Annotated in this window: 47 protein-coding genes and 4 tRNA genes; 16 read left to right on the top strand and 35 right to left on the bottom strand. The window is 71.4% G+C overall.

Annotated elements, in window-relative coordinates; translation table 11 throughout:
• A partial coding sequence (locus tag BIV03_RS18525) for an ABC transporter ATP-binding protein (RefSeq protein ID WP_254790981.1) occupies nt 1-1,565 on the bottom strand: 1,565 nt, incomplete at its 3' end.
• Nucleotides 1,566-1,702: 137 nt separating this feature from the next.
• Between BIV03_RS18525 and BIV03_RS18520 the strand changes: the two genes are divergently transcribed.
• Nucleotides 1,703-3,127: an amino acid permease gene (locus BIV03_RS18520; protein WP_070418390.1), complete on the top strand. Its 1,425-nt coding sequence runs from the start codon at nt 1,703-1,705 to the stop codon at nt 3,125-3,127.
• A 599-nt stretch (nt 3,128-3,726) separates the two neighbouring features.
• Nucleotides 3,727-4,251, top strand: coding sequence for a hypothetical protein (locus BIV03_RS18515; RefSeq protein ID WP_175475997.1), 525 nt, complete (start codon nt 3,727-3,729; stop codon nt 4,249-4,251).
• A gap of 151 nt (nt 4,252-4,402) precedes the next feature.
• Here the strand turns inward: BIV03_RS18515 and rplL are convergent, their stop codons facing one another.
• The 4 genes from rplL to BIV03_RS18495 form a co-directional block, all read right to left on the bottom strand.
• The gene (gene rplL / locus BIV03_RS18510) at nt 4,403-4,786 is read right to left on the bottom strand and encodes a 50S ribosomal protein L7/L12 (RefSeq protein WP_022907351.1); all 384 of its coding nucleotides are present in this window, start codon (nt 4,784-4,786) and stop codon (nt 4,403-4,405) included.
• A 51-nt stretch (nt 4,787-4,837) separates the two neighbouring features.
• Complete coding sequence (gene rplJ / locus BIV03_RS18505; protein WP_070418388.1) at nt 4,838-5,353, bottom strand: 50S ribosomal protein L10; 516 nt, start codon at nt 5,351-5,353, stop codon at nt 4,838-4,840.
• A 269-nt stretch (nt 5,354-5,622) separates the two neighbouring features.
• The gene (locus BIV03_RS18500; RefSeq protein ID WP_071296723.1) at nt 5,623-7,173 is read right to left on the bottom strand and encodes a cell wall metabolism sensor histidine kinase WalK; all 1,551 of its coding nucleotides are present in this window, start codon (nt 7,171-7,173) and stop codon (nt 5,623-5,625) included.
• A 10-nt stretch (nt 7,174-7,183) separates the two neighbouring features.
• Nucleotides 7,184-7,918, bottom strand: coding sequence for a response regulator transcription factor (locus BIV03_RS18495; protein WP_368073349.1), 735 nt, complete (start codon nt 7,916-7,918; stop codon nt 7,184-7,186).
• Nucleotides 7,919-8,029: 111 nt separating this feature from the next.
• Between BIV03_RS18495 and BIV03_RS18490 the strand changes: the two genes are divergently transcribed.
• The 5 genes from BIV03_RS18490 (at nt 8,030) to BIV03_RS18470 (ending at nt 13,627) form a co-directional block, all read left to right on the top strand.
• Nucleotides 8,030-9,106 (top strand): hypothetical protein, encoded by a 1,077-nt coding sequence (locus BIV03_RS18490; RefSeq protein ID WP_071296722.1) that lies wholly within the window; start codon nt 8,030-8,032, stop codon nt 9,104-9,106.
• Nucleotides 9,103-10,461 (top strand): PIG-L family deacetylase, encoded by a 1,359-nt coding sequence (locus tag BIV03_RS18485; RefSeq protein WP_254790979.1) that lies wholly within the window; start codon nt 9,103-9,105, stop codon nt 10,459-10,461. The genes BIV03_RS18490 and BIV03_RS18485 overlap by 4 nt, the downstream gene beginning before the upstream one ends.
• Nucleotides 10,458-11,186: a glycosyltransferase family 2 protein gene (locus BIV03_RS18480; RefSeq protein ID WP_070418384.1), complete on the top strand. Its 729-nt coding sequence runs from the start codon at nt 10,458-10,460 to the stop codon at nt 11,184-11,186. The genes BIV03_RS18485 and BIV03_RS18480 overlap by 4 nt, the downstream gene beginning before the upstream one ends.
• 87 nt (nt 11,187-11,273) lie before the next feature.
• The gene (locus BIV03_RS18475) at nt 11,274-12,812 is read left to right on the top strand and encodes an ABC transporter permease (RefSeq protein ID WP_071296720.1); all 1,539 of its coding nucleotides are present in this window, start codon (nt 11,274-11,276) and stop codon (nt 12,810-12,812) included.
• A gap of 83 nt (nt 12,813-12,895) precedes the next feature.
• The gene (locus tag BIV03_RS18470) at nt 12,896-13,627 is read left to right on the top strand and encodes an ABC transporter ATP-binding protein (protein WP_254790977.1); all 732 of its coding nucleotides are present in this window, start codon (nt 12,896-12,898) and stop codon (nt 13,625-13,627) included.
• 122 nt (nt 13,628-13,749) lie between these two features.
• Here the strand turns inward: BIV03_RS18470 and BIV03_RS18465 are convergent, their stop codons facing one another.
• From BIV03_RS18465 to BIV03_RS18440, 6 genes are all read right to left on the bottom strand, one after another.
• Nucleotides 13,750-14,682: a hypothetical protein gene (locus tag BIV03_RS18465; RefSeq protein WP_071296719.1), complete on the bottom strand. Its 933-nt coding sequence runs from the start codon at nt 14,680-14,682 to the stop codon at nt 13,750-13,752.
• A 190-nt stretch (nt 14,683-14,872) separates the two neighbouring features.
• Nucleotides 14,873-15,712 carry a carbohydrate ABC transporter permease gene (locus BIV03_RS18460; RefSeq protein ID WP_070418381.1) on the bottom strand — a complete coding sequence of 280 codons (840 nt, stop codon included), beginning with the start codon at nt 15,710-15,712 and terminating at the stop codon, nt 14,873-14,875.
• Entirely contained in the window at nt 15,705-16,700 is a 996-nt protein-coding gene (locus BIV03_RS18455; RefSeq protein WP_092386365.1) for a carbohydrate ABC transporter permease, read from the bottom strand. Before BIV03_RS18455 ends, BIV03_RS18460 begins: the two co-directional genes overlap by 8 nt.
• A 215-nt stretch (nt 16,701-16,915) precedes the next feature.
• Nucleotides 16,916-18,217, bottom strand: a complete 1,302-nt coding sequence (locus BIV03_RS18450; RefSeq protein WP_070418380.1) for an ABC transporter substrate-binding protein — start codon at nt 18,215-18,217, stop codon at nt 16,916-16,918.
• A gap of 92 nt (nt 18,218-18,309) precedes the next feature.
• Nucleotides 18,310-19,467, bottom strand: coding sequence for a Gfo/Idh/MocA family protein (locus tag BIV03_RS18445; RefSeq protein ID WP_070418379.1), 1,158 nt, complete (start codon nt 19,465-19,467; stop codon nt 18,310-18,312).
• Nucleotides 19,464-20,210 (bottom strand): sugar phosphate isomerase/epimerase, encoded by a 747-nt coding sequence (locus tag BIV03_RS18440; protein WP_071296718.1) that lies wholly within the window; start codon nt 20,208-20,210, stop codon nt 19,464-19,466. The genes BIV03_RS18445 and BIV03_RS18440 overlap by 4 nt, the downstream gene beginning before the upstream one ends.
• A 145-nt stretch (nt 20,211-20,355) precedes the next feature.
• Here BIV03_RS18440 and BIV03_RS18435 point away from each other — a divergent pair, with 145 nt between their 5' ends.
• Entirely contained in the window at nt 20,356-21,567 is a 1,212-nt protein-coding gene (locus BIV03_RS18435) for an ROK family transcriptional regulator (protein ID WP_071296717.1), read from the top strand.
• A gap of 135 nt (nt 21,568-21,702) precedes the next feature.
• Nucleotides 21,703-22,422 carry a YqaJ viral recombinase family protein gene (locus BIV03_RS18430; RefSeq protein WP_071296716.1) on the top strand — a complete coding sequence of 240 codons (720 nt, stop codon included), beginning with the start codon at nt 21,703-21,705 and terminating at the stop codon, nt 22,420-22,422.
• Here BIV03_RS18430 and BIV03_RS19345 read toward each other — a convergent pair.
• The 6 genes from BIV03_RS19345 to BIV03_RS18400 form a co-directional block, all read right to left on the bottom strand.
• Nucleotides 22,419-23,027 (bottom strand): Pr6Pr family membrane protein, encoded by a 609-nt coding sequence (locus tag BIV03_RS19345; protein ID WP_139199277.1) that lies wholly within the window; start codon nt 23,025-23,027, stop codon nt 22,419-22,421. The two genes, BIV03_RS18430 and BIV03_RS19345, sit on opposite strands and share 4 nt — an antisense overlap.
• 85 nt (nt 23,028-23,112) lie before the next feature.
• On the bottom strand, nt 23,113-23,802 hold the full coding sequence (gene rplA / locus BIV03_RS18420; protein ID WP_070418374.1) for a 50S ribosomal protein L1: 690 nt from the start codon (nt 23,800-23,802) through the stop codon (nt 23,113-23,115).
• Between the two features lie 88 nt (nt 23,803-23,890).
• The gene (gene rplK / locus BIV03_RS18415; protein WP_022906459.1) at nt 23,891-24,322 is read right to left on the bottom strand and encodes a 50S ribosomal protein L11; all 432 of its coding nucleotides are present in this window, start codon (nt 24,320-24,322) and stop codon (nt 23,891-23,893) included.
• Between the two features lie 142 nt (nt 24,323-24,464).
• Nucleotides 24,465-25,514, bottom strand: a complete 1,050-nt coding sequence (nusG, locus tag BIV03_RS18410) for a transcription termination/antitermination protein NusG (protein WP_071296714.1) — start codon at nt 25,512-25,514, stop codon at nt 24,465-24,467.
• 119 nt (nt 25,515-25,633) lie between these two features.
• Nucleotides 25,634-25,912, bottom strand: a complete 279-nt coding sequence (gene secE / locus BIV03_RS18405; protein WP_022906457.1) for a preprotein translocase subunit SecE — start codon at nt 25,910-25,912, stop codon at nt 25,634-25,636.
• Between the two features lie 20 nt (nt 25,913-25,932).
• A tRNA-Trp gene (locus tag BIV03_RS18400) sits at nt 25,933-26,005 on the bottom strand.
• Nucleotides 26,006-26,186: 181 nt separating this feature from the next.
• Between BIV03_RS18400 and BIV03_RS18395 the strand changes: the two genes are divergently transcribed.
• Nucleotides 26,187-27,368, top strand: a complete 1,182-nt coding sequence (locus tag BIV03_RS18395) for a pyridoxal phosphate-dependent aminotransferase (protein ID WP_071296736.1) — start codon at nt 26,187-26,189, stop codon at nt 27,366-27,368.
• Nucleotides 27,369-27,444: 76 nt separating this feature from the next.
• Here the strand turns inward: BIV03_RS18395 and BIV03_RS18390 are convergent, their stop codons facing one another.
• The 3 genes from BIV03_RS18390 to BIV03_RS18380 are packed head-to-tail and all read right to left on the bottom strand — an operon-like array spanning nt 27,445 to nt 29,347.
• Nucleotides 27,445-28,473 (bottom strand): UDP-N-acetylmuramate dehydrogenase, encoded by a 1,029-nt coding sequence (locus tag BIV03_RS18390; protein WP_083403534.1) that lies wholly within the window; start codon nt 28,471-28,473, stop codon nt 27,445-27,447.
• A gap of 2 nt (nt 28,474-28,475) precedes the next feature.
• Nucleotides 28,476-28,901, bottom strand: coding sequence for a MaoC/PaaZ C-terminal domain-containing protein (locus BIV03_RS18385; RefSeq protein ID WP_071296734.1), 426 nt, complete (start codon nt 28,899-28,901; stop codon nt 28,476-28,478).
• Nucleotides 28,898-29,347, bottom strand: coding sequence for a MaoC family dehydratase N-terminal domain-containing protein (locus tag BIV03_RS18380; protein ID WP_083295268.1), 450 nt, complete (start codon nt 29,345-29,347; stop codon nt 28,898-28,900). Before BIV03_RS18380 ends, BIV03_RS18385 begins: the two co-directional genes overlap by 4 nt.
• 117 nt (nt 29,348-29,464) lie before the next feature.
• On the opposite strand from BIV03_RS18380, the gene BIV03_RS18375 reads away from it, so the two are divergent.
• Nucleotides 29,465-29,836, top strand: coding sequence for a hypothetical protein (locus BIV03_RS18375; RefSeq protein WP_071296713.1), 372 nt, complete (start codon nt 29,465-29,467; stop codon nt 29,834-29,836).
• Between the two features lie 640 nt (nt 29,837-30,476).
• Here BIV03_RS18375 and BIV03_RS18370 read toward each other — a convergent pair.
• From BIV03_RS18370 to BIV03_RS18350, 5 genes are all read right to left on the bottom strand, one after another.
• Nucleotides 30,477-30,550 (bottom strand) — tRNA-Met (locus BIV03_RS18370).
• A 32-nt stretch (nt 30,551-30,582) separates the two neighbouring features.
• Nucleotides 30,583-30,654, bottom strand: a tRNA-Thr gene (locus BIV03_RS18365).
• A 91-nt stretch (nt 30,655-30,745) separates the two neighbouring features.
• Nucleotides 30,746-31,999, bottom strand: a complete 1,254-nt coding sequence (locus BIV03_RS18360; protein WP_071296712.1) for a M23 family metallopeptidase — start codon at nt 31,997-31,999, stop codon at nt 30,746-30,748.
• A gap of 113 nt (nt 32,000-32,112) precedes the next feature.
• Nucleotides 32,113-32,934 (bottom strand): inositol monophosphatase family protein, encoded by an 822-nt coding sequence (locus BIV03_RS18355; RefSeq protein ID WP_071296711.1) that lies wholly within the window; start codon nt 32,932-32,934, stop codon nt 32,113-32,115.
• 57 nt (nt 32,935-32,991) lie between these two features.
• A tRNA-Tyr gene (locus BIV03_RS18350) sits at nt 32,992-33,076 on the bottom strand.
• 139 nt (nt 33,077-33,215) lie between these two features.
• Between BIV03_RS18350 and BIV03_RS18345 the strand changes: the two genes are divergently transcribed.
• Together BIV03_RS18345 and cls are read left to right on the top strand one after the other, a co-directional pair.
• On the top strand, nt 33,216-33,704 hold the full coding sequence (locus BIV03_RS18345) for a YajQ family cyclic di-GMP-binding protein (protein WP_069712130.1): 489 nt from the start codon (nt 33,216-33,218) through the stop codon (nt 33,702-33,704).
• Nucleotides 33,705-33,720: 16 nt separating this feature from the next.
• On the top strand, nt 33,721-35,181 hold the full coding sequence (cls, locus tag BIV03_RS18340; protein ID WP_070418368.1) for a cardiolipin synthase: 1,461 nt from the start codon (nt 33,721-33,723) through the stop codon (nt 35,179-35,181).
• Between the two features lie 136 nt (nt 35,182-35,317).
• Here the strand turns inward: cls and BIV03_RS18335 are convergent, their stop codons facing one another.
• The 4 genes from BIV03_RS18335 to BIV03_RS18320 all read right to left on the bottom strand — a co-directional run bounded on the left by BIV03_RS18335 (nt 35,318) and on the right by BIV03_RS18320 (nt 39,825).
• Nucleotides 35,318-36,436, bottom strand: coding sequence for a heparan-alpha-glucosaminide N-acetyltransferase domain-containing protein (locus tag BIV03_RS18335; protein WP_071296710.1), 1,119 nt, complete (start codon nt 36,434-36,436; stop codon nt 35,318-35,320).
• A gap of 19 nt (nt 36,437-36,455) precedes the next feature.
• Complete coding sequence (locus BIV03_RS18330; protein ID WP_071296709.1) at nt 36,456-37,838, bottom strand: FAD-dependent oxidoreductase; 1,383 nt, start codon at nt 37,836-37,838, stop codon at nt 36,456-36,458.
• A gap of 82 nt (nt 37,839-37,920) precedes the next feature.
• Nucleotides 37,921-39,000, bottom strand: a complete 1,080-nt coding sequence (locus BIV03_RS18325) for a polyprenyl synthetase family protein (protein WP_070418365.1) — start codon at nt 38,998-39,000, stop codon at nt 37,921-37,923.
• 33 nt (nt 39,001-39,033) lie between these two features.
• Nucleotides 39,034-39,825: a demethylmenaquinone methyltransferase gene (locus tag BIV03_RS18320; RefSeq protein ID WP_070419487.1), complete on the bottom strand. Its 792-nt coding sequence runs from the start codon at nt 39,823-39,825 to the stop codon at nt 39,034-39,036.
• Between the two features lie 59 nt (nt 39,826-39,884).
• Here BIV03_RS18320 and BIV03_RS18315 point away from each other — a divergent pair, with 59 nt between their 5' ends.
• Nucleotides 39,885-41,144, top strand: a complete 1,260-nt coding sequence (locus BIV03_RS18315; RefSeq protein ID WP_071296708.1) for an isochorismate synthase MenF — start codon at nt 39,885-39,887, stop codon at nt 41,142-41,144.
• Between the two features lie 56 nt (nt 41,145-41,200).
• Here BIV03_RS18315 and menD read toward each other — a convergent pair whose 3' ends face one another.
• Nucleotides 41,201-42,949, bottom strand: a complete 1,749-nt coding sequence (menD, locus tag BIV03_RS18310) for a 2-succinyl-5-enolpyruvyl-6-hydroxy-3-cyclohexene-1-carboxylic-acid synthase (protein ID WP_071296733.1) — start codon at nt 42,947-42,949, stop codon at nt 41,201-41,203.
• On the bottom strand, nt 42,942-43,340 hold the full coding sequence (locus BIV03_RS18305) for a PLDc N-terminal domain-containing protein (protein WP_071296707.1): 399 nt from the start codon (nt 43,338-43,340) through the stop codon (nt 42,942-42,944). The genes menD and BIV03_RS18305 overlap by 8 nt, the downstream gene beginning before the upstream one ends.
• Nucleotides 43,341-43,405: 65 nt before the next feature.
• On the opposite strand from BIV03_RS18305, the gene BIV03_RS18300 reads away from it, so the two are divergent.
• Nucleotides 43,406-43,732 carry a DUF4229 domain-containing protein gene (locus tag BIV03_RS18300; protein ID WP_071296706.1) on the top strand — a complete coding sequence of 109 codons (327 nt, stop codon included), beginning with the start codon at nt 43,406-43,408 and terminating at the stop codon, nt 43,730-43,732.
• A 9-nt stretch (nt 43,733-43,741) separates the two neighbouring features.
• Here BIV03_RS18300 and BIV03_RS18295 read toward each other — a convergent pair whose 3' ends face one another.
• From BIV03_RS18295 to BIV03_RS18280, 4 genes are all read right to left on the bottom strand, one after another.
• The gene (locus BIV03_RS18295; protein ID WP_254790973.1) at nt 43,742-44,737 is read right to left on the bottom strand and encodes a 1,4-dihydroxy-2-naphthoate polyprenyltransferase; all 996 of its coding nucleotides are present in this window, start codon (nt 44,735-44,737) and stop codon (nt 43,742-43,744) included.
• Between the two features lie 86 nt (nt 44,738-44,823).
• Complete coding sequence (locus tag BIV03_RS18290; protein WP_071296705.1) at nt 44,824-45,960, bottom strand: AMP-binding protein; 1,137 nt, start codon at nt 45,958-45,960, stop codon at nt 44,824-44,826.
• Nucleotides 45,960-46,889, bottom strand: coding sequence for a 1,4-dihydroxy-2-naphthoyl-CoA synthase (locus BIV03_RS18285; RefSeq protein ID WP_071296704.1), 930 nt, complete (start codon nt 46,887-46,889; stop codon nt 45,960-45,962). Before BIV03_RS18285 ends, BIV03_RS18290 begins: the two co-directional genes overlap by 1 nt.
• Nucleotides 46,890-46,911: 22 nt before the next feature.
• Nucleotides 46,912-47,412, bottom strand: coding sequence for a hypothetical protein (locus BIV03_RS18280; protein WP_071296703.1), 501 nt, complete (start codon nt 47,410-47,412; stop codon nt 46,912-46,914).
• Between the two features lie 132 nt (nt 47,413-47,544).
• On the opposite strand from BIV03_RS18280, the gene BIV03_RS18275 reads away from it, so the two are divergent.
• On the top strand, nt 47,545-48,522 hold the full coding sequence (locus BIV03_RS18275) for an o-succinylbenzoate synthase (protein ID WP_083403533.1): 978 nt from the start codon (nt 47,545-47,547) through the stop codon (nt 48,520-48,522).
• Nucleotides 48,523-48,710 lie beyond the last annotated feature (188 nt).

The following is a 48,710-nucleotide window of genomic DNA, read 5'->3' as shown; positions in this document are numbered from 1 at the left end:
CCGCCGGACAGCCGGTAGCCGCGCTCCCCGACGACCGTCTCGTAGCCGTCCGGGAACGAGGCGATCGTCTCGTGGATGTTCGCCGCGCGCGCGGCCTGCTCGATCTCGTCGTCGGTCGCGTCCGGCTTGGCGTAGCGCAGGTTGTCGCCGATGGTGGCGTGGAAGAGGTAGGTCTCCTGGCTGACGATGCCGACGTGGCGCATGAGGTCCTCGTGCGCCAGCTCGCGGACGTCCTGTCCGGCGAACCGGACCGAGCCCGCGGTCGCCTCGTACAGCCGGGGCACGAGGTACGACACGGTCGTCTTCCCCGCACCCGACGGCCCCACGAACGCGGCGAACTGACCGGGCTGGAGCTCGAAGGACACCCCGCGGAGGGTCGGCTTGTCCGCCTCGCCGTCCGGGTAGGTGAACGTCACGTCGTCGAAGGCGACGTGCCCCACCCGGGACTCGTCGACGGGCTTCGCCGTGGGCGGGTCCGTGATGGCGGGCTTGAGGTCGAGGTACTCGAAGATGCGGGCGAACAGCGCGCCGGAGGTCTGCAGGTCGAGGACGACCCGGAGCAGACCGACGGTCGGGAACAGCAGCCGGGACTGCACGGTGGTGAAGGCCACGATCGTGCCGGCCGTGATCGGGACGTCGCCGATGATGAGGTACGCGGCGACGACGTAGATGATCGCCGGGATGATGGACAGGAAGATCGACACGATCGCGAAGAACCACTGACCGGACATCTGCTGACGGACCTGCAGGCGGATCTGGTTGCGGTTCTCGTTGCCGTACCGCTGCGTCTCCGCGCGCTGCTGGTTGAAGCTCTTCGCGAGCAGGATGCCGGAGACGCTCAGGGCCTCCTGCGTGATCGCGGTCATGTCCGACAGCGACTCCTGCGTCTGCGCGGCGATCTTGGCCCGGACCTGGCCGACCCGTCGCTGCGCGATCACCAGGAGGGGCAGCAGGACGACGGCGACGAGGGTCATCTGCCAGCTGAGGAGCAGCATCGCGACGACGGCGGCGATCACCGTCACCGTGTTGCCGAGGATCGACGAGATCGTGTTGTTGAGCACGCTCGCCACGCCACCGACGTCGTTCTGCAGGCGGGACTGGATGACACCGGTCTTGGTGCGGGTGAAGAACGCGAGCTCCATGCGCTGGAGGTGTCCGAACAGCCGCATGCGCATCGCGCCCATGACCTTGTTGCCGACCGTCGCGGTGAGGTAGGTCTGCCAGACGCCGATCCCCGCGCTCGCGATCCAGAGCACCACCATGGCACCGACGAGCACGTACAGCACGGGCAGGTCCGGCCCGCCGCCGCCCTTCGGGAAGAGCCCCTCGTCGAACGCCCGCTGGGTGAGGAGCGGTGGGACGACGGAGATCGCGGCGCCGATCAGCACCAGCACGACGGTCAGGATGATCGCGTTCCGGTGCGGCACGAACAGCCCGGCGATGCGCTTGAGGAGGTTCGGGATCTTGGGCGCCTCGGCGTTGGCGGCCTTCTGCGCCTCGAAGTCGCCGCTGGAGATCCGGCCGCCACCGCGACCACCGCCGCCGCCGCGCATCCCGCCGTGCATGCTCACGACGCGTCACCCCGATCCATGCTGCAAACCTAGCCCCGGGGTGGGACATCGGGCCGCCGTGGCTCATTTGACCCCGTTCAGGGGGCATGCGACCATTTCCCGTCCCCTTCCCCGCACCACTCGAGGTCCCATTGACGTCCGCGCCCACCCGCCCCACGTCCCTCCGCGCACAGCTCGCCCGACGGAAGCCGATCGAGCAGCTGCAGGCCGAGGCCTCGGCGGGGGTGGACGGCGAGCCGCTCCGGCGGTCGCTCGGGGTCTGGCACCTCACGATGATCAGTGTCGGCGCCACGCTCGGCACCGGCATCCTCGTCGTCCTCGGGACCGCCGTGCCGCTCGCCGGTCCCGCGGTCTGGATCTCCTTCGTCGTCGCCGGTGTCGCCGCCCTCCTCTCGGCGCTGTCGTACGCCGAGATGGCGGGTGCCGTGCCGACGTCCGGGTCGAGCTACTCGTACACCTACGCCACCATGGGCGAGGGCATCGCCTGGGTGTGCGGCTGGTGCCTCGTGCTCGAGTACGCCGTCTCCGTGGCCGCCGTCGCGGTCGGCGCGAGCGAGTACGTCGACGAGACCCTGCGGGTGTTCGGGCTGCACCTGCCGACCGCACTGTCGGCGCCTCCGGGCGAGGGCGGCATGGTCAACCTGCCGGCCGCCGTCCTGGTGCTGCTCGCCACGGCGGTCCTGCTCCCGGGTGCGCGCGAGAGCGCCTGGGTGAACACGGTCATGGTCATCGTGAAGATCGCCCTGCTCGTGTTCTTCGTCATCGTGGCCTTCTCGGCGTTCCAGGCGCAGAACTTCGAGCCGCTCGCACCGATGGGTGCCGCCGGGGTCACCGCGGCCGCGTCCCGGCTGTTCTTCTCGTACATCGGGTTCGACGCCGCGTCGACCGCCGGAGAAGAGGCGAAGAACCCGCGCCGAGACCTCCCCCGCGCGATCATCGGGTCGATCGCGCTCATCACGGCGCTGTACATCCTCGTCGCGATCGCGGCCATCGGCGCCCGCTCGTGGACGTCGTTCTCGTCGACCGAGGCCTCGCTCGTGCGCATCGTCGTCGACGTCACCGGACAGCCGTGGGTCGCCCTGGTGTTCTCGATCGGCGCCGTCATCGCGATCGCGAGCGTCGTGCTCACCGTGCTCTACGGGCAGACCCGCATCCTGCTCACGATGGCCCGCGACGGACTCGTGCCGAAGGTGTTCGGCCGGGTCTCGCACCGCACCGGCACCCCCGTCTGGAACACCCTCATCATCGGGGTCGTCGTGACGATCGTCGCCGCACTGGTACCGCTCGGGGAGCTCGCGGACGCGACGAGCATCGGCACGCTCGTGGCGTTCGCCCTCGTGAACGTGTCGGTCATCGTGCTCCGTCGGACCCAGCCGTCGCTCGAGCGGTCGTACCGCGTGCCGCTGTTCCCCGTCGTGCCGATCATCGGCGCGCTCTGCTGCGTGCTGCTCGCGGTGTTCCTCGGCATCGGCACCTGGATCGCCTTCGGCATCTGGATGGTCGCCGGCGCCGCGCTCTACCTGGCCTACGGCCGCCGCCACAGCACGCTGCGCTGACGCGCCCGCCGCCCGCCCGCCCGCCCGGCTCTTCCGCCGGACTTCACGCGCTCACCGACACTTCACGCGCGCCGCAGCCCGTGAGGTGTCGCTCAGCGCGTGAACTCCTCCGTCCACAGGCGTCGCGGCAGTGGCCGCTCATCCACAGATTGCGGCCGGTCGAGTCCGGGCCGCCGGCGAACGGCCAGCCTGAGCGCATGAACTCGCCAGCACAGCGCCCCCTCCTGCTCCGAGCGACCGCGGCGGACCCGTCGCACGCCCGGCTGCTCCAGCGGCGACATGCGGCCGGGTCACTGGTGCGACTCCTCGCGGGTGTGTACATCTGCACTGCCGACTGGGATCGACTAGACCCGGTCGGCCGCCACCTCGCCAGAGCTCGGGCGGTGGCACCGCGACTGCGTCCGGGATCGGTCTTCTCCCACCTCAGCGCAGCCCTCATCCACGGCTGGCCGCTGATCGGCGATGCACCGGACCGTGTCCACGTCACCGATCGGGCGGCCCCGGTCATCCAGCACCGTGCCGGGCTCATCCGTCACCCGAGCAGCCGAACCCCCTGCACCCGAGCGCGCCCGTTCGACGGCGTCCCGGTCACGTGCACCTTGGACACCGCGTGCGCCGTCATCGCGACGGAGCCGGCGCACGTCGCCGCGGTCGCCGTCGACGCAGCCATCCGAGGCGGCACCCTGGCCTTCGCGGACCTCCGGCAGGCGGTGCCGGTGCGCCCGGCCCGGGGTTCAGTGCGCGCCGAGACGGTGCTCGCAGCGCTCCACGTGGGCCACGAGTCGGTCGGCGAGTCCTTCACCGCAATCCGCTTCGTCCAGCTCGGACTCCCACCCTGCGAACCACAGGTGGAGTTCCGCCACGCGGACGGCTCAGTGGATCGAGTCGACTTCTGGTTCCCGTCGCTCGGTGTGGTCGTCGAGTTCGACGGTCGGCAGAAGTACGTGGACCCGAGCATGCTCGACGGGCGCGACCCCGCCGACGTGCTCTGGGCGGAGAAGCGGCGGGAGGACCGGCTCCGATCGCTCCCGGCTGTCCGCTCGGTCATCCGCGTCACGTGGTGGCACCTCGTCGAACTCGATCGCCTCCGAGCGCTGTTCCGCGCACACGGCGTCTGGGTGTGACGGAGACGATCTCACGCGCTCAGCGACACCTCACGGGCGTCGGGCGGCATGAAGTGTCGCTCAGCGCGAAAAGTCCCGGCCGCAAGCCCCCCGCACGCGACGAAGGCCGCCGCCCCGAGGGGCAGCGGCCTTCGTGACCGAACGGTCGAGACTACGCGAGCTCGATCGTGGCGCCGGCGGCCTCGAGGGCCTCCTTCGCCTTGTCGGCCGTCTCCTTGTTGACACCCTCGAGGATCTTGGCGTCGGCGGTCTCGACGAGCGCCTTGGCCTCACCGAGGCCGAGCGACGTCAGGCCACGGACCTCCTTGATGACCTGGATCTTCTTGTCACCAGCGGACTTGAGGACGACGTCGAACTCCGACTTCTCCTCAGCGGCCTCGGCCGGGGCGCCGGCGGCGGCCGGAGCGGCAGCGGCGACCGGGGCGGCCGCGGTGACCTCGAAGACCTCTTCGAACTTCTTCACGAAGTCCGAGAGCTCGATGAGCGTGAGCTCCTTGAAGGCCTCGATGAGCTCGTCCTGCGAAAGCTTCGCCATGATTTTCTCCTACTACTAGCTAGATCGTGTGGTTGTGGAACGCGAGCCTGATCAGGCCGCGGACTCCTGCTTCTCGCGAAGGGCGTCCACGGTGCGGACGGCCTGCGAGAGGGGGGCCTGGAACAGGTACGCAGCACCGAACAGCGAGGCCTTGAAGGCGCCGGCGAGCTTGCCGAGCAGGACTTCACGGGACTCGAGGTCGGCGAGCTTGTCCACCTCGGTCGCGGAGAGCGGGTTACCGTCGAAGTAACCACCCTTCACCACGAGCTCGGGGTTCGCCTTGGCGAATGCACGCAGCGACTTCGCGACGGCGACGGTGTCACCGTGGACGAAGGCGAGAGCGGACGGACCGGCGAGCTCGTCGTCGAACGACGAGATGCCGGCGTTGTTCGCCGCGATCTTGGTCAGCGTGTTCTTCACCACGGCGTACGTGGCGTGCTCACGGATCGAGTTGCGGAGCTCCTTGAGCTGCGCGACCGTGAGACCGCGGTACTCGGTGAGCAGAACGGCGTTCGAGCTACGGAAGGACTCCGTGAGCTCGGCGACCGCAGCTTCCTTGTTCGCCATGGTTCTCCTTGGGGTTCTTGCCGGCAGCCCCAGGACTCCACCACATGAAAAAAGCTCCGGCGCAGAGGCTCGGAGCTGCTCCCCCGCGAACGGAAGGAGAGGTTCGGAACACCTGCGCGGGCTGCCTCATGAGTGAGGACCTTCGTTCGCGCTGCGAGCAGCACGACAACCGGCGGTCTTTGGCTTCGAGAACTGTAGCACGGCACGACGGTCGCGACCAACCGTCGGACGGGAGGCGCGGTGCCGGCCCGCACCGCGCCTCCCGTCCGTCAGTCGGTGGCGGACGGGACCGGGGTCGCCGACCAGTCGTCGGTCGCGTCCCCGGACACGGGAACGGAAGCAGAAGCAGACGCGGCCGACGCCGCGCCGGCCACCGGCCGCTCCGACGGCAGGTGCACCGTGAACACGGTGTCCCCCGGCTCGCTCGTCACGTCCACGGACCCGCCGTGCGCCTGCACGACCGCGTCCACGATGGCGAGCCCGAGCCCCGTCGACCCCGCGGTGCGCGAGCGGGAGCTGTCGGCGCGGGCGAACCGCTCGAACAGCTTCGGCAGGAACTCCGGGTCGATGCCCTGCCCGGTGTCCCGCACGGTCAGGTCCACGCCGGTCCCCGAGGCCGACGGCGCGAGCCCCACGGTGATGCGGGTGCCGTCCGGGGTGTGGGTCCGGGCGTTGGTGACGAGGTTGACGATCACCTGGTGCAGGCGCGCGGCGTCGCCCACCACCGTCACGGGGGTCGACGGGACGTCCACCTCGATCGGGTGGTCCGGCGATGCCGCGTGCGCGTCGTTCACCGCGTCGAGCACGAGGCCGGTGAGGTCCACGTCGTCGAACTGGATCTCGCGGCCCTCGTCGAGTCGGGCGAGCAGCAGCAGGTCCTCGACCATGCTCGTCATGCGCTTCGACTCGGACTCGATCCGGCTCATCGCGTACACGACGTCCTTCGGCAGGTCCGCACCCATCCGACGGGTGAGCTCGGCGTACCCGCGCACCGATGCCAGGGGCGTCCGGAGTTCGTGCGACGCGTCGGCGACGAACTGGCGGACCTTCTGCTCCGAGCGTTCGCGGGCCTGCATGGCGCCGGCGATGTGGCCGAGCATCCGGTTGAAGGCGCTGCCGACGCGGCCGACCTCGGTGCGGGGGTCGGTGTCGGGCACCCGGACGTCCTGCAGGGCGTCGCTGCGCTCGAGTGGCATGCGGGCGACGGTCGAGGCGGTCTCGGCGACCCGTTCGAGCGGCCGCAGGGACCGGCGGACGACGACCGCGGCGACGACGGACGCGGCGACGAGCGCTGCCGCGACGACGATGATCACGACGAGCAGCAGCGACCGGACGCTCTCGTACACGGGCGACATCGGGAGTCCGACCACGAGGACGGCGTTGCCGAGCACCGGGTTGTCGACCTGCACGGCGGCCACGCGGTAGCGGCCGAGCGATCCGCCGAGGTCCATCGTGGCCGGGTCGACGCCGACCTTGACGTTGCCCAGGCGGTCGAGCTGCGTCGTCGTGAGCTGCAGCCGCGAGCTGTTGTCGGTCAGGACGATTCCGCCCGCGCCGCCACCGGAGAAGTAGTACGCGGTGAGGGTGCCGGCCGCCTGGCCGAGGGGTTGCAGGGCGTCGTCGTTCGGGCGCTGCCCATTCGGGTTCTGCTGTCCCTCGCCGAACTTCGTGCTCGCACGGTCGGTCGCCTTCGAGAGCTGGCTGTCGATCGTGCCCGTCTGGATGGACGCGAGCGCGATGATGCTCCCGGCACCGATGACCGCGCTGACGGCGACGACGAGCGCGACGATGCTCAGGACGAGCCGACGACGGAGGGTCACTGCACCGACCTCAGGACGTGGGCTTGATGACGTACCCGACGCCGCGCACGGTGTGGATCATCGGGGTCTCGCCCGCGTCGATCTTCTTGCGCAGGTAGGAGATGTAGATCTCGACGACGGAGGACTTGCCCCCGAAGTCGTAGGACCACACGCGGTCGAGGATCTGCGCCTTCGACAGCACGCGGCGCGGGTTGCGCATCAGGAAGCGGAGGAGCTCGAACTCGGTCGCGGTCAGCTCGATCGGCCGACCGGCGCGGGACACCTCGTACGACTCCTCGTCGAGCACCAGGTCACCCACGACGATGCGCGAGTCGCCGGCCTCGGAGATCGAGATCTGCGAGCGACGGATGAGCCCGCGGAGCCTCGCCACGACCTCTTCGAGGGAGAAGGGCTTCGTGACGTAGTCGTCGCCGCCCGCGGTGAGACCGGTGACGCGGTCCTCCACGGAGTCCTTGGCGGTGAGGAACAGCACGGGGGTGTCGTCGTTGTTCTGCCGCAGCCGGCTGAGCACCTGCAGACCGTCGAGGTCCGGCATCATCACGTCGAGCACCATCGCGTCCGGCTTCCACTCGCGCGCCGTGCTCAGTGCGTCCTGGCCGCCGTTCGCGCTCTTGACGTCCCAGCCCTCGTAGCGGAGCGCCATGGACAGGAGGTCGGTGAGGCTGGCCTCGTCGTCGACGACGAGGATGCGCAACGGGGTTCCGTCGGCACGCGTGAGGCGCGGGGCTGCTGCAGGCTGGGAGATGGTCACGTCTTCGAGTATCGAGAGTTTCCTATGAGCGGTCTGTGGAGCGCCCCTCGGCGCTCTGTGGATTCCCGAGCAGGCACTCGGCGTCCGCTCCGTACCGTGAGCGCCATGCTCCGATCCTCGGCCTGGCCGGCCTCTGCCCGATCCGTCGACACCGCGCGCATCGAGGAGTCCGCCCGGATCGCAGGCGGTCCCGGGAGGCGCGGCGCGACCCCGGCGGACCGGCTCGCGTTCGCGCGGTCGGTCGCCTCCACGGCCCCGCTGCTGTCCGCGGGGACGGCCGGCGGGTCCTTCGCCGCGCTCGCTGCCGTGGCGGCCGCGGACGTCGCGCTCGCACGCACGGTCGAGCCGCACCTCGACGCACTCGGCATCCTCGCGCAGGCCGGGGTGGACGCCCCGGAGGGGTCGACGTGGGGCGTGTTCGCCGCCGAGGGCCCGGGGCTGCGGCTCACGGCGACGTCGGGCGGCTCGGGCGGCTCGTTCGCGCTCGACGGCACGAAGCCGTGGTGCTCCCTCGCGTCGAGCCTCTCGAACGCGCTCGTCACCGCGCACGTCGGGGACGACCGGCAGCTGTTCGCTGTGGACCTCCGGCAGGACGGTGTGACGGTGCACGACGAGGCCTGGGTCGCCCGTGGCATGCCGGACGTGCCGAGCGGCCCGGTCGACTTCGCCGGGGTGCACGCGACGCCCGTCGGCGCTCCCGGCTGGTACCTCACGCGTCCGGGGTTCGCCTGGGGCGGGATCGGTGTCGCGGCGTGCTGGTGGGGTGGCGCGGTCGGACTCGCCCGGGTCCTCCGCTCCCTGGTGGTGTCCCGGCCCGGGTCCGAGCTGCTGCAGGCCGCCCTCGGCGCGACGGTCGCCGACCTCGCCGACGCCGAGGACGCCCTCGCCGACGCCGCGGCCCGGATCGACGGCCCGGGCACCGACTCCGGCGACGCGGCCGCCCCGATCTCCGACGACGACTGGTCGCTGCTCGCGCAGGTCGTGCGCTCCCGGGTCCGCCGGGCCGTCGACGCCGTCCGGGAGCGGGTCGTGCGGACGATCGGCCCCGCTCCCCTGACCTCGGACCCGGCGGTCGCCGCGCGCGTCGCCGACCTCGAGCTCTACGTGCTGCAGGACCACGGCGAGCGGGACCTCGCCCGCACCGGCCGCATCGTCGTCGAGCGCGGCGGTGTCGCGTGGTGAGCTTCGACCACCGCGAGCCGGGCACCGACCCCGCCGACTGGACGTCCTTCCTGCGGTCGGTGCCCTCGCTGCCGGTGCGGCTCGACGGGGTCGCCGCGGTCGTGGTCGTCGCGCCGCACCCCGACGACGAGACCCTCGGCGCCGGCGGGCTGATCGCGTCCGCCGCGGACGCCGGTGTCCCCGTGCACGTGCTGCTCGTGACCCGCGGCGAGGGCTCGCACCCGGACTCGCCGAGCACTTCCCCCGAGCGGCTCCGGGTGATCCGGGACGCCGAGTTCCGGGCGGCGCTGGCGGCACTCGCCCCCGCGGCGAGCGCGACGGTCCTGGACGTCCCGGACGGCGGGCTCCGTGAGCACCCGGACGTGCTCCGGGCGGCGCTCACCGAGCGGGTCGGGCCGGTCGACGGTCCCGTGCTCGTCGTCGCGCCGTGGCGTGGGGACGGGCACCGGGACCACCGCATCGCGGGCGAGGTCGCCGCGGACGTCGTCGCGGGCACTCCGGGAGCGGAGCTGCTCGAGTACCCGATCTGGGCGTGGCACTGGGACGACCCGTCCGACCCCGCGGCGCCCTGGGACCGGGCCCGGTCGCTGGCGCTGTCGTCGGCGGTCCTGGACCGGAAGCGCGCCGCACTCGACGCCTACACCTCGCAGACCCGGCCGCTCTCGCCGGCCCCGGGCGACGAGGCGATCGTCGACGCCCGGCACGCCGCGCACCACCTGCGGCCGACCGAGTGGTTCTTCGCCGTGTCCGCGGTGCAGTCCTCCCGCTCCCGGGAGTCCTTCGACGCCCACTACGAGCGGAAGCCGGAGGGCTGGGACTTCGAGGGCTCCTGGTACGAACGGCGGAAGCGTGCCGTGACCCTGGCGGCGCTCCCCCGCGAGCGGTACCGGTCCGCGCTCGAGCTCGGCTGCGCGACGGGGGTGCTGACGGCCGCGTTGACCGAGCGCGCCGACGCCGTGCTCGGGACCGACATCGCCGCGGCACCACTGGAACGTGCCCGGCTGCGTGCGCCGGCCGCCCGGTTCGTCCAGGCCGAGCTGCCGTCGGAGTGGCCGGACGGTCGATGGGACCTCGTCTTGTTTTCCGAGGTCGGGTACTACCTGTCGCCGGCGGACCTCGACGCCACGATCGACCGGGCGCTCGGTTCCCTCGACGACGACGGTGTCCTCGTCGCCTGTCACTGGCGGCACCCCGACGACGACGCCGTGACCTCGGGTGACGTCGTGGACGCCCGCATCGCCGAGCGGTGGCCGCGGCCCGCGCTCGTCCGGCACGTCGAGGAGGACTTCGTCCTGAGCGTCTTCCCCGGTCCGTCGGTGGTCTCCGTCGCGACGACGGAAGGGCTGACCCCGTGACGCTCCCCGCACGCGTCGACGTCGTCGTGCCGGCGCACGACGAGGAGGACGGCATCGGCGGCTGCGTCGAGGCCCTCGCCGACGCGGTCCGGGTCCTGCGGCGAGCGCACCCCACCGTCGAGGTGTCGGTCGTGGTCGTCCTGGACGGGTGCACGGACCGGACGGCGTTCGTCCTCCGGTCGGCGGCGGCCGCGGACCCGCTCTGGACCGAGGTCCCCCTCGAGGTCGTCGAGACCGCGCACCTCGGCGTCGGACGAGCACGGGCCGTCGGGACCACCCGTGCCCTCGCGACGGGACCGGAGCCGTCCGAGCGGTGGACGGCCCACACGGACGCCGACTCCCGCGTCGACCCGGGCTGGCTCGTGCAGCAGGTCGAGGCCCACGCCGACGGCGCGCACGTCCTGGTGGGGGCCGTGGTCCCGGACCCGGACGACCTCGACCCCGTGGTCCTCGCCCGGTGGACGCACGCGCACCCGCCGGGGTCGACGCTCGGCCACGTGCACGGGGCGAACCTCGGGCTGCGGGGGGACGTGTGCCTGGCGATCGGCGGCTTCGACCCGGTGCCCGAGCACGAGGACGTCCGGCTCGTCGAGCGTGCACGAGCCCTCGGGTTCGACGTGCGCGCGACGACGGACCTCCCCGTGGTGACGAGCGGCCGGTTCGACGGTCGGACGCCGGGCGGCTACGCCGAGCACCTCCGCCGGACGTACGGCGACGCCAGCTGAGGCTTCATCGGAAGTTCTTGGGATCCCGCAGCGCCGCTCATCGACTGCCTCCCTACGGTCTCCTCGACCCCAACACCGAGGAGAACCATGTTCCTGACCTACCTCAGGCGCGAACTCACGAACCGCAAGAAGCAGACCGTCATCATCGCGATCGGCATGGCGCTCGCCATCGCCCTCGTGGTCATCGTGTCCTCGATCGCGGGCGGCGTGAAGGCCGCGCAGGCGAGCGTGCTGCAGTCCGTCTACGGCGTCGGTACCGACATCACCGTGACGAAGACCGAGACCCCGACCGGCTCCGCCACCGGGCGTCCGAGCTTCGACTTCGGCAGCCAGGGCAGCTCCGGCAGCGGCAGTGGTTCGACCGACCTCTCGCAGTCCCGGCTCGCTGTCTCCCGCGGGTCCAGCACGCTCAGCGCGTCGGACGTGCAGACCGTCACGAGCACGAGCGGGGTGAAGGCCGCGACCGGTGTCCTGACCCTCGAGAACAGCACGTTCTCGGGCCAGGTGCAGCAGCAGTCGGACAGCAGCAGCAGCTCGAGCGACAGCAGCGGCACCGGGACCCAGCAGGGTCCGCCGAGCGGCGGCGAGGGCGGCGGCGGCTTCGGCGGCGGGTCGTTCAGCGTCGACTCGTTCACCGTCACGGGCATCCCGGTGTCCGGTGACACCGTCGGGCCGCTGACGAGCACCGAGCTCACGAAGGGTCGCGCGTTCACGTCGGCGGACGCGGGCAAGGACGTCGTCGTGCTCGACGCCGCCTACGCGAAGAGCGAGTCGAAGGCCGTCGGCGACACCGTCTCCATCGGCGGGAAGGACTTCTCGGTCATCGGCATCGTGTCGTCCACCGGTTCGTCGTCGACCACCGGTTCGAACACGTACATCCCGCTGGACACCGCGCAGGCACTGGCGGACCTGGACGGCAAGGTCACCTCGATCTACGTCTCGGCGTCGTCCTCGTCGGACGTCGGCACGATCAAGTCCGCGCTGCAGAAGCAGCTCACCAGCGCCACCGTCTCGACCGAGGCCGACCTCGCGTCGAGCGTCTCCGGCTCGCTGAGCACCGCCTCGAGTCTCGTCTCGAACCTCGGCACCTGGCTGTCGATCGTCGTCCTCGCGGCGGCGTTCCTCATCGCCATCCTCTTCACGATCTCCGGCGTCACCCGGCGCACGCGGGAGTTCGGCACCCTCAAGGCGATCGGCTGGTCGAACGGCCGCATCACGCGCCAGGTCGCCGGCGAGTCCCTCGTGCAGGGCATCATCGGCGGCGTGATCGGTGCGGCCGCTGGACTCATCGGCATCCTCGTCGTGAACGTCATCTCCCCGACGATCTCGGCGAGCGCCTCGTCCACGACGAACCGCGGCGGCATGGCCGGCGGCGGGATGCCCGGCGGCGCGGCGACGGCGGCGGCCGGCAGCGGCACGACCGGTGGCGCCCCCGCCGGTGGGTTCGGCGGCGGCGGTGCGAGCACGGCCTCGACGACCGACGTCGTCCTGCACGCCCCCGTCACCGTCGAGGTGATCCTGCTCGCGATCGGCCTCGCCGTGCTCGGCGGCCTCATCGCCGGCGCACTCGGCGGCTGGCGAGCGAGCCGGCTCCGTCCGGCCGAGGCACTGCGGAGCGTGGCCTGATGCCCGGGCCGACCACCGGCACGACCCCCGTCGTCGCCGGCCCCGACAGCACCGCATCGACACCGGAACCGACAGGAGCCCCCGTGACCAGCATCGACACCGCGCCCTCCGCTGCGGAGGCGAGCCGCGCCTCCAGGCCGATCTACGCCCTGAAGAACGTGAGCAAGACGTACAAGCAGAAGAACCGGACCGTCACCGCGCTGACGAACGTCGACCTGACCATCCCGCAGGGACAGCTCGTCGCGATCCAGGGGCCGACCGGCGGCGGCAAGTCGACCCTGCTGCAGATGCTCGGTGCGCTCGACCGTCCGAGTGCCGGCAGCGTGCTCCTCGGTGACCAGGACGTGGCGAAGCTCGGGGACGGGGCGCTGACGAACCTGCGGGCGACCGAGATCGGGTTCGTCTTCCAGAGCTTCAACCTCATCCCGACGTTGACGGCGCTGGAGAACGTCGAGACCGCGTTCGCCGGATCCCTCGCGAACCGGTCGCGGTCGGAGATCCGCGGCCGTGCGACCGCGGCGCTCCGGGAGGTCGGCCTCGGCGAACGGCTCGACCACCTGCCCGCGGAGCTGTCCGGCGGGCAGCAGCAGCGCGTGGCCATCGCGCGGGCGCTGGTCAAGAACCCGAGCGTGCTGCTGGCGGACGAGCCGACCGGTGCGCTCGACGAGGCGACCCGTGACGAGATCATGGGGCTCATCGAGAAGCAGTGGAAGGAGCGCGGGCTCACCGTGGTCATCGTCACGCACGACTCGTGGGTGGCGAAGCGGGCCGAGCGCCGCCTGCACATCAAGCAGGGCCAGGTGCGCGAGGTGTAGGCGGGGCCGTCGGCCGCCCGTGCCGAGGGGGCCGCTGGCTCCGCCGGTGTTTCGCGCTGAGCGACAGTTCACGGGCAACCGAGCGCGTGAACTGTCGCTCAGCGCGTGAACTCGCGGCGCCCCTACGCCGCCGGGTAGTCGCAGTACGCGAACCAGCGCGAGTCCGGCGACCACGGCGGCACGTTCACGGTCCCCTGCCCGCCCTCGAGCGTGACGAGGGTCTCCGGCTGGACGGCGATCCGGGCACCGCGCACGAGCGAGCCGGGCAGGAGCCGGAGCTCCACGCGGTGGTCAGCGGGGTGGCCCTGCACGCCGGGCTCGTACGACAGGTAGAGCAGGTGGGCGCCGTCCGGCGAGACGTGCGGGAACCAGTTCACCCGGTCGTCGTTCGTGATCCGGACCGGGTCGGTCGCCCCGGGCCAGAGGGCGACGAGCTGCGCGGTGCCCGGCGTGAACCGCTCCGAGTTCCACACGAGCATGTCGCCCGCGAACGCGACGCCGTCGTCGGGGTGCTCGTCGCGGGTCAGGAACGTCGGGTCCCCGGTGGCCGGGTCGACGAGGGCGACGTCGGTGGTCCAGACGCCCTCCTCGGTGCGCTCCCCGACGATCGCCGCGAGGGTCTCGCCGTCGGGCGCGATGCCGTGCAGGTAGAACTTCCGGACGACCGGCAGCGCGGTGGTGACGTCGGTGAGGGTCGCGGCCGCTCCCCCGGCGGGCACCGGCACCCGGTACAGGTCCCCGTCGCGGGCGCTCACCACGACGGAGTTGCCCGAGGGGTCGAGCACGTGGTCGTTGTTGATCTCGGGGACGCCGGGCATCGGGACGCGCACGAGGGCGGTCTCGTCGAGCACGGCGTCGCCGTCGGCAGGGGGGCGCAGCAGCCAGAGGTCGCCGTTCCCGTTCAGCACGAGGGTGCCGTCGGCCAGCACGTTCGGCGCCTCGACGAGCACCGAGCTCGACTCGAACACGAGCCGGCTCGTCCGGCTCTCGACGTCGTACACGTGCACCCGGCTGGTCTGTCCCGGCAGCAGTTGCCGCCCGCGTGGCTCGCTCATGGTCCCATCCTGTCCGGATTCCGTCCGCCGAGTCTCGCCCCGGCGGGCACCTTCGTGGCCTCGCGGACGCGAAAGCGTCCGCCCGGCCGAGTCTCGGTGCCGGCGCGCACACCCGCGCACCAGCGCACGCACGGACGGGAGGCGCGGTGCGGGTCGGACCCGCACCGCGCCTCCCGTCAGGCGGTCCCGCCTACTTCACCGCACCGGCCGTCAGGCCGGCCACGAACTGCCGCTGCACGATGAGGAACGCGATCACGACCGGGATCGAGACGACGAGGGACGCCGCCATGATCTGGTTCCAGTACACGTTCGTCTGCGTGGAGTACTGCTGCAGACCGACGGCCAGCGTCTGCCCGTCGCCGTTCGTCATGACCGAGGCGAAGAGCACCTCGCCCCACGCCGTCATGAACGAGTAGATGCCGACCGCGACCAGACCCGGACGCGCCGAGGGCAGGATGACCCGGAACAGGGCACCCATCGGGCCGGAGCCGTCAACCATCGCGGCCTCGTCGAGTTCACGCGGGATGGTCTCGAAGTAGCCCGCGAGCATCCAGATCGAGAACGGGAGCGTGAACGTCAGGTAGGTGATGATCAGGCCGGTCCAGCTGCCGACGAGCTGGATGCCGAGCGCGTTCCCGAGGTTCGTGAAGATGAGGAACAGCGGGAGCAGGAACAGCACACCGGGGAACATCTGGGTGGAGAGCACCGCGGTGGTGAAGGTGCTCTTGCCCTTGAAGTTCCAGCGCGAGACACCGTAGGCGGCGAAGGTCGCGATGATCAGCGAGAACACCGTCGCGACCGTGCAGACCACGAGCGAGTTGATGAAGTACTTGCCGAGCGGGACCGTCGACCACATGTCGATGAACGGCTGGATGGTGATGTTCGTCGGGATCCACGTGAAGTCGTTCTGCACGTCACCGAGCGGCTTGATGGCCGTGGTGATCATCACGTAGAGCGGGACGACCGTGAACAGGGTCAGGACGACCAGGGTCACGACCTTGAAGGACTTAGCGCCGAATGTCTCACGCACGGACGGACCTCCGGTTGGTCACGGCGAGGTAGATGCCGGTGACGATGAGCAGGAAGATGAGGAGCAGGACGCTCATCGCGGCACCGGAGCCGAAGTTCCAGGTGATGAAGGACGCGTTGTAGATGTGGAAGCTCAGCAGGTCCGCCGCCGGGGGCTGGGCGGTCGAGCCGAACAGCACGAACGGTGTGTTGAAGTCGTTGAACGTCCAGAGGAACATCACGAGCACGAGCGTCACGTTGACCGGGCGCACCATCGGCAGCGTGATCGAGCGCCACTGCCGGAAGGGCTTCGCGCCGTCGACCGACGCGGCCTCGTACACGTCGTTCGGCACGGACTGCAGGCCGGCCATGAGCATGAGGAACGCGAACGGCCAGGTCTTCCAGATCGCCACGACGACGACCGAGACGAAGGCGTTCGAGCCGATCAACCAGAACGGCCCGGTGCCGTTGAACAGGTGCAGCTGGTCCACGAGGATGTGGTTGATCGCACCCGAGTCACGCTGGAACATGAACTTCCAGGTGATGATGCCGGCGTACATCGGCAGCGCGTACGGCACGAGGAAGAGCGTGCGGAACAGACCGCGCCCCTTGAACGGCTTCTGCAGCGCGACCGCGGCGGCCATGCCGAAGGTCCACGAGAGCCCGACCACGAGGACGGTGAAGCCGCACGTGATGAGGAACGAGTTCAGGACGCCCTTGCCGATCGCCTGGTCGAAGTCGATGACGACCGAGTAGTTGCGCAGCCCCGCGAACGGTGCGGCACCCCAGTTGGCGATGAAGTACTTGGTGAGCTGGATGAACGAGATCCAGATGCCGGTGAGCATCGGCACGATGTGGATCAGCAGCTCGAAGAGGATGGCGGGCGCGACGAGCGCGTAGGGCAGCCAGTGTCCCTTGCGCTTCCGACCGGGCGGACGGCCCGACGTGGTCGGGCCCTTCGTGTGGGTCAGGTCGATGCGCTCGGAGTCGGGCAGGACCGAGGTGGACATGAGCGGGGGCCTTTCGGCAGGAGGGGGATCGGGTGCTTCGCGCGGACCGTGGCAGCGGTCGGGAGGCGCGGCATGCGTGAGCCGATCGGCTCACCCCCGGCGTGTGGCCGGGTGCGGAACCGCAGGTCGTGGGCTCGACGTGGGTGGGGCCGTGGACCTGAGGGGTGGAGGCCCGGACGCGTCCTTGCGGACGCGACCCGGGCCTCCTGGGCGGATCAACCAGCGGCCTGGGACACCTGGTCCTGGGCGGTCTGGAGCGCCGACTTGATGTCGCTGTCCGAGACGGTGGAACCGGTCGCGATCTTGGCGAACATGTCGTTCATCGCCTTGCCGACCGTGGACTCGAACTGGTCCTCGGCGGGCACCAGCGGGAGCGGCTTCGCCTTGTTGTTGTAGATGTCGAGGAACGTCTTCGTCTGCTCGTCGGTGACCGAGTCAGCAGCCGCGGCGAGCACCGGCAGCGCCGAGTACGGCTTGTCGAGCGTCGTCTGCGTGTCCGCGCTCGTCATGTACTTGACGAACTTGAGCGCGCCGTCCTTGTTCTTCGTGTTCTTGAAGATCGACAGGTTGATGCCGGCCGGGAAGGACGCGATGTCCTGACCGTCAGCGGTGGTCGGGAACGGCACGACGCCGAACTCGTCCGTCTTCATGCCCTGCGACGTGATGGTCGCGTTCGCGTTGTTCTGCGTGAGCATCATCGCGGCCTTGCCGTTCGCGAAGTCCGAGACGGCCTGGGTGCCGTTGTCGTACTGCGCGTTCGACGGGTTGACGACCTTGTCGGACTGCATCAGGTCGAGGTAGCGCTTGATGCCGTCGACGTTCGCCTTCTGGGTGAAGGTCGGCTTGCCGTCCTTGTCGAACCACTCGCCGCCGTTCTGGGCGGAGGTGATGAACGCGAAGTGCGAGTTCTCGGTGTACGAGCCACCGGCGATGGTGAAGCCGTACTTGTCACCCGAGGTGAGCTTCTTCGCGTCGGCGGTGAGGTCCTCCCACGTGGTCGGCGCTTCGATGCCGGCGTCCGAGAACATCTTCTTGTTGTAGTACAGGCCGTAGGCGAGGCCGTAGAGCGGGACGCTCGTGACGGTCTTGCCGGGCGCGCCACCGGTCGAGAGCGCGACCTTGCCGAACTTGTCGGACCCGCCGATCGCCTTCATCTCCGAGTCACCGAACTCCTGGAAGGCGCCGGTGGCCTGGAGCGAGGTCGCCCAGGTGTTGCCGATGTTGACGACGTCCGGGCCCTGGCCCGAGGTGACGGCGGTCTGGATCTTGTTCTGCAGGTCGTTCCAGCCGATGACCTGGAGGTCGACCTTGATCCCGGTCTCCTTGGTGAACTTCTTGAGGACGGGGGTCAGCACCTCCTTGTCGTTCTGGAGCGACGTGCCCTGGTTGGACGCCCAGTAGGTGAGCGTCTTGGAGTCGCCGGACGAACCGGAGCCTCCGGAGGAACAGGCTGCGAGGCCGGTCACGGTGAGTGCCGCGGCCGCGGTGATGGCCAGTGCGCGGATGGCAGTGCGCATGACTCTCTACTTTCTCGTCGTTGAGATGGTGCAGGGGGTGGTACTGGTCGTGCTGTCGGGTGCTGCTGTGTGTGCGGTGCCGCTCCGGCCGGTCAGGCCAGGGTCGACGCCGCGGGGTCCCAGCCCTCGGGGAGGGTCGGGGAGGGTGCGACGGTGCTCTCCACGAGCACCGCCTCACCACGTTCGGCTGCCTCGGCGATGGAGACCATCACGTCGAGGACGTGGAAGGCGAGGGCACCGGGGACCCGGTTCTCCTCTCCTGCACGGAGCGAGCGGGCCAGGTCGACCACGCCGGTGCCGCGCGAGTAGGTGGACCCCACGGCGGGGATCGTCTCGGGTTCCTCGGAACCGAGTGCGTACAGCTCGGTGTCGCCGTCGAAGTTGTTCGGGTCGGGGAACACGACCGTGCCGGTCTCGCCCGCGATCTCGACGAAGCCGGTGCGGCCGCGGTCGGACTCGAACGAGAAGACGCTCTGCGCGCTGCCGCCGTTCTCGAACTCGATGAGGGCCGAGTGGTTCGTCGGGACCTCGACCGGGAACTCGGTGCCCGCCTTCGGGCCGGAGCCGATGGTGCGGGTCGCGCGGGACTTCGACGCGGTCGCGGTGACCTTCTTCACGGGGCCGAACGCCTGCACGAGGGTCGTGATGTAGTACGGGCCGATGTCGAACAGCGGGCCGGCGCCGTACGCGAAGAGGAACTCGGGGCTCGGGTGCCACGACTCCGGGCCGGGGCTCTGGAAGAGCGTCAGGCCGTTGAGCGGGGTGCCGATGCGACCGTCGCGGATGGTGCGCAGCGCAGTCTGGAGCCCGGCGCCGAGGAACGTGTCCGGGGCGACGCTGACGGTCTTGCCGGCGGCACGGGCGGCGTCGCGCAGCTCGGCGGCGCTCGCACGGTCGAGGGCGTAGGGCTTCTCGCCCCAGACGTGCTTGCCGGCGGCGAGGGCCTGCAGGGCGACCTCGACGTGGGCGGCCGGGATCGTCAGGTTGACGACGATCTCGATGTCGTCGTTCGCGAGGAGCTCCTCCACCGTGCCGGATCCGGCGACGCCCCACTTCTCCGCCTGGGCCGCTGCGCGGGGCAGGTCGATGTCGGCGATGAAGTGCACCGTCACGTCGGGGAAGACCGTGAGGTTCGAGAGGTACTGGTCCGAGATGACCCCGGCGCCGATGACGCCGACGCCGACCGGGCCGGTGCGGGTGGTCTCGGTGGCGTCGACCTGCGTGTCGGTCGCGGTGGTGGTGTCGGTCATGCGCGGGCCCCCTCGAGGAACGTGTAGGAGTCGGTGACGGCCTGGAAGACGTCGCCCTCGTGGTCGTCGAGCTCGACGACGTGCAGCGCGTCCGGCGCCGCGGCGATGATCTCGCGGATCGGCATGACACCGTTGCCCACCGCGACCTGCTTCTTGTCGTCGTGCGAACCGTCGCCGTCCTTGACGTGCAGGAACTGGACCTTGTCGCCGTACTTGCCGATGATCGCCACCGGGTCGTCGCCGCCGACCTTCACCCAGTAGGTGTCGAGTTCGAGCACGACGTCGTCGGACAGCGCGTCGGCGAAGACCTCGTAGGCGGAGACGCCGTCGATGCGGTTAGAGAACTCGAACGCGTGGTTGTGGTAGCCGAGAGTGAGACCGTGGTCCGCTGCGCGCGGCGCGAGGGCGCTCAGCTCGCGGGCGATGGCCTCGACGTCCTCGCGGGTGGTCCAGCGGGCCTCGTCGATGTGCGGGTCGATCAGGGTCGTGAGGCCGACGGTGACGCTCGCGTGGAAGATCTGCTCGAGGTCCTGCTCGCCGGCGTCGAGGAGCCGGGCGTGGCCGCTCGGGCTCTGCAGTCCGGCCGCGGCGAGGGCATCGCGCAGCGCCTCGGCGCGGTCGACGAATCCGAAGGCCTCGACGTTCGTGTAGCCGATTTCGGCGATGCGCTGCAGCGTGCCGGGCAGATCGGCAGCGAGGGCGTCGCGGACTGTGTAGAGCTGGACCGAGAGCGGTTGGGTCACCAGGGGTTCTCCTCGTCGAGATGGTGTGGTCGTCGTCGACCGAGCGTCACACTATGACCACTTTTGTCGGCGGTCAAGCAGAAGTTCGTGGTTCTTCGACGAACTTCGTTGCGTGGCGCGTTCGATGTGTGCTTCACTCCCCCACATGGTCGACTTGAACCGGACGGCAGCGTCGCCTCCGGTCGGGACGAGCGAGCTCTTCCAGATCCTCCGCGACGGCGTGCCGCGGACCCGGGCCGAGCTCGCCAGCCTGACGGGACTCGCGCGCTCCACGATCGGCGTGCGCCTCGATGCCCTCATCGAGGTCGGGCTCGTCGGACCCGTGGACACCGCGGCGTCCACGGGCGGACGCCCGCCTGCGCAGGTGGCGCTCATGCCCCGCGCACGCCTGGTCATCGCCGCCGACCTCGGGGCCTCCCACGGCCGCGTCGCCGTCACCGACCTCATCGCCGAGCCGCTCGCCACCCGCGAGGCACGCATCGACATCGCGGCCGGCCCGGTCCCCACCCTGACGTGGCTCGTCGAGACGATCGACGCGCTCCTCGACGAGGTCGGCCGCGCCCGGGACGACGTCATCGCGATCGGCATCGGCGTCCCGGGGCCGGTCGAGTTCTCCACCGGACGCCCCGCGAACCCGCCGATCATGCCGGGCTGGGACGGCTTCGACGTGCCCGGATGGCTGCGCGCGCACATCGCCGCCCACGTCCTGCTCGACAACGACGTGAACATCGCGGCACTCGGGGAGCGCGAGCACGGCTGGCCGGGCGTCGACCACCTGCTCTTCGTCAAGGTCGCCACCGGCATCGGCTCCGGGATCGTCTCGGACGGCGAGCTCCAGCGCGGCGCGCAGGGCACCGCGGGTGACATCGGTCACGTCCGGGTCTCGAGCGCCGGTGACGTGCCGTGCCACTGCGGGAACACCGGGTGCCTCGAGGCCGTCGCCTCCGGTCCGGCCATCGCCCGACGACTCCGCGCGAAGGGGCACGACGTGCACTCCAGCGCGGACGTCCTCGAACTCGTCAACCGCTCGGACCTCGACGCCATCCAGGCGGTGCGCCAGGCCGGACGTGACATCGGCGAGGTCCTCGCCACGTGTGTCTCGCTCATGAACCCGTCGGTCATCGCGCTCGGCGGATCGATCACGCAGGCCGGGGAGCACCTCCTCGCCGGGGTCCGAGAGGTCGTCTACTCCCGCTCCATGCCCCTCGCCACGGAACACCTGGTGATCGCGCAGTCGCGGGCCGGGTCGCTCGCGGCGCTCCAGGGAGCGGCGGCGCTCGCCATCGGGTACGCGCTCTCCCCCGCGGGGGTCGACGAGCTGGTGACGTTCGCCGAGGGGCGCCAGCTGGTCTCCTGACCGGTGCGTCGCGTCCGTGCGTCCGCCGGTGCGTCTGCCGGTGCGTCGCGTCCGTGCGTCTGCCGGTGCGTCGCGTCCGTGGGTCCGCCGGTGCGTCGGTTTCGTCTCGTCGGTGCGTGGGGAGAGAATCGACGGGTGACGATCGTGCAGCCCACCCTGTGGGGCGACCTGGACCCCGGCCTGGAGGCGCAACCCGCCCCCGGCACGCCGGCGTCGGTCGCACCCGTGGCCGGCTCCACGGCATCGGGCCCCGTCGTCCACGACGCGTTCACCGCGCTCCGCGGGCACACCGAGCGCATCGTCGCGCACTCGTCCGACCGCGTCGCGTGGCTCCGCGCCCGCGCCATGGGCATCACCGCCACCGACGTCGCCCGGCTCGCCTCCCTGCGCGCCGTCGACGCGGTCGTCACCGACAAGCGGTACGGCTCGCGGTTCTCCGGCAACTCGTACACGGAGCACGGCAAGGAACGCGAACCGGTCATCGCCGCCTGGGTCGCCGCGACGCACGGCATCCAGCCGTCCGCACACCTGTTCCACGCCGCCACCAACCGCGCCCACCTCGCGACCCCGGACGGCGTCGGCGTCGACGGTTCGTCGCGGGTCGTCCTCGCCGAGATCAAGACCACCGGCAAGGGCTGGCGGAGCATCCCCCGCCACTACCTCCGCCAGATCTGGTGGCAGCAGTACGTGCTCGGTGCCGACCGCACCCTGTTCGTCTGGGAACGCCACGACGGCTTCGTGCCGGTCGCCGACGAGCCCGAGTGCCGGTGGGTCGACCGCGACGACGACCAGATCCGCGGGCTGATCCAGCTCGCCGACCTCGTGCTCGACCGGCTGCGCGACTTCCGGAGCTAGACCTTCACGATCCGCAGGCGACTCATCCCGATGACGAGCACGCCGAGCAGGACGATCGACACCGCCACCCCGAGGCAGTACAGCGCCACGACGCCGTAGCCCAGGTCAGGGTTCAGGAACGGGTACGGCACCCATCCGTCCGTCGCACCGCGGACCAGCACCACGACCGTCCAGACGGCCGGGTAGACGAGGAACCACCACACGTGCCGGAGCAGGAGCTTCGACCGGTCGGAGAACAGCAGCCAGTCCAGCACCGCGTACGCGGGGAGGACCTTGTGCAGGATGTCGTTCGACCACTGCACGTTCGCCGACACGTCGACCCCGGTGAGCAGGGTGTTGTAGACGATCCCGGTCGTCGCGATGTACACCGTCGCCGCGCCGCGGAACAGACTCACGCGCAGGTCCCCGCGCTTCCGGCGGGCCGCCGCGACGAGGGTCACGGCGAATGCCAACGCGATGATGATGTTCGACTGGATCGTGAAGTAGCCGAAGAAGTTCCACGGGTTGTAGCTCGGGAGCTTCGAGCTGACCAGCCACTGCCCGACGATGGCGGCCACGACGGCGATGACCGCGAGCAGCCGGAGCGAGTTCACGAGGGTGCGCACCAGGCCACGCTACCGGCACACCGCGCCGGGTACGCGAAAGGACCCGCACCGGGAGCGGTGCGGGTCCTTCACTGGGTCAGATGACTCAGATGCTGTTGACGTCGAGCGGGATGCCCGGGCCGAAGGTCGTCGAGACGGCGCCCTTCATGATGTAGCGGCCCTTCGAGGCGCTCGGCTTGAGGCGGTTGATCTCCTCGAGCGCGGTCGAGATGTTCTCGTCGAGCTGCTCCGGCGTGAACGAGGCCTTGCCGACGACGAAGTGCACGTTGGCGTGCTTGTCGACGCGGAACTCGATCTTGCCGCCCTTGATGTCGTTGACGGCCTGCGCCACGTTCGGGGTCACGGTGCCGGTCTTCGGGTTCGGCATGAGGCCACGCGGGCCGAGCACCTTACCGAGACGACCGACCTTGCCCATGAGCTCCGGCGTCGCGACGGCGGAGTCGAAGGCGGTGTAGCCCTCGGCGACCTTCGCGATGAGCTCGTCGCCACCGACCTCGTCGGCGCCGGCGGCGATGGCGGCCTCAGCCGCTGCGCCGACCGCGAAGACGATGACGCGGGCGGTCTTGCCCGTGCCGTGCGGCAGGATGACCGTGCCACGGACCATCTGGTCCGCCTTGCGCGGGTCGACGCCGAGCTTCAGGGCGACCTCGACGGTGGAGTCGGTCTTGGTGGAACCGGTCTCCTTCGCGAGGGCGACTGCCTCGGTGGGGGTGTAGAACTTGTCGGCCTCGATCTTCGCGGCCGCGGCCTGGTAGGCCTTGGACTTCTTCGCCATGGTGTTCTCCTTGGGAGCTACGTGGTTGACGAGCCGGCGCGGCTCTCCCACGGAAGGGTGTTCGGTTGTGTGCCTGAGCAGGTGGGGCTTACGCCTCGACCGTGATGCCCATCGAGCGAGCGGTGCCGGCGATGATCTTCGCGGCCTGCTCGATGTCGTTGGCGTTCAGGTCGGCCTGCTTGGTCTCGGCGATCTGACGGACCTGGTCCATCGAGATCTTCGCGACCTTGACCGTGTGCGGGGTCGCGGAACCCTTCTGCACACCCGCGGCCTTCTTGATCAGCTCTGCCGCCGGCGGGGTCTTGAGGACGAACGTGAACGAACGGTCCTCGTAGACGGTGATCTCGACCGGCACGACGTTGCCACGCTGCGACTCGGTCGCCGCGTTGTACGCCTTGCAGAACTCCATGATGTTGACGCCGTGCTGACCGAGCGCCGGACCGATCGGCGGGGCCGGGTTGGCGGCGCCCGCGTTGATCTGCAGCTTGATCAGGCCCGTGACCTTCTTCTTCGGTGCCATGACTTGTCTTCCTCCTGGAATCGAACGCACGGGGATCCGTGCACTCTCCCGCTGGCCCGGCCGTTCCGGACCGCGGTGAAGCCCCGCACGCACGAAGCGTGCGGGGCCAAACTCGTTGAGTCTACCCGATGATCGGGTTGGACTACAGCTTGGTGACCTGGTCGAAGCTGAGCTCGACCGGGGTCTCGCGCTCGAACAGCGAGACGAGGACCGTGAGCTTGCCGCTCTCCGGCTTGATCTCGGAGATCGACCCCGGGAGACCCGCGAACGAGCCTTCCTTGATGGTGATCGTCTCGCCGATCTCGAAGTCGACCTCGGCCGCCGGCTGGGACTGTGCGCCGCCGGAGCCCTTCGCGCCGCCCTTGGTCGGAGCGGCCTCGGCCACCTGGACCAGGGACTTCAGCATGCCGAACGCCTCGTCGAAGCGGAGCGGCGTCGGGTTGTGGGCGTTGCCGACGAAGCCGGTGACACCCGGGGTGTGCCGGACGACGGACCACGAGTCCTCGTTGAGGTCCATGCGGACGAGCACGTACGAGGGGATCCGGACGCGGGTGACCAGCTTGCGCTGCCCGTTCTTGATCTCGACGACGTCCTCCATCGGGACCTCGACCTGGTAGATGTAGTCCTCCATCGACATCGAGACCATGCGGTTCTCGATGTTCGACTTCACGCGGCGCTCGAAGCCCGCGTAGGAGTGGATGACGTACCACTTGCCCGGCTTCATCCGCAGCTCGGCCTTGAAGGCCTCGTACGGGTCGACCTCGGCCTCTTCTTCGGCTTCTTCAGCGTCGAGGGCCTCGTCGGCGGCGAGGGTCGCGTTGGCCTCGGCCGCGGTCTCTGCTTCCAGCTCGACCTCTTCTTCGTCCTCGACTGCCTCGACGGCGGCCTCGGCCTCGTCGGCGGTGTCGATCTCGAGCGCGTCGTCCACGACGGCGTCGGCCTCGGGGTCGCGCGACTCGGCCAGCGCGGTGAGCGCCTCGTCGATGCCGGCGTCGACGGTGCCGTCGTCGGGCTCGTCGCTCAGGCCGAGGGACTCGTCGTTCTCGTCCTCGATCTCGATGGCTCGCTCTTCGGCGGACTCGGCCGAACGCTCCTCGCCGGTCTCGACGTCGCCTTCCTGGTTCTCCTCGACTTCGGAGGACTGCTCGGCAGCCGTGGCGAGGTCGATGTCGTCGCGGGAGTTGTCAGACACTGTCGAATCTTTCCGTTCGGTGATGCGGATCGGGTTGGCGGGCGGATCGGTTCACGACCGGCGCCGTCTCGGGCGACCGTACTCCTGTCCGCGAGCGGTCAGGACAGCCGGCGTCCGGCTCAGGCCGTCGGCCCGTTGCCGAACACGTACCCGACGCCGAGTCCGAACACGAAGTCGAGGACCGACACCAGGATCATCATCACGACGACGAAGACCAGGACGACGCCCGTGTAGCTGAAGAGCTCCTTGCGGGTCGGCGTGACCACCTTGCGGAGCTCGCCGAGGACCTGACGGATGAAGAGCACGATGGCAGCGAACGGACCACGGCGCTCGGCCCGGTCCTGCTTCGCCTTGGCGACGACGTCATCCGCCGTCGTCTCCATGTCTTTGCTCGCCAACTTCTACCCTTCCAGATGTGCAGGGCGGACAGGACTCGAACCTGCAACCTGCGGTTTTGGAGACCGCTGCTCTACCAATTGAGCCACCGCCCTTCGGACACGGTTCGTCACCGATCCGTGTTCCGGTGGTCGAGTGTACGGGAGTCCGTCACACGGTGTCCACTTGACGGATGCTCCGGCGTGCCGCGCCGGTAGGCTGGGCCCCGTGAGCACCGAAGCCCCAGGCCCCGAGTCCACCGCCCACCCCGCTGCCGCGACCACCGATCGGCCGCGCATCGCGTCCCGCATCGCCGCGATCGCCGAGTCCGCGACGCTCAAGGTCGATGCGAAGGCCAAGGCGCTCAAGGCCGCCGGTCGCCCGGTCATCTCGTTCGCCGCCGGCGAGCCGGACTTCGCCACGCCGCAGCACGTCGTCGACGCCGCCGTGCAGGCAGCGCAGGACCCGAAGAACCACCGGTACACGCCCGCGACCGGCCTGCCCGAGCTCAAGCAGGCGATCGCCGAGAAGACCGCCCGCGAGTCCGGCATCACCGTCGACCCCGCCCGGGTGATCGTCACGAACGGCGGCAAGCAGGCCGTCTACCAGGCGTTCCAGACGATCGTGGACGACGGCGACGAGGTCCTCCTGCCGGCGCCGTACTGGACCACCTACCCCGAGGCCATCCGGCTCGCCGGGGGCGTCCCCGTCGAGGTCTTCGCCGGCAGCGACCAGGACTACCTCGTCACGGTCGACCAGCTCGAGGCAGCCCGCACCCCGAAGACCAAGGCGCTGCTGTTCTGCTCGCCGTCGAACCCGACCGGCTCGGTGTACACCGCCGAGCAGACGAAGGCCATCGGCGAGTGGGCGCTCGAGCACGGCATCTGGGTCATCAGCGACGAGATCTACCAGGACCTCGTGTACGACGGTGTGCGGTTCACCGGCATCCTCGAAGCGGTCCCGGCCCTCGCCGACACGACGATCCTCGTCAACGGCGTCGCGAAGACGTACGCGATGACCGGGTGGCGTGTCGGGTGGTTCATCGGCCCGTCCGACGCGGTCAAGGCGGCGTCGAACCTGCAGTCGCACCTGTCGAGCAACGTGTCGAACGTGTCGCAGCGCGCCGCGATCGCCGCGCTGACCGGCCCGCAAGAGCCCGTCACGGCCATGCGCGAGGCCTTCGACCGCCGTCGTCAGGCGATCGTCGCGGGTCTGAACGCGATCCCGGGCTTCGTCACGCCGACCCCGCACGGCGCCTTCTACGTCTACCCCGACGTCACGGCGCTCCTCGGCCGCGAGTGGGCCGGCTCGACTCCGACCACGACGCTCGAACTCGCCGACCTCATCCTCGAGCACGCCGAGGTCGCGGTCGTCCCCGGTGAGGCGTTCGGCCCCTCCGGCTACCTCCGCCTGTCGTACGCGCTCGGTGACGACGACATCGCCGAGGGCGTCGCGCGGCTCGCGAAGTTCTTCGCGTAGTCACCCGTCGATGCAGAACGGCCCACCTCGTCGAGGTGGGCCGTTCCGCGTCGCGGGCCAGGAGGCGCGGCTCGGCTCAGGCGAGCAGGTCGCCCACCACGACGGGTTCCGGCACGAGCGAGACACCGAAGCGGTTCAGGACGGTCACCTGGACGTAGCGGGCGAGTTCGGCCACCTGGGCGGCGGTCGCTCCCCCGCGGTTCGTCAGCGCGAGCGTGTGCTTCGACGAGATCGCGGCGCGGGACCCGGGGACGGCGTACCCGCGGTGGACGCCGGCGTGCTCGATGAGCCATGCGGCGCTGAGCTTGACGTCGTCGCCCGCCGGCCAGCGCGGTGCCTCGGCCGGCAGGGTCTCGGCGAAGGCGGCGGACACGATCGGGTTCGTGAAGAACGACCCCGCGCTCCACGTGTCGTGGTCGTCCGCGTCGAGGACCATGCCCTTGGACCCCCGGAGCCGCAGGACCTCGGACCGCACCGTCGCCGGCTCGACGAACGCCCCGAGCTCGACACCGAGCGACCCGGCGAGCTGGGCGTAGCGGACCGGGACCCCGGCGGCACTGACGGTACCGAGCCGAAACTCGACCGTCAGCACGGCACCGCGCCGTCCGTGCTTGAGGGTCGAGGTGCGGTAGCCGAGCGCCAGCTCGGCCGCTGGGACCCACGCGCGCTCCCCCGTCGACGCGTCGAGGAACTCGATCCGGGTGAGCACGTCGGACAGCTCGACCCCGTAGGCGCCGATGTTCTGCACGGGGGCGGCGCCGACGGTGCCCGGGATGCCGCTCAGCGCCTCCAGGCCCGTCCACCCGTTCTCGACCGTCGTGGCGACGAACGCGTCCCACGGCTCACCGGCCGCGACGCGGACGGTGACGCCGTCGTCGTCCGCGTCGTGCTCGATGCCCGTCGTGCGCACGAGCACGACGGTGCCGTCGAAGCCGTCGTCGGCGACGAGCAGGTTGCTGCCGCCGCCGAGGACCAGCCACTCGTCGTCGTCCCACGCCGCCGTGACGTGCGCGACGAGCTCGTCGGTGGTCGACGCCGTGAGCAGCCGCGCCGCGGGACCACCGACGCGCAGCGTCGTGAGGTCGGCGAGCACCGACTCCGTCACGGTCAGCGGAACGCCACCGTGACCTGCGCCTTGCCGAGCACGGTTTGCCCGGCGGCGGTCACGGTGAGGTCGATGCGCTGCGGACGGCCGTCGTCGTCGACGGTGCCGACCTTGGCGACGACGCCGACGGTGGCGCCCTGCTCCGGGTCGACGACCACGGGGCGGGTGAACCGGACGCCGTAGCGGACCACCCAGCCGCGGTCGCCGAGCCACTCGGAGACCGGCTGCACGGCCAGTCCCATCGTGAGCATGCCGTGCGCCAGGACACCGGGCAGCCCGACGGAGGCGGCGACGTCGTCGCGGTAGTGGATCGGGTTGAAGTCGCCGGACGCGCCGGCGTAGCGGACGAGCGAGTCGCGGGTGATGTGGACCTCGCGCTCGGCGACGACGGTGCCGACCTCGAGCGCGGTCACGGGTGCGGTGGTCATGCGTCGTCTCCTCGGACCACGAGGGTGGAGGTCGCCGTGACGACGTGCTCCCCCGCGGCGTCGTTCATCGTGCTCTCGGCGGTGACCATGGCGTTGCCGCCGAGGGTCTTCACGCTCGTCACGGTCAGGGTCGCGGTGAGTTCGTCCCCGGCGACGATCGGTCGCTCGTAGGCGAAGGCCTGCTCGCCGTGGACCACGCGGGAGAAGTCGATGCCGGCGTCGGGCTCGGCGAGGAGCTGGGCGAGCGTGGCCTCTTGCACGACGACCGCGAAGGTCGGCGGGGCGACGACGTCGTCGTAGCCGGCGGCGCGGGCGGCCTCGGGCTCGTGGTGGATCGGGTTCGTCGCGAACACGGCGCGGGAGAACTCGCGCACCTTCTCGCGACCGACCAGGTAGGGCTGGGCCGGCGGGAACGTCCTGCCGACGAGCTCGGGGTTCACAGACACGTCCGGCAGTCTAGCGACGCCCGCTCGGGGGGCCTGTGTTCATGAGTATGCATCGGCTATGCTGACCCGACGCGGTTCGGGGGAACCGACACCGATCTCCGGGGATGGGGAGGAACGATGGACCACACGACCGAGTTCGCCGTGCACACGGGCGACCGCTGCACCGCGATGGAGGCCGCCGGCGCCGCACTGCAGCAGGCGGGGCACCACGTCGAGTCGACGGGCGGGACGCTCACCGCGACGACGGGCAACCGGGTGCTCACGATCCTGCTCGGGGCGCTCGTGCACCCGTCGCGGGAGTTCCGGCGGTACGAGCTCTCGACGACCGTCACGGGGACGTCGACCACGATCACGCTGCGGCACTCCGGGCACGGCACCGCGGTGTCGGGCGGGGAGATCGGTGCGAAGCGGCGGCACGATGCCTGGCGCAGCACGGCCGCGGTGATCGAGCGGGCGCTGCGGCAGGCGGGCGTGCTCAGCGCGCGGTAGCGCCGCGCGGGCGTGGCGCGGGCCGCGCGGGCCGCGCCGCCCGCGCCGCGCGGGCGTGGGCCGCGCAGGCGCGTCGCCGGCCGCCGCACAACGCAAATCGCTGCGAACCGCGTCTTCGCACGGTTCGGCGCGACTTGCGTTGTGCGCAGGCGCCCGGCGCGGCCGGCGCCCGGCCGCGCCGGCGCCGCGGACGGGAACGAACCACGGGAACGACACGGAACCAGGCCGTGGGGCCGGTTCGACGTCGGGAACGTCGTTCGACGCCGCGCGCGGACCGCGACGGCGAGCGGTCGCCCGCGCCGGCACGCGTGCCGCACAACGCAAGGCACGGCGAACCGCGCACTCCCGCGGTTCGGGGCGACTTGCGTTGTGCGCAGGCACCCGACGCCACGCGCGGGGCACGGCAGCGCCGCGGCGCTGCCCCGCCAAGAGCGGGCGCCGGGACGAACCACGGGAACGACACGGAACCAGGTCGCGGGCCCGGTTCGACGTCGGGAACGTGGTTCGACGCCGCAGCCCACGCTGCGACGCGCACCGACGCCAACGCCGACCCGCACGCGAGACGCGCACGCGCACGCGCACGCGCGCGGCACCGCCCGCGAACGACGAAAGCCCGGCGAACGGATCGCCGGGCTTGCGGTAGCGAGGGCGGGACTTGAACCCGCGACCCCACGATTATGAGTCGTGTGCTCTAACCAACTGAGCTACCCCGCCAAGGATCCGGCACGACTACCGCACCGGGTCGGAGCCCCGAGTCAGGATTGAACTGACGACCCCTTCCTTACCATGGAAGTGCTCTACCACTGAGCTATCGGGGCATGTGCCGCTCGGCGGCACCACACGAGGATAGCAGACCCGCGACGGTGGTCAGGAACCGGCCGTGACGCCCGGGCGTGCCGCGTGGAACCGCTAGTTCGCGTTGGCCTCGAGCCACGCCAGCGGGTCCACGGGGACACCGTCGACGTGCACCTCGAGGTGCAGGTGCGGACCGGTCGAGTTACCGGTGCTGCCGACCAGACCGAGCTCGTCGCCGACCTCGACCTGCTGGCCCTTGACGACCTTGAAGGAGTTGTCCTCCATGTGGCCGTAGACGCTGACGAACTGCTTCCCGTCGACGTCGTGCTCGACCCAGACGTCGTTGCCGAAGCCGCCGTCGTTCGCCTGCACCTTGAGCACGGTGCCGGCGGCGATGACCCGGATCGGCGTGCCCTCACCCGGAGCGAAGTCGACGCCCATGTGGTTCGTCGAGCAGAAGGAGCACCCCTCGACCTGGCGTCCGCCGAACCCGGAGGTGATCGGCACACCGGTCAGGAACGGCCACTGGATCGTGCCGTTCGGGTCGTTCGTGAAGCTCGAGGAGTCGACGTTCTTGTACTGCGTCGCCGAGGACACCGAGTACTGGTCGCGGTTCGTCTCGGCGTCGGTCGCACCGGCACCGACACTGAGGGACTGCGTGTCACCCGAGGCCGTCGCCCGCGCCGACGTCGAGCCGGGCTCGGGGGTGTACAGCGCCTGTGCGGGCAGCGAGGTCGACACGACGAGCCCCGCGACGAACAGCAGCGCGCCGACGGCCGTCACCCGCGAGGCCGCCCGACGGAACGACGCACCCTGCGACCCCCGCGCGGCACGCGGCGCGACCCCGGCGACCGGAGTCGCTGCAGCGGGAGCAGTGCGAGCGATGTGGCGCGTGGCCCGGTCGGCCTGCACCGGGGCGGTGGTGGCACGCCCGGTCCGACGGGACGCCGGCACCTGTCCGAGGACACGGCGCGCGGCCGGCGCGGACGGTATGGGTGCCGCGACCGCCGGGGCAGCAGCCACGACCGGCGACGAGGGCGCCGGCGGCGTCACGGGCGATGCGGTCGCCGCGGGCATCGCGGGCGAGGCCGGCGCGAGGTCGATGGGCGACACGGGTGCGGCCGGGGTCGCGGGTGCCCCCGGGCTCACCAGGTCGTCGAAGGTCGCGTCACCGAGGGCGGCCCGGGAGGCGCGGCTCGTCCCCGCCACGGCCGTCGGGTGCTCGACGCGCTCCGGTGCTCCCCCGGAGGACGCCGTCGCCGCCGCGCGTTCCGCCTCGATGCGGGCCCGTCGGGTCAGGTGGACGACCGGTGCGGGAGCGTCCGCGGAGCCGTCGGTGTGCACGGGCGTGAGGGGAGCGTGGGGCATGTGTTCGGCGTGGATCCTGATCGGGGCGAGACGCGCTCGTTGGTAACGAGCAGATAACGGGACCCGAGCACGCTAGCAGGAGCATCCGGGAGACGCCAGTCCTCGGGATGTCCTCACCCGGCGAGCGCGGACTCCTCAAGGCGCCGCAGCAGGTCCGCGAGCTCGTCCGCGACCGCGGGTGCGGCGAAGAGGAACGACCGCGTGCCGCCGGCCTCCCAGATCCGGGTCTCGGCGCCGGCCTCACGGGCGACGATCGACCCGGCTGCCATGTCCCACGGGTTGATCCCGCGCTCGTAGTAGGCGTCCACGGTGCCGACGCCCACCGCGCAGCAGTCCAGCGAGGCCGCTCCCCCACGGCGGATGTCGCGGACCTCGCCGATGAGTCCGGCGAGCACCGCGACCTGCTGCCGTCGGCGCTCGGCGGTGTACCCGAAGCCGGTGGCGACGAGCGTCTCGGCGAGCGAGGCCGGCGTCCCGACGTGCAGCGGGACCCCGTCGCGCGTGGCACCCTCGCCGGCGGCCGCGCGGAACACGACGCCGGTCGCGGGCTGGACGACCACGCCGGCGATCGGCTCCCACGAGGTCGGGTCGGCCGGGCCGCGCACCACGCCGATGCTCACGCCGTACTCGGCGCTGCCGTAGAGGTAGTTGACCGTGCCGTCGATCGGGTCGACCACCCACGTGATGCCCGAGGTCCCCGCGCCGGTGCCGGACTCCTCACCGAAGAACGCGTCGTCCGGCCGGGCCTCGGCGATCCGTGCCCGGACGAGTGCCTCGACCTCACGGTCGGCAGCCGTGACCACGTCGACGATGCTCGACTTCCGGTCGGCGACCTCGACCCCCTCGACCCGTCGGCGCGCGGCGAGCGCTGCTGCCTCACGGGCGATGGACTCGGCGAGGTCGGCGAACTGGACGGGGGTGAGGTCGGAGGGCATGCGTCCATCCTCGCGGAAACGGAACGGCCCCGTCCGATGAGGACGGGGCCGTTCCGATGGTGGCAAGTGAGGGATTCGAACCCCCGAAGGCTACGCCGGCTGATTTACAGTCAGATCCCTTTGGCCGCTTGGGTAACTTGCCATGTGCGCACCCGGCCCGTGTAGTCACCAACCGAAGGCGCGCATGAAAGCATAGCCGATCCGAGACGGTGCTCGTGACCACCGCGGGCCGATCCACGGGTGCCGAACCGCGCCTCCCGTCCGCCGTTAGGCTGTCCCGCATGGCAGACAGTTCCTTCGACGTGGTCAGCAAGGTCGACAAGATGGAGGCGGAGAACGCCCTCAACCAGGCCGCCAAGGAGATCGAGCAGCGGTACGACTTCAAGGGCGCCGACGCATCGATCGCGTTCAGCGGTGAGGACGTCCTCATCAAGGCGAACTCCGAAGAGCGCGCGAAGGCCGTCCTCGACGTCCTGCAGAGCAAGGCGATCAAGCGGAACATCAGCCTCAAGAGCCTCGACGCGGGCGACCCGTACCCGTCGGGCAAGGAGTACCGCATCGAGGTGAAGTTCAAGAACGGCATCGAGCAGGACGTGGCGAAGAAGATCGGCGCGTTCCTCCGGGCCAACGCCCCGAAGACCGTGAAGAACCAGATCCAGGGCGACGAACTGCGCGTCTCCTCGAAGAGCCGCGACGACCTGCAGAACACGATCCAGCTCCTCAAGGGTGAAGAGTTCGACGTGCCGCTGCAGTTCATCAACTTCCGCTGACGCGCCGCCCGCCGCTGTGGAGCACTGGCTCACCGTCGCCATCACGGTCTTCCTGGTCCTGCTGGACCTGGCGATCCGCGTCTTCTCGATCATCTACGTCCCGATCAACCGGAAGCCGCAGACCGCGACGGCCTGGCTGCTGGCGATCTTCCTCATCCCCTACATCGGGTTCATCGTCTTCCTCGTCATCGGGTCGACGAAGCTCCCGCACGCCCGGCGTGAGAAGCAGACCGAGATCAACGCGTACATCCTCGAGCAGACCGAGGGGATCGAGCGCGTCCGGCGCGACCACCCGTGGCCGGCGTGGCTGGACAGCATCACCCGCCTGAACCGCGAACTCGGCGCCATGCCCCTGGTGGGCGGCAACTCCGCGGAGCTCTACCCCGACTACGACGAGTCGATCGCCGAGATGACCCGCGCGATCGACGGCTCGCGGCGGTTCGTGCACGTCGAGTTCTACATCGCGACCCTCGACGACACCACGCGCCCGTTCTTCGAGGCGCTCGCCCGCGCCCAGGCCCGCGGCGTCACCGTCCGGGTCCTGCTCGACCACTGGGCGAGCCGCGGCTACCCGGGCTACAAGGACACCCTCGCGTTCATGGACCGCGCGGGCATCGAGTGGCACCTCATGCTCCCGCTGCTGCCGTTGCAGGGGAAGTTCCAGCGCCCGGACCTCCGCAACCACCGGAAGATCGTGGTCATCGACGGGTCGATCGCGTTCACCGGGTCGCAGAACCTCATCGACAAGTCCTACGACCTGAAGTCCCACATCGACAAGGGCATGCAGTACAAGGACCTCTTCGCGCGGTTCGAGGGTCCCGTCGTCGCCGGGCTCAACGCCCTGTTCGTGACCGACTGGTACAGCGAGACCGACGAGCTGCTGCTCCGCGAGAGCGACCCCGTCCAGCGGGCCGACCGCGGTGACGCACTCGACTGCCAGGTCGTCCCGTCCGGCCCCGGGTTCGACGGCGAGAACAACCTGCGCCTCTTCAACGCCCTGCTCTACTCGGCCCAGCAGAAGGTGTCGATCACCTCGCCGTACTTCGTCCCCGACGACTCCATGCTCTACGCCATCACCACGACGGCGCAGCGCGGGGTCGAGGTCGAGCTGTTCGTCGGCGAGATGGGCGACCACGCGATGACGTGGCACGCGCAGCGCTCCTACTACGAGGGGCTGCTCCGGGCCGGCGTGAAGATCTGGCTGTACCGGGCGCCGACGATCCTGCACGCGAAGCACTTCACGATCGACGACGACGTGGCGGTGATCGGGTCGAGCAACATGGACATGCGGTCGTTCAGCCTCAACCTCGAGGTCTCCGTGATGGTCCGCGGCAGCCGTTTCGTCGATGCGCTGCGCGAGGTCCAGGACGCCTACAAGGAGCACAGCTTCGAGTTGACGCTCGACGCGTGGGTGGAGCGGCCGCGTCGGTCGCAGGTGCTCGACAACGTCGCGCGGCTCACGGCGGCGCTGCAGTAGCGGCCGGCCCAGGAGGCGCGGGTCGCGACCGGCGGGCAGGTGCGGGCCGCGGGTGGTCGCCCGGGCGCGGGTGCGCGGTGGCGGTGCCGCGCGCGGGTGCGCGGGAGCGGGTGCGGGTGCGCGGCGGCGGGGGCGGTCAGCGCGGGTCCGGCACCAGGCGGGTGAGTCGGGCGGTCACGCGCTCGAGCGGCCCCCTCCCGAGGAACCGCCTCCAGAGCATCGCGAACACGATCGACCCCAGCGCGAACCAGCCCCACGCCGCCGCCGAGTCCGGGTACGTCGGCAGCGCCGCGAGCACGACGAGGTGCCCCGCGTAGACCGTGAGCGGCATCGACCCCACGGCAGCCAACGGGTACCCGATGCGTCGGACGACCTCGCCCCGCCCGTCGAACACCAGCGTGCAGAGCGCGATGACGGCGACGGCCACTCCCGCGGTCCCCACGACGTCGACGATCGACGAGGAGTGGTCCCGCGGCGACAGGAACAGCTGCGCCGTGGCCTCGGCGGCGGTGCTCCCCTCGCCCGCGTACGGCACACCGGGGAACGCGAACCCGGCGTCGGCGGGCACCGGCGCGACCGCGTTGCCGACGAGGTAGGCGAGGGCGGCGACCACCGCGCCGGACGCGAGGAGGACCACCTGGGTGCGCCGTCCCTCCAGTCCGACACGGGCGACCGCGAGACCGACCAGCACGTACGCCAGGAAGGTGACCACGGGGTAGACGAGGCCGAGCTGGACCTCCCACATGCCGGCGTCCGCGTAGAGCGGGACGATGCCGAGGGCGACGACGGGCGACAGCACGGCGCACGCCGCGGCGAGGACCAGCAGCCAGCGCGCACGGACCCGGAGCACCGGGATCGCCAGCAGGAACAGCACGCCGTACGTCGGGAGGATGACGTAGACCGGGGTCTGCAGCGCCATGAGCAGCAGGCCGACCGCGACGACGACGAGCGCGCGGATCGCGAGCCGGCCACGGACCCGACCGATCCGCGGCGGGCCGGGCGGCGACGTCCGACCGCTCGTCAGACCGATCGAGACGCCGGCGAGCACCGCGAAGAGCGACGACGACCGGCCGTGGGCGACGGCGGCCCAGGTGCCGGGGTCCGACCAGTCGACCTGGTCGGCGATGCCCCCGACGTGGGTCGCCATCATGCCGAGCAGCGCCAGCGCACGGGCGACGTCGACGCCCTCGAGCCGGACCCCGGAGACGGACACGCCCCGCAGCGCGGTGGGCGGTGCGGGGCGTGCGGTCGTCATGGCGTTCGCGGTCCGCCGGTCAGCTCGTCGCCGAGCCCGTGCGGGCGTCGACGCGGCCGAGGGACACGTCGACCATGTCCTCGCGCGGGACGACCTTGATGCGCTCGCGGCCCTCGGCCTCGCCGAGGGCGAGCTCGTGGGTGTCGAGGTTGTGCCAACCGTCGAGGTCGGTGTACTCGACACCACGCTCGGCGAGCAGGGCCGGGATCGCGCCCTCGGACGGGTCGGCCGGGGTCCACCAGCTCGCCTGGTCGTTCACGATGTGCTGGACGGTCTCCATCGCGTCGGACTTGGTGTGGCCGATGAGCCCGACGGGGCCGCGCTTGATCCAGCCGGTCGCGTAGACGCCCGGGACCTGCTGGTTGTCGTCGTCGAGGACCTGGCCCTCGTGGTTCGGGATGACACCGTGGCGCTCGTCGAACGGGACGCCCGGCAACGGCGAGCCGAAGTACCCGACCGCGCGGTAGGCGGCCTGGATCGGGATCTCGCGGATCTCGCCCGTGCCCTCGACGCCGCCCTGGCCGTTCGGCCGCGTGCGCTCGTACCGGATGGCGGTGAGCTTGCCGTCCTCGCCGACGAACTCGAGGGGCTTCGCGTAGAAGTGCAGGTGCAGTCGGCGGCTCGCCTGGCCGGTCTCACGGGTGCGCCACTGCTCGAGGACGCGGTTCATCACCATGACCTGCTTGTTCGTGGCGATTGCGGTCTTCGAGGCCTCGTCGTGGTCGAAGTCCTCGTCGTAGACGATCATGTCGACGTCGCGGAGCTCGCCGAGCTCGCGGAGCTCGAGCGGGGTGAACTTCACCTGCGCCGGGCCGCGGCGGCCGAACACGTGCACGTCGGTGACCGGGGACGCCTTGAGCCCCTCGTACACGTTCGCGGGGATCTCGGTCGGCAGCAGGTCGTCGGCGTGCTTCGCGAGGATGCGCGAGACGTCGAGGGCGACGTTGCCGTTGCCGATCACCGCGACGCTCTCGGCCTCGAGCGGCCACGTGCGCGGGACGTCGGGGTGGCCGTCGAACCAGCTGACGAACTCGGCGGCGCCGTACGACCCCTCGAGCTCGACACCGGGGACGTCGAGGTCGGCGTCCTTGATCGCACCCGTCGAGAACACGACCGCGTGGTAGTGCTGCCGGAGGTCGTCGAGGGTGATGTCCTCGCCGAAGCGGACGTTGCCGAACAGCCGGACGACACCGCGGTCGAGCACGTCGCGCAGCGCGTTGACGATGCCCTTGATGCGCGGGTGGTCCGGGGCGACGCCGTAGCGGACCAGGCCGTAGGGGGCGGGCAGCTGCTCGAACAGGTCGATCGACACGTCGTGGCCGTGGGCCTCGCGCAGCAGGATGTCGGCGGCGTAGATGCCGGCGGGGCCTGCGCCGACGATGGCGACTCGGAGGGTGGGCACTGATCGTCTCCAGTTCGTTCGGGTGGGGTGCTCCCGAGGGGGTTCGAGGGGCGGGACCGTCGGTCTCCGCGGCGGTCCGGCGCTAGCGGCTGCGTTCGACGACGGACTCGGCGAAGCGGACGAGTGCCCGCTTGACGGTGCCGTCCGGCAGGGGTGCGAGGGCGTCGACGGCGTCCGTCGCCCAGCGGACCGCGACGGCACGGGTCGCGGCGGTCGCCTCGTGCTCGCGCAGGGCGGCCACGGCGGACTGGTACGGCGCCGAGTCGACGACGTCGTCCGGTGCGGCGTTCACGTCGCGCTCGATGCGCCCGAGCAGGTCCACCGCGTCGGGGGCACCGGTCGCGGCGAGGCGCTTGAGCTGCAGCAGCGGCAGGGTGTCGACGCCGGCGCGCAGGTCGTTGCCGGCGATCTTGCCGGTCTTGGCCTTCGCGGGGGCGAGGTCGATCACGTCGTCCACGAGCTGGAAGGCCACGCCGACCTTCTCGCCGAAGGTGCCGACGGCGTCGAGGTACGTGCGGTCGGCGCCCGAGAACATCACACCGGCACGGGCTGCCGTCGCGATGAGCGAGCCGGTCTTGTCGCTGAGAACCTGGATGTAGTGCTCGACCGGGTCGTCCTCGGGCTGGGGGCCCGTCGTCTCGTGGAGCTGGCCCATGCAGAGCCGCTGGAAGGTCTCCGCCTGCATCCGGATGCCCTCGGTGCCGAGGTCGGCCGTGATGAGGCTGGCACGAGCGAACAGCAGGTCGCCGGTGAGGATCGCCACGTTGTTGCCGTAGGTCACGTGGGCCGCGGGGACACCGCGTCGGACGGGCGCTTCGTCCATCACGTCGTCGTGGTAGAGCGACGCCAGGTGGGTCGTCTCGATGCTCACGGCGGCCTTCACGACCGCGTCGGTCACCCCGTCACCGAGCTGCGCGATGAGGAGCGTGAGCGTCGGCCGGATCCGCTTGCCCCCGGCCGACAGCAGGTACCGGCTCGTGGTGTCGGCGAGGGTGTCGGTGGAGCGCATGGCTTCCTCGAGCCCCTGCTCGACGAGCTCGAGGCCGTCGTCGACCGCGGCGATGAACCGGCGTTCCGCGGGCGTGGCGAACAGTCGCTCGCCGATGCCCAGCGATGCGCGGAGACTCGGTGCGCGACGTGCGACCGGGACGCTCGGATTCAAGTGCTGCTCCGTGTTCGGGGGTGGAGGGACCGGTCAGGCGTCGGTGGGGTCGACGCTCGGCTGCTCACCGGTGTGCTGGTGCTCGCGACGGGCCTTGGCACGCCGGGCGACGGACTCGCGGACCTCGCCCGCGACGGGCTTGCGACCGCGGTGCAGTGCGACGATACCCGCCGTGAGGTTCCGGTAGGCGACGACCGAGAACCCGACGCCGCGCAGCCACTGGCTGAGGACCTGCTGGTCGGGCCACGCCTCGATCGACTCGGCGAGGTAGCGGTAGGCCGCCGGGTTGCTGCTGGACAGCCGTGCCACGCCCGGGAGCACGCGCTTGAGGTACGTGCCGTACCCGAAGCGGAGCAGGGCGAGCGGCGGCGTGGAGAACTCGCAGATGACGACACGACCGCCGGGCTTGAGGACCCGGAGCATCTCGCCGAGGGCCTGCATCGGGTCGTTCACGTTGCGCAGCCCGAACGAGATCGAGACGGCGTCGAAGGTGTCGTCGTCGAAGGGCAGCTGCTCGGCGTCGCCCTCGACGAAGGTGATCTCGGGGTGGCGTTCGCGGCCGACGGCGATCATGCCCGCGGAGAGGTCGAGCGCCGTGACCTCGGCACCCTTCTTCGCGAAGGCCGCTGCGCTCGTGCCCGTCCCCGCGGCGATGTCCAACACCTTCTCGCCGGGCTGGGGGTCGACCGCGCGGACCGTCGCGACACGCCACAGCGGAGCGTTGCCCGCCGAGAGGATGTCGTTCGTGAGGTCGTACTTCGCGGCGACGTCGTCGAACATGGCCGCCACCTCGTCCGGCCGCTTGTTCAGGTCCGCTCTGCTCACCCACAACATCCTAGAGGTCGTGCCCGGACGTTCCCCGCGCGGCGCGTACGATCTGTGGGGTGACCCGAACCACCACGGCGGCCCCACCGCTGACGGTCTCGACCCGGATCCTCGACGACCCGGGCGCCGTCCTCCGCCACACCCTCCGGGACAGCCCGCTCGCGTTCGTCCGGAACGGCGACGGGATCGTCGGCATCGGCGAGGCCGTGCGGTGGACGTTCACCGGCCCGGACCGGATGCGCGAGGCCTCGGCGGCCTGGCGGTCCCTGGTCCGCGACGCCGTGGTCGACGACCCCGTGCAGCTGCGCGGCACCGGGCTCGTCGCGTTCGGCTCGTTCGCGTTCGCCGACGACTCGACCGAGACGAGCGTGCTGATCGTCCCGCGCGTCGTGATCGGCCGCCGCCGCGGGAAGGCCTGGCTCACCGCCGTCGACACCACGCTCGACCCCGAACCCCTCACCTTCACGCGCACGTCGGTGCCGGTGCCGCACGTCGGTCCGCACGTGTCCGTCGCGCTCCGTCCCGGTGCCATCGACGAGGACGCCTACGCCACGACGGTCGCCGACGCCGTCCGGCGGATCACCGCCGGCGACGCCGAGAAGGTGGTGCTGGCGCGGGACCTCGTCGGGACCCTCCCCGACGGCGCCGACCAGCGAGCGATCCTGCTCGACCTCGCCGAGGCGTACCCGCAGTGCGTCACGTTCGCCGTCGACGGGATCGTCGGCGCGACGCCCGAGACCCTCGCCCGGACCGACGGCACCCGACTCTCGGCGCGCGTGCTCGCGGGCAGTGCGGCGCGCGGGACCGACCCGGTGTCCGACCGCGCCGCCGCCGAGGCCCTCGCCGCGAGCGCGAAGGACGTCGAGGAGCACGGCTTCGCCATCCAGAGCCTGCTGGCCGCGCTCGCCCCGATCGCGTCCGACCTCCGCGCCGACCCGGAGCCGTTCCGGTTGCAGCTGCCGAACCTGTGGCACCTCGCGACCGACGTCCAGGCGACGCTGCCCGTCGGCACGACCTCGCTCGACGTCGCCGACGCCCTGCACCCGACCGCCGCGGTCGCGGGGACCCCGACCGACGTCGCCGTCCGGCTCGTCTCCGAGCTCGAGGGCGTCGACCGCGGTCGCTACGCCGGGCCGGTCGGGTGGCTCGGGGCGAACGGGGACGGCGAGTGGATGCTCGCGTTGCGGAGCGCCCGGATCACCGACGACGGCACCGTGCGGGCGTGGGCCGGCGCGGGCATCGTGGCCGGGTCCGACCCGGCGCGCGAGGTCGCCGAGACTGCCCTGAAGTTCCGACCGGTCACCGACGCGCTCGCCTAGCCGACTGCCAGGAGGCACGGTGCCGGCCCGGCGCGCAGGCCGCGGCCCGGTGCCGCTCAGTCGGCCAGCGGCACCTCGATGACGACGCGCTCGGCCGGGTCCGTCAGGACCCGCTCGAGGTCGCCCCAGGTCGCCGCGCGCCGGTACTCCCAACCGAGCCCGGTCACCACCGGCTCGACGTCGACGTGCTGCGGCGTCGTCATCATGCGGCGCATGTCGGCCTCCGGTGTCGTCGCCGCGACCTCGAGCCCCCGGAAGATCGCTCCCCCGCCGTCGTTCCCGACGATGACCTGCACGCGGTGCGGGTGCTCCTCGGTGCCGGTCACGAGCGCCCCGATGTCGTGCAGCAGCGTGAGGTCGCCGAGCAGGACGCGTGTCGTGCCGACCGAGGCAGTGGAACGCTCGAGCGCGGCGGCGATGCCGAGCGCGGTCGAGATCGTCCCGTCGATGCCCGCGAGCCCGCGGTTCGCGTGCACGCGGATCGCCTTGCCCGCGACGTGCCCGTCGGCCACGCGGATGATCTGCGAGGCGCCGAGCACGAGGCGGTCGTGCGGCCAGGTCGCACCCCAGACGGCGTCCGCGAGCATCGTGCGGTCGACGGCGCGGCGGCGGAGCGCCACCTCGTCGCGGAGGAACTTGTTGCGCTCGGCACGGTCGCCGGAGCGCTTCGCATCGAGGTCGGGGCCGGCGTCGCCACCACCGAGCAGCGCGCGGCTCGTGGCGACCCACCGGCCGACCCAGGCGCGGTGCTCCGGCCGGGTGCGGCCCGTCACGCGGACGTCCGACACGAAGGTGGTCGCGGCGTCGGGCCGGGAGGCGCGGGCCGGGTCGTAGGGATCGGCCCCCGGTCCGCGGACCACGATCGTCTCGACGTCGGCGCGCTGCAGGAGCGCGGGGACCTCGCGGCTGAGGGTGGGGTGGCCGAGCACGACGGCACGGCGGACCGCACCGCCGAAGTCCGGGTCGCGCAGGAGCTCACGGTAGGTGACGACCAGGTTGCGCCCGAACCGCGCACCGCTCGACACCTCGGCGAGCAACGGCGCACCGAGCTCCCAGGCGATCCGCTCGGCGTCCGCCCCCGCGTCGTGTCCCGCGATGACGACCGTCGCGGGTTCGTCGTCCGGCGCGAGGTCGACGACCGGCAGACCGGAGTGCACCCGCCTGGTGGCGAACGCGAGGTCGACCTCGTCGTCGGGCACCGGCTGGACCGTCCCCTCGCCCAGTCCGGCCGACAGCGGTTCGCGGAAGGCGACGTTGAGCTGGACCGGCCCGGGCTGCCCCGTGTGGCCGGCGGCCGCGGCGACGACTTCGCGCACGAGTTCCCGGACGGTGGCGGCGGTGTCGGCGTCGACCCCGTGCGCGGTGGGTGCCTCGACGTCGCGGACGACGGCGACGGCCGGCCCGAAGAGCCCGGGCTGCACCGTGGTCTGGTTGCTGCCGATGCCCCGGAGCTCGTCGGGGCGGTCCGCGCTGACGACGATCATCGGCACACCGGAGTGGTGCGCTTCGAGCACGGCGGGGTGCAGGTTGGCGACCGCGGTGCCCGAGGTGGTCACGACCGCGGCGGGCCGACCGGACTCGACGGCGAGCCCGAGCGCGAAGAAGCCGGCGGTGCGCTCGTCGAGCCGGACGTGGACGCTGATGCCGCCCGCCCGCTCGACGGCGACGGCAGCGAGGGCGAGCGCCTGCGACCGGGAGCCGGGGCTCACCACGACGTCGGTCACACCGGCCCGGGCGAGCTCGGTCAGGAGCGCGACGGCGAAGTCGGTCGCCGGGCTGCCGGAACCGGCCGGGCCGTCAGCGATCGGTGCGGCCGTCGTCGTCGCGGTGCTGGTCGCGGCGGTCTCGGTCGGCGCGTCGTTCTCGTTCGCGGAACTGCTGTTCGAGGTCTCGGAGGGTCTCGTCGTCCTGGTCCTTGTCCGTGCGGTGCTGCTCGGGGCCGCTGGGGCCGCCGAGGAAGTCCGGGTCGTCTTCGGGACCACGGTACCCGGAGCCGCCGCCGGGACGGGTCGCGGGTGCCCGGCCGAGGACGAACCAGAGGACGCCGCCGAGCACGGGGAGCACGATCACGAGGAGGACCCACACGCCACGGCTGAGGGAACGGACACGCTCGCGGGGCATCGTGGCGCAGTCGATCGCCGCGTAGACCGTGAACGCCACGGCGGCCACGACGACGATCAGCCACAGTCGGATCATGGCCGGGAGTCTAGGTCGGCAGCCTGTGGGGTCCCTGCCGGTTGCGCATCCGTAGACTTGCGCAGGTGAAAGCGTGGCTCGTGTACACCCTGGCCCGCCTCGGCATCTTCGCCGCGGCGCTGGCACTGCTCCTGCTCCTGACGCCGATGCCCGGCTACTGGGCGACGATCGTCGCCGCGCTCGTGGCGCTGCTCATCTCGTACATCGCCCTGCCGAAGCTGCGCGGTCGCGTCACCGAGAGCCTGGCGAACCGTCGACCGGCGCCGGAGCACGACGTCGACACCGACTTCGAGGACGACTTCGTCGACGCGGCTGACAGCGACTCCCCGGTCGAGCAGCCGGTCTCCGACGCCGACCGCCACGCAGCGCGCCGCGAGCACCGCGACGACTGACCCGCCGGGCTACGGCTGGACGGCGAGCGTGATGCCGAGCACGACGCCGAACACGAGCGACGCGAACGACGACAGCTGGAGCGCCGTGATGAGTTCCCGCGGCTTCCGCGACGAGACGCCGATCGCGAGTGCCGGCAGCGCCAGCAGCAGCGAGAAGTACGTGAACCCGGTGCGGAAGTAGAGCAGCACGAACCAGAGCAGCACCACGTACGGCAGCATCAGGAACAGGCCGTAGAGCACCCGGGCGACCGGTCGTCCGACCACGACCGCGAGGGTGCGCTTGCCCGCGAGACGGTCCTCGTCGATGTCGCGGATGTTGTTCACCATGAGCACCGCACAGGCGAAGAACCCGGCGGCGATCGCAGCGGCCCACCCGCTCGGGGTGACCCGGTCGATGAGGACGAACTGCGTGCCGAGGACGGCGACGAGTCCGAAGAACACGAACACGAAGACCTCGCCGAGGGCGTTGTACCCGTACGGCTTCTTGCCGCCGGTGTAGAACCACGCCGCGACGATGGCGGCAGCGCCCACGAGCAGGAGCCACCACAGCTGCGTGAGCACCACGATGACGATGCCGGCGACGGCTGCGAGCCCGAAGAACGTCAGCGCGACGGTCAGCACGGTGCGGGGCTTCGCGAGCCCGGCTCCGGTGAGACGGGCCGGCCCGACGCGGAACTCGTCCGTGCCGCGCACCCCGTCGGAGTAGTCGTTGCTGTAGTTCACGCCGATCTGCAGGAACAGCGCGACGAGCAGCGCCAGGATCGCGATGGGCAGGTGGTGGCCCTTCGCGAGCCAGTCGCCGAAGTCACCGGCCTCACCGCTGTCCACGAACCCGACCGTCGTGCCCATCACGACGGGGACGACGCCGAGCGTCAGGGTGCGCAGGCGCGCCCCGCCGATCCAGTCGCCCGCGGTCGCGCGGCGCTTCGTGCGCTGCGGTGCCGCGGCCTTGGCCGGGTTGCCGGAGCGGTTCCTGGAACGGTTCGTGTTCTTCGTGCGTGCCACGACCGTCCATCGTATCCGCGTCCGCCGTGCGTCCGGGACGCCGGCCCAGGAGGAACGGATCACCGTCGGCGGTCGACCCGCGTCCGTCAGGCGGTCGGGTCCGCGATCGCGCGGATCGCCCGGCGGTCCGGCTTGCCGGACGCGAGCATCGGGAGCCGCTCGACGACGACCACGTCGGCCGGCCGTGCGGCCCGCCCGAGGGCGTCGCCGACCGCGGCGCGGACCACGTCGAGGTCGAGCGGACGGTCGGTCACGACGACGGGGACCTCGCCCCACTCCCCCGACGCCCGGCGCGTGACCACCGCGCCCTCCTGCCCGTCGAGCCCGCGGACGATCCGTTCGACGGCGCCGAGCGGAACCTTCTCGCCGCCCGAGATCACGACGTCGTCGAGCCGGCCGAGCACCCGCACGACACCGTCGACGACCTCGGCGGCGTCGCCCGTGCGGTACCAGCGGTGTCCGTCGCGCTCGGTGAAGGTCGCCGCCGTGCGGTCGGGGTCGTCCAGGTAGCCCTCGGCGAGCATCGGCCCGGACAGGAACAGCTCGCCGTCGACGAGCTCGGTGCGGACGGTGCCGAACGGGACACCGTCGTAGACGCACCCGCCGCTCGTCTCGCTCGCGCCGTAGGTCGTCACGATCCGGACGCCGGCGGCGCGGGCCCGGTCACGGAGCGGCGCCGGGGTCGCCTGCCCGCCGACGAGCACGGCGTCGAACCCGGCGAGGGCACGGGTGGCCCGCTCGTCGTCGAGCACCCGGGCGAGCTGCACCGGGACGAGCGAGGTGTATCGCCGCGGTGCCCCGGGACCGGTGACGAGCCGGTCGGCCGCGTCGGCGAACGCACCCGCGTCGAAGTGCCCGGGAGCGACGACGACGGGCGCCGTCCCCGCGGTGATCGACCGGGTCAGGACGTTGAGCCCCGCGATGTAGTGCGTCGGCAACGCGAGCACCCAGCCGCCGGGGCCCCCGAGTGCCGCGTCCGCCGCAGCGGCACCGGCGAGGAGCGCCTCCGACGAGAGCGCCACGCGCTTGCCGGTGCCGGTGGACCCGCTCGTCTCGACGACCAGGGCGACCCGCTGCGGGACGGTGGCCGGAGCAGGTGTCGGCAGCGCCGGAGCGCCGTCCGCGACCGGGAGCAGGGCGGGGCCGCCGGCGAGTGCCGCCTCCAGGCCCCGCAGCACGACCGACGCGTCCGACGTGCTGGTCGCGACCAGCGGACGGGCCATCAGTAGTGCCAGGGGAAGGACGTCCACTCGGGCGCGCGCTTCTCGAGGAAGGAGTCACGACCCTCGACCGCCTCGTCGGTGCCGTAGGCGAGCCGCGTGGCCTCACCGGCGAACACCTGCTGGCCGACCATGCCGTCGTCGACCGCGTTGAAGGCGTACTTGAGCATCCGGATCGCCGTCGGGGACTTGCCGAGCACGATCTCGCCCCAGCGGACCGCCTCGCGCTCGAGGTCCTCGTGCGGGACGACGGCGTTCACGGCGCCCATCTCGTACGCGCGCTGCGCCGAGTACTCCTGCGCGAGGAAGAAGACCTCACGCGCGAACTTCTGGCCGATCTGCTTGGCGTAGTAGGCGCTGCCGTACCCGCCGTCGAACGAGCCCACGTCGGCGTCGGTCTGCTTGAACCTGCCGTGCTCGGCGCTCGCGATGGTGAGGTCGCAGATCGCGTGCAGCGAGTGGCCCCCACCCGCCGCCCACCCCGGGACGACGGCGATGACGACCTTCGGCATCATCCGGATGAGCCGCTGGACCTCGAGGATGTGCAGCCGCCCCATCGACGCCTGCGCCGCTGCCGGGTCGACACCCTCGGGCGGGGCGCCCTCGTCACCGACGTACTGGTAGCCGCTCCGGCCGCGGATGCGCTGGTCGCCGCCGGAGCAGAACGCCCAACCGCCGTCCTTCGGGCTCGGGCCGTTGCCGGTGAGGAGCACGACGCCGACACGCGGGTCCTGCCGGGCGTCGTCGAGTGCGCGGTACAGCTCGTCGACGGTGCGCGGACGGAAGGCGTTCCGCACCTCGGGCCGGTCGAACGCGACCCGGACGATCCCGTGGGAGACGTGCTTGTGGTACGTGATGTCGGTGAACTGCTCCGCGATCGGAGCCGCGGTCCAGACGTCGGGGTCGAACAGGTCGGAGACGGGAGCAGCCATGCTCCAACGCTACCGCCGCGTGCTACAGCCCCGCGCCGTCCGTCGCGGCCGAACCGCCCATGTCGGTCAGCAGCTCGGGGGCGACGATCACGAGCAGCACGATGAGGATCACCGGGTTCGCGAAGAACGCCACGACGACCCCGACGGCGCCGTACCAGCGGCCGAACGACCCCACCGCGGCGACGAACCCGAGCACCGCGGCGATGAGCGTGAGGAAGACCACCACGAAGCAGATGCCGAACGCGAAGTCGGTGTCGCCGCCCATGAAGACGGCGAAGGCGCTCGCGTCGACCGCGGCGGAGACGACCGCGAGCCCCAGGGCGATCTTGCCGACCACCGGGTTGCGCTTCTTGCGCGCCTTCTGGGCTTCCTGCCGGACGTCGACGGTGTTCCGCTGCATGAGCCGGGCGAACTCGCCCGTGTCGCGACCGGGGGCCTGCGCACGCGCGCCCGGGGCCTGCGCACGCGCCGAGGACGGTGCTGCGGAACGCTGCGACGCGCGCTGCTGCGGTTCCGGCGCCACAGGTCCTCCCTCGTCCTCGGTGCTGGTGCTGGGCTGCCGACCGTGGCCGACCGATGCAGACTAGTGCGCTGCCCTGGCGGTCCGCTCCGAGGAACCGTGGGGTGCCCTGGGTGCTCCTGGGATGATGGCCAGGTGCTCCCCGACCTCGACGACCTCCTCTCCGACGCGCACGTGGTGGCGCTGCCCATGCGGGTGCGGTTCCGCGGCATCACGGTGCGCGAGGCCCTCGTCCTGCGCGGCCCGGCCGGGTGGACCGAGTTCTCCCCGTTCGTCGAGTACGACGACGCCGAGGCCGCCGCGTGGCTCCGGGCCGCGGTCGACTTCGGCTGGACGACGCACGAGCCCGCCGCGGACAGCGTTCCCGTGAACGCCACCGTGCCGGCGATCGCTCCGGACGGCGTCGCGGACCTCCTCGCGCGGTACCCGGGCTGCACGACCGCCAAGGTCAAGGTCGCCGAACCCGGCACCACGATCGACGACGACGTGGCCCGCGTCGCCGAGGTCCGACGCGTGATGGGCCCCTCCGCCGCGGTCCGCGTCGACGCGAACGGGCTCTGGAGCGTCGACTCCGCCGCAGAGGCCCTCGAGCGCCTCGCCCCGTTCGACCTGCAGTACGCCGAGCAGCCGTGCGGCACGGTGCCGGAACTCGCCGAGCTCCGGCAGCGGATCGCCGGACTCGGCGTGCCGATCGCCGCGGACGAGAGCGTCCGCAAGGCCTCGGACCCGCTCGCCGTCGCCCGGGCCGGTGCCGCCGACGTCCTCGTCGTGAAGGCGCAGCCCCTCGGCGGCATCACCGCCACGCGTGCGGTCGTCGCCGACGCCGGGCTCCCCTGCGTGGTCTCGAGTGCGCTCGACACGTCGGTCGGGCTGGGGATGGGGGCGTTCCTCGCGGCCGAGGCGATGTCGCCGGGGTACGCCGCGGGGCTCGGTACCGCGGCGATGTTCACGTCGGACGTGTCGGCGGCGCCGCTGCTGCCGGTGGACGGGCGGGTGCCGGTGCGGCGGGTCGAGGTCGACCGGGACCTGCTCGAGCGGAACGCGGCGTCGCCGGAGCGTGCCGCGTGGTGGCTCGCGCGGCTCAAGCGGGTGCACGCGCTCCTCGCCGGCTGACCGGCCGCCCGGGCGCACGGTCGGCCCGGTCGCACGACCTGCCGCTCGCGTTCGCCGAGGTCGCACGTTCGGTCGCTCCGACGCGCGCCGGGCGACGGATTGCGCGACCTCGCGCTCGCGCCTGGGATCGCACCGGGGCTCGTGCCTCGGGCTCGGCCTCGGACTCGCGCCGACGACGGACGGGAGGC

This window comes from Curtobacterium sp. MCBA15_016, from assembly GCF_001865105.1.
In the GTDB taxonomy this organism is placed as follows: domain Bacteria; phylum Actinomycetota; class Actinomycetes; order Actinomycetales; family Microbacteriaceae; genus Curtobacterium.
Note: the sequence above shows the minus strand (reverse complement) of the source record. Positions and strands in the feature narration are given on the sequence as shown.

Bases quoted from the DNA above. Each gene is read 5' to 3' on its own strand.
- BIV03_RS18335 (WP_071296710.1), bottom strand. From the start codon at position 36,436: ATGACGACCGCACGCCCCGCACCGCCCACCGCGCTGCGGGGCGTGTCC.
- BIV03_RS18435 (WP_071296717.1), top strand. From the start codon at position 20,356: ATGGTCGACTTGAACCGGACGGCAGCGTCGCCTCCGGTCGGGACGAGC.
- BIV03_RS18355 (WP_071296711.1), bottom strand. From the start codon at position 32,934: ATGCCCTCCGACCTCACCCCCGTCCAGTTCGCCGACCTCGCCGAGTCC.
- rplK (WP_022906459.1), bottom strand. From the start codon at position 24,322: ATGGCACCGAAGAAGAAGGTCACGGGCCTGATCAAGCTGCAGATCAAC.
- BIV03_RS18450 (WP_070418380.1), bottom strand. From the start codon at position 18,217: ATGCGCACTGCCATCCGCGCACTGGCCATCACCGCGGCCGCGGCACTC.
- BIV03_RS18475 (WP_071296720.1), top strand. From the start codon at position 11,274: ATGTTCCTGACCTACCTCAGGCGCGAACTCACGAACCGCAAGAAGCAG.
- BIV03_RS18465 (WP_071296719.1), bottom strand. From the start codon at position 14,682: ATGAGCGAGCCACGCGGGCGGCAACTGCTGCCGGGACAGACCAGCCGG.
- BIV03_RS18345 (WP_069712130.1), top strand. From the start codon at position 33,216: ATGGCAGACAGTTCCTTCGACGTGGTCAGCAAGGTCGACAAGATGGAG.
- BIV03_RS18290 (WP_071296705.1), bottom strand. From the start codon at position 45,960: ATGGCCCGTCCGCTGGTCGCGACCAGCACGTCGGACGCGTCGGTCGTG.
- BIV03_RS18455 (WP_092386365.1), bottom strand. From the start codon at position 16,700: ATGTCCACCTCGGTCCTGCCCGACTCCGAGCGCATCGACCTGACCCAC.
- BIV03_RS18375 (WP_071296713.1), top strand. From the start codon at position 29,465: ATGGACCACACGACCGAGTTCGCCGTGCACACGGGCGACCGCTGCACC.
- BIV03_RS18445 (WP_070418379.1), bottom strand. From the start codon at position 19,467: ATGACCGACACCACCACCGCGACCGACACGCAGGTCGACGCCACCGAG.
- BIV03_RS18385 (WP_071296734.1), bottom strand. From the start codon at position 28,901: ATGACCACCGCACCCGTGACCGCGCTCGAGGTCGGCACCGTCGTCGCC.
- BIV03_RS18490 (WP_071296722.1), top strand. From the start codon at position 8,030: ATGCTCCGATCCTCGGCCTGGCCGGCCTCTGCCCGATCCGTCGACACC.
- rplJ (WP_070418388.1), bottom strand. From the start codon at position 5,353: ATGGCGAACAAGGAAGCTGCGGTCGCCGAGCTCACGGAGTCCTTCCGT.
- rplA (WP_070418374.1), bottom strand. From the start codon at position 23,802: ATGGCGAAGAAGTCCAAGGCCTACCAGGCCGCGGCCGCGAAGATCGAG.
- BIV03_RS18285 (WP_071296704.1), bottom strand. From the start codon at position 46,889: ATGGCTGCTCCCGTCTCCGACCTGTTCGACCCCGACGTCTGGACCGCG.
- BIV03_RS18305 (WP_071296707.1), bottom strand. From the start codon at position 43,340: ATGATCCGACTGTGGCTGATCGTCGTCGTGGCCGCCGTGGCGTTCACG.
- rplL (WP_022907351.1), bottom strand. From the start codon at position 4,786: ATGGCGAAGCTTTCGCAGGACGAGCTCATCGAGGCCTTCAAGGAGCTC.
- BIV03_RS18360 (WP_071296712.1), bottom strand. From the start codon at position 31,999: ATGCCCCACGCTCCCCTCACGCCCGTGCACACCGACGGCTCCGCGGAC.